General features: G+C 70.5%; 53 protein-coding genes and 2 pseudogenes (2 of these 55 running past the window's edge). 37 read left to right on the top strand and 18 right to left on the bottom strand.

The window, feature by feature from the left end; all coding sequences use genetic code 11:
• On the top strand, positions 1-420 hold the final stretch of the coding sequence (locus tag OH735_RS11655; protein WP_406386527.1) for a SpoIIE family protein phosphatase. The gene continues 1,506 nt to the left of window position 1, outside the view; only the last 420 of its 1,926 coding nucleotides appear in the window; its start codon lies beyond the left edge, outside the window; its stop codon occupies positions 418-420.
• A 110-nt stretch (positions 421-530) separates the two neighbouring features.
• Positions 531-1,772, top strand: a complete 1,242-nt coding sequence (hemW, locus tag OH735_RS11650; RefSeq protein WP_406381303.1) for a radical SAM family heme chaperone HemW — start codon at positions 531-533, stop codon at positions 1,770-1,772.
• A gap of 150 nt (positions 1,773-1,922) precedes the next feature.
• On the opposite strand, the gene OH735_RS11645 is transcribed toward hemW, so the two are convergent.
• Positions 1,923-2,741 carry a DUF3097 domain-containing protein gene (locus OH735_RS11645; RefSeq protein ID WP_406381302.1) on the bottom strand — a complete coding sequence of 273 codons (819 nt, stop codon included), beginning with the start codon at positions 2,739-2,741 and terminating at the stop codon, positions 1,923-1,925.
• A 25-nt stretch (positions 2,742-2,766) separates the two neighbouring features.
• Positions 2,767-3,489 (bottom strand): MBL fold metallo-hydrolase, encoded by a 723-nt coding sequence (locus OH735_RS11640; protein ID WP_406381301.1) that lies wholly within the window; start codon positions 3,487-3,489, stop codon positions 2,767-2,769.
• A gap of 195 nt (positions 3,490-3,684) precedes the next feature.
• Between OH735_RS11640 and hrcA the strand changes: the two genes are divergently transcribed.
• The 9 genes from hrcA (at position 3,685) to OH735_RS11595 (ending at position 14,194) form a co-directional block, all read left to right on the top strand.
• Positions 3,685-4,701 (top strand): heat-inducible transcriptional repressor HrcA, encoded by a 1,017-nt coding sequence (gene hrcA, locus OH735_RS11635; protein ID WP_266746133.1) that lies wholly within the window; start codon positions 3,685-3,687, stop codon positions 4,699-4,701.
• Positions 4,702-5,844 (top strand): molecular chaperone DnaJ, encoded by a 1,143-nt coding sequence (dnaJ, locus tag OH735_RS11630; protein WP_406381300.1) that lies wholly within the window; start codon positions 4,702-4,704, stop codon positions 5,842-5,844.
• Between the two features lie 141 nt (positions 5,845-5,985).
• The gene (locus OH735_RS11625) at positions 5,986-7,059 is read left to right on the top strand and encodes a nitronate monooxygenase (RefSeq protein WP_406381299.1); all 1,074 of its coding nucleotides are present in this window, start codon (positions 5,986-5,988) and stop codon (positions 7,057-7,059) included.
• Positions 7,056-7,802 (top strand): 16S rRNA (uracil(1498)-N(3))-methyltransferase, encoded by a 747-nt coding sequence (locus OH735_RS11620; protein ID WP_406381298.1) that lies wholly within the window; start codon positions 7,056-7,058, stop codon positions 7,800-7,802. The genes OH735_RS11625 and OH735_RS11620 overlap by 4 nt, the downstream gene beginning before the upstream one ends.
• 81 nt (positions 7,803-7,883) lie before the next feature.
• Positions 7,884-8,417, top strand: a complete 534-nt coding sequence (locus OH735_RS11615; RefSeq protein ID WP_406381297.1) for a hypothetical protein — start codon at positions 7,884-7,886, stop codon at positions 8,415-8,417.
• Between the two features lie 80 nt (positions 8,418-8,497).
• Positions 8,498-11,728 carry a S41 family peptidase gene (locus OH735_RS11610; protein ID WP_406381296.1) on the top strand — a complete coding sequence of 1,077 codons (3,231 nt, stop codon included), beginning with the start codon at positions 8,498-8,500 and terminating at the stop codon, positions 11,726-11,728.
• Between the two features lie 148 nt (positions 11,729-11,876).
• Complete coding sequence (locus tag OH735_RS11605) at positions 11,877-12,236, top strand: histidine triad nucleotide-binding protein (protein ID WP_383756312.1); 360 nt, start codon at positions 11,877-11,879, stop codon at positions 12,234-12,236.
• An 18-nt stretch (positions 12,237-12,254) separates the two neighbouring features.
• Complete coding sequence (locus OH735_RS11600; protein ID WP_406381295.1) at positions 12,255-13,163, top strand: ribonuclease Z; 909 nt, start codon at positions 12,255-12,257, stop codon at positions 13,161-13,163.
• A gap of 38 nt (positions 13,164-13,201) precedes the next feature.
• A complete protein-coding gene (locus OH735_RS11595) occupies positions 13,202-14,194 on the top strand; it encodes an adenosine deaminase (RefSeq protein WP_406381294.1) in 993 nt (330 codons plus the stop codon).
• Here the strand turns inward: OH735_RS11595 and OH735_RS11590 are convergent.
• Positions 14,158-15,513, bottom strand: coding sequence for an MFS transporter (locus OH735_RS11590; RefSeq protein ID WP_406381293.1), 1,356 nt, complete (start codon positions 15,511-15,513; stop codon positions 14,158-14,160). The two genes, OH735_RS11595 and OH735_RS11590, sit on opposite strands and share 37 nt — an antisense overlap.
• 356 nt (positions 15,514-15,869) lie before the next feature.
• On the opposite strand from OH735_RS11590, the gene OH735_RS11585 reads away from it, so the two are divergent.
• The 9 genes from OH735_RS11585 to OH735_RS11545 all read left to right on the top strand — a co-directional run bounded on the left by OH735_RS11585 (position 15,870) and on the right by OH735_RS11545 (position 24,450).
• On the top strand, positions 15,870-16,994 hold the full coding sequence (locus OH735_RS11585; RefSeq protein WP_406381292.1) for a carbohydrate kinase family protein: 1,125 nt from the start codon (positions 15,870-15,872) through the stop codon (positions 16,992-16,994).
• Between the two features lie 139 nt (positions 16,995-17,133).
• Positions 17,134-18,162: a PhoH family protein gene (locus tag OH735_RS11580; protein WP_406381291.1), complete on the top strand. Its 1,029-nt coding sequence runs from the start codon at positions 17,134-17,136 to the stop codon at positions 18,160-18,162.
• 12 nt (positions 18,163-18,174) lie between these two features.
• Entirely contained in the window at positions 18,175-18,672 is a 498-nt protein-coding gene (gene ybeY / locus OH735_RS11575) for an rRNA maturation RNase YbeY (protein ID WP_406381290.1), read from the top strand.
• Positions 18,669-19,961 (top strand): hemolysin family protein, encoded by a 1,293-nt coding sequence (locus OH735_RS11570; protein ID WP_406381289.1) that lies wholly within the window; start codon positions 18,669-18,671, stop codon positions 19,959-19,961. Before ybeY ends, OH735_RS11570 begins: the two co-directional genes overlap by 4 nt.
• A complete protein-coding gene (locus OH735_RS11565; RefSeq protein WP_406381288.1) occupies positions 19,958-20,311 on the top strand; it encodes an MmcQ/YjbR family DNA-binding protein in 354 nt (117 codons plus the stop codon). Before OH735_RS11570 ends, OH735_RS11565 begins: the two co-directional genes overlap by 4 nt.
• 58 nt (positions 20,312-20,369) lie before the next feature.
• The gene (locus tag OH735_RS11560; protein WP_406381287.1) at positions 20,370-20,723 is read left to right on the top strand and encodes a cytidine deaminase; all 354 of its coding nucleotides are present in this window, start codon (positions 20,370-20,372) and stop codon (positions 20,721-20,723) included.
• 243 nt (positions 20,724-20,966) lie between these two features.
• On the top strand, positions 20,967-22,322 hold the full coding sequence (locus OH735_RS11555) for a beta-xylosidase (protein ID WP_406381286.1): 1,356 nt from the start codon (positions 20,967-20,969) through the stop codon (positions 22,320-22,322).
• Between the two features lie 92 nt (positions 22,323-22,414).
• Positions 22,415-23,359 (top strand): WxL protein peptidoglycan domain-containing protein, encoded by a 945-nt coding sequence (locus OH735_RS11550; RefSeq protein WP_406381285.1) that lies wholly within the window; start codon positions 22,415-22,417, stop codon positions 23,357-23,359.
• A gap of 62 nt (positions 23,360-23,421) precedes the next feature.
• The gene (locus OH735_RS11545; RefSeq protein WP_406381284.1) at positions 23,422-24,450 is read left to right on the top strand and encodes a GTPase Era; all 1,029 of its coding nucleotides are present in this window, start codon (positions 23,422-23,424) and stop codon (positions 24,448-24,450) included.
• 234 nt (positions 24,451-24,684) lie between these two features.
• Here the strand turns inward: OH735_RS11545 and OH735_RS11540 are convergent, their stop codons facing one another.
• The gene (locus OH735_RS11540; RefSeq protein WP_406381283.1) at positions 24,685-24,951 is read right to left on the bottom strand and encodes a protealysin inhibitor emfourin; all 267 of its coding nucleotides are present in this window, start codon (positions 24,949-24,951) and stop codon (positions 24,685-24,687) included.
• Between the two features lie 48 nt (positions 24,952-24,999).
• On the bottom strand, positions 25,000-26,076 hold the full coding sequence (locus OH735_RS11535; RefSeq protein ID WP_406381282.1) for a M4 family metallopeptidase: 1,077 nt from the start codon (positions 26,074-26,076) through the stop codon (positions 25,000-25,002).
• A gap of 295 nt (positions 26,077-26,371) precedes the next feature.
• Between OH735_RS11535 and leuA the strand changes: the two genes are divergently transcribed.
• From leuA to recO, 3 genes are all read left to right on the top strand, one after another.
• Positions 26,372-28,168, top strand: coding sequence for a 2-isopropylmalate synthase (leuA, locus tag OH735_RS11530; RefSeq protein WP_406381281.1), 1,797 nt, complete (start codon positions 26,372-26,374; stop codon positions 28,166-28,168).
• 206 nt (positions 28,169-28,374) lie between these two features.
• A complete protein-coding gene (locus OH735_RS11525; RefSeq protein WP_406386525.1) occupies positions 28,375-29,052 on the top strand; it encodes a TerB family tellurite resistance protein in 678 nt (225 codons plus the stop codon).
• Positions 29,053-29,110: 58 nt separating this feature from the next.
• On the top strand, positions 29,111-29,857 hold the full coding sequence (gene recO, locus OH735_RS11520) for a DNA repair protein RecO (RefSeq protein WP_327275339.1): 747 nt from the start codon (positions 29,111-29,113) through the stop codon (positions 29,855-29,857).
• Here recO and OH735_RS11515 read toward each other — a convergent pair.
• A pseudogene (locus OH735_RS11515) lies at positions 29,834-31,112 on the bottom strand (RNA-guided endonuclease InsQ/TnpB family protein). The gene recO and the pseudogene OH735_RS11515 overlap by 24 nt on opposite strands.
• Positions 31,113-31,129: 17 nt before the next feature.
• Here OH735_RS11515 and OH735_RS11510 point away from each other — a divergent pair.
• A complete protein-coding gene (locus tag OH735_RS11510) occupies positions 31,130-31,336 on the top strand; it encodes a FitA-like ribbon-helix-helix domain-containing protein (RefSeq protein ID WP_327275340.1) in 207 nt (68 codons plus the stop codon).
• Between the two features lie 52 nt (positions 31,337-31,388).
• The gene (locus OH735_RS11505; RefSeq protein WP_406381280.1) at positions 31,389-32,213 is read left to right on the top strand and encodes an isoprenyl transferase; all 825 of its coding nucleotides are present in this window, start codon (positions 31,389-31,391) and stop codon (positions 32,211-32,213) included.
• A gap of 126 nt (positions 32,214-32,339) precedes the next feature.
• Here the strand turns inward: OH735_RS11505 and OH735_RS11500 are convergent, their stop codons facing one another.
• From OH735_RS11500 to OH735_RS11485, 4 genes are all read right to left on the bottom strand, one after another.
• Positions 32,340-32,774 carry a Fur family transcriptional regulator gene (locus OH735_RS11500; protein ID WP_384452438.1) on the bottom strand — a complete coding sequence of 145 codons (435 nt, stop codon included), beginning with the start codon at positions 32,772-32,774 and terminating at the stop codon, positions 32,340-32,342.
• 65 nt (positions 32,775-32,839) lie between these two features.
• A complete protein-coding gene (locus OH735_RS11495; protein ID WP_406381279.1) occupies positions 32,840-33,733 on the bottom strand; it encodes a metal ABC transporter permease in 894 nt (297 codons plus the stop codon).
• A gap of 2 nt (positions 33,734-33,735) precedes the next feature.
• Positions 33,736-34,518, bottom strand: coding sequence for a metal ABC transporter ATP-binding protein (locus OH735_RS11490; protein ID WP_406381278.1), 783 nt, complete (start codon positions 34,516-34,518; stop codon positions 33,736-33,738).
• 38 nt (positions 34,519-34,556) lie between these two features.
• Positions 34,557-35,510: a metal ABC transporter substrate-binding protein gene (locus tag OH735_RS11485; RefSeq protein WP_406381277.1), complete on the bottom strand. Its 954-nt coding sequence runs from the start codon at positions 35,508-35,510 to the stop codon at positions 34,557-34,559.
• Positions 35,511-35,719: 209 nt separating this feature from the next.
• Between OH735_RS11485 and OH735_RS11480 the strand changes: the two genes are divergently transcribed.
• On the top strand, positions 35,720-37,102 hold the full coding sequence (locus tag OH735_RS11480; RefSeq protein WP_406381276.1) for a glycine--tRNA ligase: 1,383 nt from the start codon (positions 35,720-35,722) through the stop codon (positions 37,100-37,102).
• A gap of 188 nt (positions 37,103-37,290) precedes the next feature.
• Here the strand turns inward: OH735_RS11480 and tnpA are convergent, their stop codons facing one another.
• On the bottom strand, positions 37,291-37,731 hold the full coding sequence (gene tnpA, locus OH735_RS11475) for an IS200/IS605 family transposase (RefSeq protein WP_406381275.1): 441 nt from the start codon (positions 37,729-37,731) through the stop codon (positions 37,291-37,293).
• A gap of 50 nt (positions 37,732-37,781) precedes the next feature.
• On the opposite strand from tnpA, the pseudogene OH735_RS11470 reads away from it, so the two are divergent.
• Together OH735_RS11470 and OH735_RS11465 are read left to right on the top strand one after the other, a co-directional pair.
• Positions 37,782-38,498, top strand: a pseudogene (locus tag OH735_RS11470) (RNA-guided endonuclease InsQ/TnpB family protein); the annotation flags it as partial.
• A 226-nt stretch (positions 38,499-38,724) separates the two neighbouring features.
• Positions 38,725-38,985: a DUF6243 family protein gene (locus OH735_RS11465; protein ID WP_406381274.1), complete on the top strand. Its 261-nt coding sequence runs from the start codon at positions 38,725-38,727 to the stop codon at positions 38,983-38,985.
• Positions 38,986-39,094: 109 nt separating this feature from the next.
• Here OH735_RS11465 and OH735_RS11460 read toward each other — a convergent pair whose 3' ends face one another.
• Positions 39,095-40,579 (bottom strand): MFS transporter, encoded by a 1,485-nt coding sequence (locus OH735_RS11460; protein WP_406381273.1) that lies wholly within the window; start codon positions 40,577-40,579, stop codon positions 39,095-39,097.
• A 70-nt stretch (positions 40,580-40,649) separates the two neighbouring features.
• On the opposite strand from OH735_RS11460, the gene dusB reads away from it, so the two are divergent.
• The 3 genes from dusB to OH735_RS11445 all read left to right on the top strand — a co-directional run bounded on the left by dusB (position 40,650) and on the right by OH735_RS11445 (position 46,043).
• A complete protein-coding gene (gene dusB / locus OH735_RS11455; RefSeq protein ID WP_406381272.1) occupies positions 40,650-41,798 on the top strand; it encodes a tRNA dihydrouridine synthase DusB in 1,149 nt (382 codons plus the stop codon).
• A gap of 744 nt (positions 41,799-42,542) precedes the next feature.
• A complete protein-coding gene (gene ppdK, locus OH735_RS11450; RefSeq protein ID WP_406381271.1) occupies positions 42,543-45,254 on the top strand; it encodes a pyruvate, phosphate dikinase in 2,712 nt (903 codons plus the stop codon).
• Positions 45,255-45,629: 375 nt separating this feature from the next.
• Positions 45,630-46,043, top strand: coding sequence for a VOC family protein (locus tag OH735_RS11445; protein WP_406381270.1), 414 nt, complete (start codon positions 45,630-45,632; stop codon positions 46,041-46,043).
• Positions 46,044-46,074: 31 nt separating this feature from the next.
• Here OH735_RS11445 and OH735_RS11440 read toward each other — a convergent pair whose 3' ends face one another.
• The gene (locus OH735_RS11440) at positions 46,075-47,004 is read right to left on the bottom strand and encodes an oxidoreductase (RefSeq protein ID WP_406381269.1); all 930 of its coding nucleotides are present in this window, start codon (positions 47,002-47,004) and stop codon (positions 46,075-46,077) included.
• Between the two features lie 90 nt (positions 47,005-47,094).
• Between OH735_RS11440 and OH735_RS11435 the strand changes: the two genes are divergently transcribed.
• Positions 47,095-47,883, top strand: a complete 789-nt coding sequence (locus tag OH735_RS11435; RefSeq protein WP_406381268.1) for a sulfite exporter TauE/SafE family protein — start codon at positions 47,095-47,097, stop codon at positions 47,881-47,883.
• Between the two features lie 25 nt (positions 47,884-47,908).
• On the opposite strand, the gene OH735_RS11430 is transcribed toward OH735_RS11435, so the two are convergent.
• From OH735_RS11430 to OH735_RS11415, 4 genes are all read right to left on the bottom strand, one after another.
• The gene (locus tag OH735_RS11430) at positions 47,909-48,532 is read right to left on the bottom strand and encodes a class F sortase (protein WP_406381267.1); all 624 of its coding nucleotides are present in this window, start codon (positions 48,530-48,532) and stop codon (positions 47,909-47,911) included.
• Positions 48,533-48,667: 135 nt separating this feature from the next.
• Positions 48,668-49,402: a hypothetical protein gene (locus OH735_RS11425; protein ID WP_406386954.1), complete on the bottom strand. Its 735-nt coding sequence runs from the start codon at positions 49,400-49,402 to the stop codon at positions 48,668-48,670.
• Positions 49,403-49,803: 401 nt separating this feature from the next.
• Positions 49,804-50,283 carry a DUF5990 family protein gene (locus OH735_RS11420; protein ID WP_406381266.1) on the bottom strand — a complete coding sequence of 160 codons (480 nt, stop codon included), beginning with the start codon at positions 50,281-50,283 and terminating at the stop codon, positions 49,804-49,806.
• A 117-nt stretch (positions 50,284-50,400) separates the two neighbouring features.
• Positions 50,401-51,201 carry an aminotransferase class IV family protein gene (locus tag OH735_RS11415; protein ID WP_406381265.1) on the bottom strand — a complete coding sequence of 267 codons (801 nt, stop codon included), beginning with the start codon at positions 51,199-51,201 and terminating at the stop codon, positions 50,401-50,403.
• A gap of 87 nt (positions 51,202-51,288) precedes the next feature.
• On the opposite strand from OH735_RS11415, the gene OH735_RS11410 reads away from it, so the two are divergent.
• Complete coding sequence (locus tag OH735_RS11410; RefSeq protein ID WP_406381264.1) at positions 51,289-51,906, top strand: NADPH-dependent FMN reductase; 618 nt, start codon at positions 51,289-51,291, stop codon at positions 51,904-51,906.
• 84 nt (positions 51,907-51,990) lie between these two features.
• Entirely contained in the window at positions 51,991-52,332 is a 342-nt protein-coding gene (gene cutA / locus OH735_RS11405; protein ID WP_406381263.1) for a divalent-cation tolerance protein CutA, read from the top strand.
• A 34-nt stretch (positions 52,333-52,366) separates the two neighbouring features.
• Here cutA and OH735_RS11400 read toward each other — a convergent pair whose 3' ends face one another.
• Positions 52,367-53,080 carry a vancomycin high temperature exclusion protein gene (locus tag OH735_RS11400; protein WP_406381262.1) on the bottom strand — a complete coding sequence of 238 codons (714 nt, stop codon included), beginning with the start codon at positions 53,078-53,080 and terminating at the stop codon, positions 52,367-52,369.
• Between the two features lie 173 nt (positions 53,081-53,253).
• On the opposite strand from OH735_RS11400, the gene OH735_RS11395 reads away from it, so the two are divergent.
• The 3 genes from OH735_RS11395 to dnaG form a co-directional block, all read left to right on the top strand.
• The gene (locus OH735_RS11395) at positions 53,254-54,600 is read left to right on the top strand and encodes a deoxyguanosinetriphosphate triphosphohydrolase (RefSeq protein ID WP_406381261.1); all 1,347 of its coding nucleotides are present in this window, start codon (positions 53,254-53,256) and stop codon (positions 54,598-54,600) included.
• Positions 54,601-54,810: 210 nt separating this feature from the next.
• Entirely contained in the window at positions 54,811-56,070 is a 1,260-nt protein-coding gene (locus OH735_RS11390) for an NAD(P)/FAD-dependent oxidoreductase (protein ID WP_406381260.1), read from the top strand.
• An 85-nt stretch (positions 56,071-56,155) separates the two neighbouring features.
• Positions 56,156-57,159, top strand: partial view of a DNA primase gene (gene dnaG, locus OH735_RS11385; protein ID WP_406381259.1) — the 5' portion only. It continues 904 nt past the right edge of the window; only the first 1,004 of its 1,908 coding nucleotides appear in the window; it begins with the start codon at positions 56,156-56,158; its stop codon lies off the right edge, out of view.

Below are 57,159 nucleotides of genomic sequence, written 5' to 3'. Positions count from 1 at the left end.
GGACAGTCCCGCTTCCTCTCCCTGCTGTACGGGGAACTGGTGCCGCTGCCCGACGGCGGCGTGCGCTGCACCGTGGCCAGCGCCGGCCACCCGCTGCCGCTGCTGCTGCGGCCAGACGGCGAGGTGTGCCCGGCCGCCGAGCCGCAGATGCTGCTCGGGATCTTCGACGACGTGGCGTACGAGAGCCAGAGCTTCGACCTGGCACCGGGCGACAGCCTGCTGTGCGTCACGGACGGCGTGACGGAACGGCGCTCCGGAGCGCTGATGTTCGACGACGGGGACGGTCTGGCCCGGGCGCTGGCCGACTGCGCCGGGCTGTCGGCGGACGGGATCGCGGACCGCATCAAGCGGTCCGTGCATGAATTCGCCGAGCGGCCGCCCGACGACGATCTGGCGCTGCTGGTGCTGCAGGCCGGGTGAGGCCGGGCGGCCGGGGCGGGCGCCGGGCCTCACCCGGCCCGCGTCCGGAGACGGACGGTCGGCTTCCGTGATCATGGACGTGGCCCGGGGTTCCCCGGCGGCGAGCGACAATGGGCGGTATGCCTTCCGTACTGCCCGATGGTGAACCCGTACCCGACGACGGGGCGCTGCCCCGCCATGCCCTGGAAGGCGCCGCCGACCGGCCGCTCGGCTTCTACCTGCATGTGCCCTACTGCGCGACCCGCTGCGGCTACTGCGACTTCAACACCTACACCGCCACCGAGCTGCGCGGCTCGGGCGGTGCGCTGGCCTCCCGGGACAACTACGCCGCCCACCTGATCGGCGAGGTCCGCCAGGCCCGCAAGGTCCTCGGCGACGATCCGCGTCCGGTCCGTACGGTCTTCGTCGGCGGCGGCACTCCCACCCTGCTGGCCGCCGCGGATCTCGTACGGATGCTGGGCGCGATCCGCGAGGAGTTCGGGCTCGCGGACGACGCCGAGATCACCACCGAGGCCAACCCGGAATCCGTCGGTCCGGCGTACCTGGCCGAGCTGCGCGAGGGCGGCTTCAACCGGGTCTCGTTCGGGATGCAGAGCGCCCGGCAGCACGTGCTGAAGATCCTGGACCGCACGCACACGCCGGGCCGGCCCGAGGCATGCGTCGCCGAGGCGCGGGAGGCGGGCTTCGAGCACGTCAACCTCGATCTGATCTACGGAACGCCCGGGGAGTCCGACGACGACTGGCGGGCCTCGCTGGACGCGGCGATCGGCGCGGGGCCGGACCACGTGTCGGCGTACGCGCTGATCGTCGAGGAGGGCACGCAGCTGGCCCGGCGGATCCGGCGCGGCGAGATCCCGATGACCGATGACGACGCCCACGCGGACCGGTACCTGATCGCGGACGAGGCGATGGCCGCGGCGGGCTTCTCCTGGTACGAGGTGTCGAACTGGTCCCGTACGCCCGAGGGCCGGTGCCTGCACAACGAGCTGTACTGGCGGGGCGCCGACTGGTGGGGCGCCGGTCCCGGGGCGCACAGCCATGTCGGCGGGGTGCGCTGGTGGAACGTGAAGCATCCGGGGGCGTACGCGCAGGCGCTGGCCGAGGGGCGGTCGCCGGGGGCCGGGCGCGAGATCCTCTCCGAGGAGGACCGGCGAGTGGAGCGGATCCTGCTGGAGCTCCGGCTCCAGGACGGGTGCCCGTTGTCGCTGCTGGCACCGGCCGGGCTGGCCGCTTCCCGCCGCGCCCTGGCGGACGGGCTCCTGGAGTCCGGTCCGTACGAGCGGGGGCGGGCGGTGCTGACCCTGCGGGGGCGGTTGCTGGCGGATGCGGTGGTGCGGGATCTGGTGGACTGAGGGTGGTGCGGGGCGGGGGTGCGCCTGCGGCGGGCTTGTTCCCCCGCCCGCACCCCTTCCCGTAACCGGGGGCTCTGCCCCGGACCCTCGCTCCTCAATCGCCGGAGGGGCTTGATTTCGCTCCTCGATCGCCGGAGGGCTGTCGGCTGGTTACTCGGGGGCCGTCACGAAGTCGATCAGGTGTTCCACGGAGCCCAGCAGGGCCGGCTCCAGATCCCGGTACGAGCGCACCGTGGACAGGATCCGCTGCCAGGCCGCGCCCGTGTTCTCCTCCCAGCCCAGCGCGCGGCACACGCCCGTCTTCCAGTCCTGGCCGCGCGGGATCACCGGCCAGGCGGCGATCCCCACGGACGACGGCTTCACCGCCTCCCACACGTCGACGTAGGGGTGGCCGACCACCAGCACGTTCGCGTCCGAGACCTGCTCCGCGATCCGGGACTCCTTGGAGCCGGGAACGAGGTGGTCGACCAGGACGCCCAGCCTGGCGTCCGGGCCGGGGGAGAACTCGCGCACGACGGCCGGGAGGTCGTCGACGCCTTCCAGGTATTCGACGACCACGCCCTCGATCCGCAGATCGTCGCCCCAGACCCGCTCGACCAGTTCCGCGTCGTGCCGGCCCTCCACATAGATCCGGCCCGCCCGCGCGACCCGGGCGCGCGCCCCGGGGACCGCGACCGAGCCCGAGGCCGTGCGCGCCGGGCGCACGGGCGCGGCGGCCGACGGACGTACGAGCGTGACCACCCGGCCCTCCAGCAGGAAGCCGCGCGGCTCCATCGGGAACACCCGGTGCTTGCCGAAACGGTCCTCCAGGGTCACCGTCGGTCCCTGGGCCGTCTTCTCACAGCGGATCACCGCACCGCAGAATCCGGTGGAGACCTCCTCCACGACCAGATCGGGCTCGGCGGGGACCTCGGGAACGGGGGCGGACCTCTTCCACGGCGGGGTCAGGTCCGGCTGGTAGCTGCGCATCGGAAGACGATAGGACGGGAACCGGTCACGACACGCCGAAGAGGGCGGCCAGCCGGTCCCGCTGCCCCCTGACGAACGCCGCGTCCACCACCGCCCCGTGCCCCGGCACGTACACCGCGTCCTCGCCCCCGAGTTCCAGCAGCCGGTCCAGCGCGGCCGGCCAGCGCGACGGGACCGCGTCCCGGCCCGCCTGCGGTTCGCCGGACTCCTCGACCAGGTCCCCGCAGAGCACCACCGCGGGGGAACCGGGCACGAGCACGGCCAGGTCGTGGCCGCTGTGGGCGGGGCCCACGTTCGCCAGCAGCACCTGGCGGCCGCCCCCCAGATCGAGCGTCCACTCGCCGCACACCTCGTGGTGCGGCGCCACCACGACGCCGGTGGCCTCCGCCGCGTCATGCTCGGGCACCCCGTGGCGTACCGCGGAGGCGTACAGGGAGTCCGCCCCGGACTTCAGCAGGCCGGCCATGCCGACCGCCCCGTACACCTGGGCGGCGGAGAAGGCCGCGGTGCCCAGTACGTGGTCGAAGTGCGGGTGGCTGAGTGCGATATGCGTCACCTTGCGGCCGAGCAGGGCCTGTGCTTGAGCCCGCACTTCGGCGCCCTCGCGGAGGGTCGATCCGGTGTCGTAGAGCAGAACTCCCTCCGCTCCGGCCACCAGCGCGACGGTCGCATCCCATCCGGGAAGGCGCCGACGGCCCATTCCGTGACCGAGTCGCTCCCAGCCGAACTCTTCCCAAGAGGCATCCATGCAGCGACGCTATCGGCAACGACCTGCGCGGTCTCGGGGTAGCGTGGCCGGTCGCCCTTGCTAGGCCCCCACTCGGCCGCCGTACACTTGCGGGGGGATTGCTGGCACTCGCGACGACAGAGTGCCAGGCGGTTTCCTGGGAATGAACCAGGAACGGCCCGAGAACCACGAGGAACACAGCTGGAGGTGTGCGCGATGCTCAGCGAACGCAGACTCGAAGTGCTGCGCGCCATCGTCCAGGACTATGTCGGCACCGAGGAGCCCGTGGGTTCCAAGGCGCTCACCGAGCGGCACAAGCTGGGGGTCTCCCCGGCCACCGTCCGCAACGACATGGCGGTGCTGGAGGACGAGGGCTTCATCGCCCAGCCCCACACCAGTGCGGGACGCATCCCGACGGACAAGGGCTACCGGCTCTTCGTCGACAAGCTCGCGGGCGTCAAGCCCCTCTCGTCGCCGGAACGCCGTGCCATTCACAACTTCCTCGACGGTGCGGTCGACCTCGACGACGTCGTGGGCCGTACCGTACGGCTGCTCGCGCAGCTGACCCGGCAGGTCGCCATCGTGCAGTACCCCTCGCTGACCCGGTCCACGGTGCGGCATGTGGAGCTGCTGTCGCTGGCGTCCGCCCGGCTGATGCTCGTGCTGATCACGGACACCGGCCGGGTCGAGCAGCGCATGATCGACTGTCCCGCCCCGTTCGGTGAGACGTCTCTCGCCGATCTGCGGGCCCGGCTCAACAGCCGGGTTGTCGGGCGCCGCTTCGCGGATGTCCCGCAGCTGGTGCAGGATCTGCCGGACTCGTTCGAGAGCGAGGACCGGGGAACGGTCTCCACCGTGCTCTCCACCCTGCTCGAAACCCTCGTCGAGGAGACGGAGGAGCGGCTGATGATCGGCGGCACCTCCAACCTCACCCGCTTCGGGCACGACTTCCCGGTGATGATCCGGCCGGTGCTGGAGGCACTGGAGGAGCAGGTCGTGCTGCTGAAGCTGCTCGGCGAGGCCAAGGACTCAGGCATGACCGTACGAATCGGGCACGAGAACGCCCACGAGGGGCTCAACTCCACGTCCGTCGTCGCGGTCGGCTACGGTTCGGGCGACGAGGCAGTCGCCAAACTCGGCGTGGTCGGACCGACCCGCATGGACTACCCCGGAACGATGGGAGCGGTACGCGCAGTGGCACGTTACGTCGGACAGATCCTGGCGGAGTCGTAAGTGGCCACGGACTACTACGCCGTACTCGGCGTGCGCCGCGACGCATCTCAGGATGAGATCAAGAAGGCATTCCGGCGGCTCGCTCGCGAGCTGCATCCGGATGTGAACCCCGATCCGAAGACCCAGGAGCGGTTCAAGGAGATCAACGCCGCCTACGAGGTGTTGTCGGACGCGCAGAAGAAGCAGGTCTACGACCTCGGCGGCGACCCGCTGTCCGCCTCCGGCGGCGGTGGCGGTGGCGCGGGCGGATTCGGACAGGGTGGCTTCGGCAACTTCTCCGACATCATGGACGCGTTCTTCGGTACGTCGTCGCAGCGCGGACCCCGTTCGCGCACCCGGCGCGGCCAGGACGCGATGATCCGGCTGGAGATCGATCTCGCCGAGGCCGCGTTCGGCACCACGAAGGACATCCAGGTCGACACGGCGGTCGTCTGTGCGACCTGCAACGGCGAGGGCGCCGCACCCGGCACCTCCGCACAGACCTGTGACATGTGCCGCGGCCGCGGTGAGGTCTCCCAGGTCACCCGGTCCTTCCTCGGCCAGGTCATGACCTCGCGGCCCTGCCCGCAGTGCCAGGGCTTCGGTACGGTCGTGCCGACCCCGTGCCCGGAGTGCGCCGGCGACGGCCGCATCCGGTCCAGGCGCACGCTCACCGTGAAGATCCCTGCCGGTGTCGACAACGGCACCCGCATCCAGCTCGCGGGCGAGGGCGAGGTCGGCCCCGGCGGCGGCCCGGCCGGCGACCTGTACGTGGAGATCCACGAGCTGCCGCACTCGGTGTTCCAGCGCCGCGGCGACGATCTGCACTGCACGGTCACCATCCCCATGACGGCGGGCGCGCTCGGCACCAAGGTGCCGCTGGAGACGCTCGACGGCCTGGAGGAGGTCGACATCCGGCCCGGTACGCAGTCGGGCCAGTCGGTCCCGCTGCACGGCCGCGGCATCACGCATCTGCGGGGCGGCGGGCGCGGCGATCTGATCGTGCACGTCGAGGTCATGACCCCGACCAAGCTGGACCCGGAACAGGAACGACTGCTGCGGGACCTCGCGAAGCTGCGCGGCGAGGAGCGGCCCACCGGCCAGTTCCAGCCCGGGCAGCAGGGGCTGTTCTCCCGTCTGAAGGACGCCTTCAACGGCCGGTGACGGTCCCTGCCCTTGCCTACCGTCCCCGTACGCCGAACGGGCTCGCTTGCCGAGCCGTCCGGCGTACGGGGACAGATTTAAGGACAAAGAGGACCTGGGGCTGGGCACGCCGAGGTGTGCGGGACGTGACACGATGCGGTCATGTCATCCGTGTTGACCGATCTCTGCCGGTATCCGATCGTGCAGGCCCCGATGGCAGGGGGTGTCTCCTGTCCGCAGCTCGTCGCGGCCGTCGCCGAAGCGGGCGGTCTCGGCTTCCTCGCCGCCGGGTACAAGACGGCGGACGGCATGTACCACGAGATCAAGCAGCTGCGCGGGCTGACCGGCCGGCCCTTCGGCGTCAATCTCTTCATGCCGCAGCCCGCACTCGCCGATCCGAGCGCCGTCGAGGTGTACCGGCACCAACTCGCCGGTGAGGCCACCTGGTACGAGACGCCGCTCGGCGACCCGGACTCCGGTGGCGACGACAACTACGACGCCAAACTCGCGATCCTCCTGGAGGACCCGGTCCCGGCCGTCTCGTTCACCTTCGGCTGCCCGACCCGGGACACCCTCGACGCGTTCGCCGCGGTCGGCACGTACACCGTCGTGACGGTCACCACGCCCGAGGAGGCCCAGGCCGCCCAGTGGGCGGGCGCCGACGCGGTCTGCGTCCAGGGCATAGAGGCCGGCGGCCACCAGTCCACCCATCGTGACGACCCGCAGACCGACGGCACGGGGATCGGAGTCCTCTCCCTGGTGGCCCAGGTCCGCGAGACCGTACAGGTGCCGATCATCGCCGCGGGCGGGCTGATGCGCGGCTCCCAGATCACGGCGGTGCTCGCCGCGGGCGCGGCGGCGGCGCAGCTCGGCACGGCGTTCCTCGTCTGCCCCGAGTCCGGGGCGAATCTGCTGCACAAACAGGCGCTGACCAACCCGCTGTTCGTACGGACCGCCCTGACCCGGGCCTTCTCCGGCCGCCCGGCCCGCGGCCTGGTCAACCGCTTCATGCGCGAGCACGGCCCGTACGCCCCCGCCGCCTATCCGCAGGTCCACTGTCTGACCGCCGGTCTGCGCAAGGCGGCGGCCAGGGCGGGCGACGCCCAGGGCATGGCGCTGTGGGCGGGCCAGGGGCACCGGCTGGCCCGCGAGCTGCCCGCCGGCCGGCTGATCGAACTGCTCGTCGAGGAACTGGACGCCGCACGGACGGCCGTGAACACAGGGAGTACGCAGTGACCGCACCCGTCTTCGTCGTCGAACAGGTCCCGGGCGGGCCCGAGTTCGTCCTGGAGGGATCCGAGGGACGGCACGCCGTATCGGTCAAGCGGCTGCGCGCCGGTGAGGACGTCGTGCTGACGGACGGCCACGGCCGGTGGACGCAAGGGGTCGTCAGGGCCGCCGAGGGCAAGGACCGGCTCGTGGTCATGGACCTGGTGACGGTCCGCGAGGAGCCGCGGCCCACGCCCCGTATCACCGTCGTCCAGGCGCTGCCCAAGGGCGACCGCGGCGAGCTCGCGGTCGAGACGACGACGGAGACGGGTGTCGACGCGATCGTGCCCTGGCAGGCCTCGCGCTGCATCACGCAGTGGAAGGGCGACCGCGGCCTCAAGTCCCTGGCGAAATGGCGCAACACCGCCCGGGAGGCCGGCAAACAGTCGCGCCGGGTGCGCTTCCCGGAGGTGGCCGACGCGATGACGACCAAGCAGGTCGCCGCGCTGCTGGCCACGGCGGACTTCGCCGCCGTCCTGCACGAGGACCGGGAGCACGACAGCGAGCCGCTGGCCACCGTCCAACTCCCCACCCAGGGCGAGATCGTGCTGGTCGTCGGCCCCGAGGGCGGTGTGTCACCGGACGAACTGGCGATCTTCGCCTCGGCGGGCGCCCGCACCTGCCGGCTCGGCACGTCCGTCCTGCGCACCTCGACGGCGGGCACGGCGGCGACGGCACTGCTGCTGGGGCGCACCGGCCGCTGGTCGTGAGCCCCCCGCGCTCCGGCGCCAACTCCGGTATGGCCGCAAGCCGTCTACCGTTCCGTGGGGGAACGGTGGGAAGCTGCCCGTATGGGGACATCAAGGGCATGGGGTCGGAGAAGGACCCGTCGCTTTCTGGCCGCGTCCGCGCTCGCGGGTGCGGCGGCCGCCGGTGTGGTGGCCTGTGAGCCCGTGGGCGGGCTGAACTCCGTATCCATCGCCGTGACCACCGACCGGACCGCGACCAGCGCCCTGGAGAGCGACGGGGTCCAAGTCCAGTGGCTCAACTGCACGGCCGATACCGGCGCGGGGCCGACCGCGGGCGCGTCGCCCGCCGCCTCCGCGCGCCGGATCGCGGACGTCGACTGCACCGGAAGGACCAAGGACGGCAAGGACATCAGGGTCAACGGCACCGTGACCCAGGAGCTCGACGGGCAGTGCGTGCGGGGCGACCTGACCGCGAAGGCCGGCGGGAAGGTCGTCTTCCGGGCAGCTGTGCTGGGCAACTGCAACGCCGCCCCGTCGACCGGCGCGGTGAACCCGCCTCTCGGCGGCGGCAGCGGCACCGCACGGCCGACGGTGACGGTGACGGTGACGGTGACCGAATCGTTCCGGGGCAAATGAGTGTGGCGGGCACCGAACCACCCGGTGGACTCCGGCCAACTCGGTTCCGCGGAGCACGCCCGCGGCCTAGGGTGATCGATGTGACGCAGCCTGCTTACCTCCGATACCCCCATGTCCAGGGCGATTCGATCGCCTTCACCGCCGAGGACGATGTCTGGCTGGCGCCGCTGGACGGCGGCCGAGCCTGGCGTGTCAGCGCCGACAACCGACCCGTCACCAACCCGCGGATATCGCCCGACGGAACGCGCATCGCCTGGACATCCACCCGGGACGGGGCGCCCGAAGTGCACGTCGCACCGGTCGACGGCGGCCCCTCCGAGCGGCTCACGTACTGGGGCGACGCGCGGACCTCCGTACGCGGCTGGACGCCCGAGGGCGACGTACTCGTCATCAGCACCCAGGGGCAGGCATCGCTGCGGCGAAGCTGGGCCAGGGCCGTCCCGGTCGACGGCGGGCCCGCGCGGACCCTGCCGTACGGGCCGGTCGGCTCCCTCGCGTACGGGCCCGGCGGACGGGTCCTGCTGCTCTCGGCCACCATGGGGCGCGAGGCCGCCACGTGGAAGCGCTACCGGGGCGGCACCGCGGGCAAGCTGTGGATCGCGGCAGAGGGCGCGGCCGACGGCCCGGCGGAGTTCGTCCGGCTGCACGAAGACCTCGACGGGAACATCGAATGCCCGATGTGGGTCGGTGACCGCGTGGCGTTCCTCTCCGACCACGAGGGCGTCGGCGCGCTCTACTCCTCGCTCCCCGACGGCTCGGACCTGCGCCGTCACACCGAGGCCGACGGCTTCTACGCCCGCCACGCGACCACCGACGGCACCCGCGTCTGCTACGCCTCGGCCGGTGAGCTTTGGCTGCTGGACGACCTCGAAGGCGCCGCGCCCCGCCGCCTCGACGTCCTGCTCGGCGGCCAGCGCGCCGACCTCCAGCCCCACCCCGTGCACGCCGACAGCCACCTCGACGCCGCGTCCCCGGACCGCACGGGCCGCGGCAGCGCGGTCGGGACGCGCGGCGCCGTCCACTGGGTCACCCACCGCGAGGGCCCGGCCCGCGCGCTCGCCGTCGAACCGGGGGTGCGGGCGCGCATGCCCCGCGCCTTCCAGGCCGACGGCGACCAGCACGTCGTCTGGGTCACCGACGCCGAGGGCGACGACGCCCTGGAGTGCGCACCCGCCACCGGCACCGCACCGGGCTCCGTGCCGCGCCGCCTCGCCGCGGGCCGCATCGGCAGGGTCCTCGACCTCGCCGCGGCCCCGGACGGCAGCCGGTTCGCCGTCGCCGCGCACGACGGGCGGGTACTGATCGTCGAGCGGGAGAGCGGCGAGGTCCACGAGGTGGACCGCAGCGAACACGGCGACGCCTCCGGCCTCGTCTTCTCGCCCGACTCCTCCTGGCTCGCCTGGTCGCACCCCGGGCCCGAACCGCTCAGGCAGCTCAAGCTCGCCCACGTCGCCGACCTGTCGGTCGCCGAGGCCACCCCGCTGCGCTTCCGGGACTTCTCCCCGGCGTTCACCACCGACGGCAAGCACCTCGCGTTCCTCTCCGAGCGGTCCTTCGACCCGATCTACGACGCCCACGTCTTCGACCTGGCGTTCATCGGTGCCTGCCGTCCGCATCTGCTGACGCTCGCCGCCACCACGCCCTCCCCGTTCGGACCGCAGCGCCACGGCCGCCCCACCGAGAAGGAGAAGAGCGGCGACGGCGAGGACAACCCGACCGCGCTGCCCGTCACCCGCATCGACCTCGAAGGGCTCGCCGACCGGATCGTGCCGCTGCCCGTCGAGGCCGCCAGCTACTCCACGCTGCGCGCCGCGAAGGACGGACTGCTGTGGCTGAACCACCCGGTGACCGGAGTGCTCGGCACGAGCGGTGCCACGCCGGACGCCCACCGGCCCGAGACCGTCCTCGAACGGTACGACCTGGAGAAGCTGCGCCGCGAGGAACTCGCCTCCGACGTCGGCGGGTTCGAGGTCAGCGGCGACGGCCGGCGGATCGCCCTGCGGACCCGGGGCAAGCTGCGCGTCGTACCGTCCGACAGCCGCGTCCCGGCCGGTGACGACGACCACGACGGCAGCAGCGACAGCGTCACCGTCGACCTCTCCAGGATCCGCCGGACCCTCGAACCGGCCGCCGAGTGGCGGCAGATGTACGACGAGGCCGGGCGCATCATGCGGGACAACTTCTGGCGCCCCGACATGGGCGGCATCGACTGGGACGGAGTCCTGGACCGCTACCGCCCGGTGTTGGAGCGGGTCGCCACCCACGACGACCTGATGGACCTGCTGTGGGAGGTGCAGGGCGAGCTCGGCACCTCGCACGCCTATGTGACACCGCCCGGCGGCTGGCGTGACGACTCCGCCCGGCAGGGTCTGCTCGGCGCGGACATCTCCCGTACGGGCGAGGGGAGTTGGCGCGTCGACCGGATCCTGCCGTCCGAAACCTCCGACCCGGCGGCCCGTTCGCCGCTCGCCGCACCCGGCGTGGCGGTGCGCGTCGGCGACGCGATCCTCGCCGTCGACGGCCATCCGGTCGACCCGATGGCCGGGCCCGGACCGCTGCTCACCGGTTCCGCCGGGAAACCGGTCGAGCTGACCGTCTCACCGGTGGACGGCGGCGACCCGCGCCATGTCGTCGTCGTGCCGGTCGCCGACGAGGAGGCGCTGCGCTACCACGCGTGGGTCGCCGACCGGCGGGCCTACGTCCACGAGCACTCCGGCGGCCGCCTCGGCTACCTCCACGTCCCCGACATGGTCGGCTCCGGCTGGGCGCAGCTCCACCGCGATCTGCGGCTCGAAGTGGCCCGCGAGGGGCTGGTCGTGGACGTCCGGGAGAACCGCGGCGGCCACACCTCGCAGCTGATCGTGGAGAAGCTCGCCCGGCGCATCGTCGGCTGGGACCTGCCGCGCGGCATGCAGCCGTACAGCTACCCGGAAGACGCGCCGCGCGGCCCGGTGGTGGCCGTCGCCAACGAGTTCTCCGGCTCGGACGGCGACATCGTGAACGCCGCGATCAAGGCACTGCGCATCGGCCCGGTGGTCGGCACGCGTACCTGGGGCGGCGTCGTCGGCATCGACAGCCGCTACCGGCTGGTGGACGGGACGCTGGTCACCCAGCCCAAGTACGCGTTCTGGTTGGAGGGTTACGGCTGGGGCGTGGAGAACCACGGGGTCGATCCCGACGTCGAGGTCGTGATGGCGCCGCAGGACCATGCGGCGGGGCGCGATCCGCAGCTGGACGAGGCGATCCGGATCGCGCTCGCGTCGCTGGCGGAAACCCCGGCGAAGCGGGCGCCGGAGCGGCCGGGGGCGTAAAGGGCGTGCGGGGCGGGGTGCGGGTGCGCCGTAGCGGCGGGCCCGTTCCCCTGCCCGCCCCTTCCCGAACCGGGGAGGGACAGAGCCCGCCGCAGGCGTCCCGATACCATGCCGTACAACGATCACCACCGACCGAGGAGCCAGCCCCATGGCGGGAGAGCCGCAGCCCGACTGCCTGTTCTGCAAGATCGTCTCGGGTGAGATCCCGGCAACCATCGTCCGGGAGACCGAAACCACCGTCGCCTTCCGGGACATCAACCCCCAGGCCCCCACCCACGTACTCGTCATCCCCCGCGTCCACCACCCGGACGCCGCCGCCCTCGCCGCCGCCGAGCCGGCCATCGCCGCCGACATACTGCGCGAGGCCGGGAACGTCGCCGCCGACGAGAAGATCGTCGACACCGGTTACCGGGTCGTCCTCAACACCGGTTCCGGCGCCGGGCAGACCGTCTTCCACGCGCACGCGCACGTCCTGGGCGGCCGCGGACTCCAGTGGCCCCCCGGCTAGAACGGTCGGTCGCACACCGTGTCCGTACGCGAACTCGTGGTCCTCGGCACCGCCAGTCAGGTCCCGACCAGGCACCGCAACCACAACGGCTATCTGCTGCGCTGGGACGGCGAGGGCATCCTCTTCGACCCGGGTGAGGGCACCCAGCGCCAGATGCTGCGGGCGGGCGTCGCCGCGCACGACATCGACCGGATCTGCGTCACGCACTTCCACGGCGACCACTCGCTCGGCCTGGCCGGGGTCATCCAGCGGATCAACCTCGACCAGGTCCCGCACCCGGTCACCGCGCACTACCCGGCGAGCGGACAACGCTTCTTCGAGCGGCTGCGGTACGCGACCGCCTACCGCGAGTCCGTCGAGCTGATCGAGGCCCCGGTCGCCGCCGACGGGGTGCTCGCCACCACGGACGCGTACACGCTCAGCAGCCACCGGCTCTCGCACCCCGTCGAGTCGTACGGCTACCGGCTCGTCGAACCCGACGGGCGCCGCATGCTCCCCGCGAAACTCGCCGAACACGGCATCACGGGCCCCGACGTCGGCCGGATCCAGCGCGAGGGCGCCCTCGGCTCCGTCACCCTCGACGACGTCTCAGAGCGCAGGCGCGGTCAGCGGTTCGCGTTCATCATGGACACAAGGCTCTGCGACGGCGTGCACGTGCTCGCCGAGGGATGCGACCTGCTGGTCATCGAGTCGACCTTCCTCGACGAGGACGAACGGCTCGCCGCCGACCACGGCCATCTGACCGCCGGTCAGGCAGCCCGGGTGGCCAGGGACGCGGGCGTACGGCACCTCGTACTGACCCACTTCTCGCAGCGGTACGACGACCCGGCCGCCTTCGAGACCCAGGCCCGCGCCGCGGGGTTCGAGGGCGAACTGACCGTCGCCCGGGACCTCGGCCGGGTCCCCGTGCCCACCCGGCACATCTGACACTCATCGATACCACCAATTGTGAGCGTGAAATGCCCGTGCACCTTCCCAAAGCCGAACTCCACCTCCACATCGAGGGAACCCTCGAACCCGAGCTGGCCTTCGCGCTCGCCGCACGCAACGGCATACAACTGCCGTACGCGGACGCCGAAGAGGTCCGCACCGCCTATCTCTTCGACGATCTGCAGACCTTCCTCGATCTGTACTACGCGCTGATGGCCGTGCTCCGGACCGAGGAGGACTTCGAGGAGCTCGCCGACGCGTATCTCACCCGCGCCGCCGCCCAGGGCGTCCGGCACGCCGAGATCTTCTTCGACCCGCAGGCGCACACCGCACGCGGCGTCCCGATCGGCACCGTCGTCGAGGGGCTCGGCCGGGCGCTGGACCGCAGCGAGGAGAAGCACGGCATCTCCACCCAGCTGATCATGTGCTTCCTGCGCGACCAGTCCGCCGAATCGGCGCTGCGGACCCTGGAGTCCGCGAAGCCGTACCTGCACCGGATCAGCGCGGTCGGCCTCGACTCGGCGGAGGTCGGGCACCCGCCCGTCAAATTCCGCGAGGTGTACGAGGCCGCCGGAGCGCTCGGGCTGCGCAAGGTCGCCCACGCCGGCGAGGAGGGCCCGCCCGAGTACATCCGGGAGGCCCTGGACGTCCTCGGCGTCGAACGCATCGACCACGGGCTGCGCTGCATGGAGGACGCGGACCTGGTGAAGCGGCTGGTCGCCGACCGGGTACCGCTCACCCTCTGCCCGCTGTCCAACGTACGGCTGCGCGCCATCGACACCCTGGAACAGCATCCGCTGCGGGACATGATGGCCGCCGGGCTGCTCTGCACGGTGAACTCCGACGACCCCGCCTACTTCGGCGGCTACGTCGGAGACACCTTCCACGCCGTCCACGAGGCGCTCGGCCTGGACCAGGAGCAGCTGCGCACGCTGGCCCGCAACTCCTTCGAGGCGGCCTTCCTCGACCACGACGAGGAGCGCAGGGCGCGCTACCTGTCCGAGGTCGAGGCGTACGCGTTCGACTGACCGGCCCCGCCCGACGGGCCGGCCGTCCGGAACGCGTTCCTGACCGGGCGCCTGCGGCGCACGGGCAGGCTGATCTCCGTGACGGCCTGCTCGGGCGCGCCCAACTTGGGTACGGCGCCGGGCACGGCCCCGGTGGTGACGGCGAGCAGCGCGGCCGGGGCGCCACCCCGGCGGCGCACCGATCCCGGCACCAGCGGACGGCCACCGGTGTGCAGGGCGACGGCCGTGACCGGGGCCGCGACCAGGAGCGTGACGGCGCCCAGGACCAGGCCCATGACCGGGTACCCGGCCTGTTCGGACAGCACACTGCCGAGGACCGGCCCGCAGGCCACCCCGACCGATGACGCGGAGCCCGCGAGGACCGCCCAGCGCCCGCGTACGTCCAGGGACGCGGCCAGGCCGATCAGATACGACAGGACCACCGGGTAGACGGTGTTCCACAGGATCTCGCCGGTCGCGAACGAGCCGAGGTCCCGGGCGGACGAGCTCAGCACGATGCTCGCCGCGATGATCAGAGTGCCCGCACCGATCGGCACCGCCCGGCCGAGCCTGGCCCCGAGCACCCCGGCGCCCATCACCCCGAGCAGCCCCGCACCGAGCGCGGCGGCGAACACCGCGCCGATGGTGACCTCGGAGAGCCCCACCTGCGCCGCCCCGATCCGGCTGCTGACGCCCCACAGGGCGTTCTGCGCCATGGACCAGACGAGCATGCCGCCCGCCAGCACCAGGCCGGAGCGGCGGTGCGGCAGCCGACGGGAGACGGGAGCGGCAGGGCCACCGGTCGCGGCGTGGCCGAGCCGTGCCGTGGCGGGCCAGACGAGCAGGGCGACCAGGGCGATCGAGGCGAACGGCAGCCGGTGGCCGCCGCCGAGGTGCGGGATCGTCAGATAGAGGACGCCCGCCGTCGCGGAGACGCTCAGCAGACCGAGCGACGAGGTGCGGTGCGGATCGCGCTGGGCGGCGATGCCCGCCGCGGCCACCGCCGTAGCCGTACCGGAACCGAAACCGCCGATCACCGCGCCCATGACCACCAGCGGCACGGAACTCGCCAGCGCGGCGCAGCCGTACCCCGCCATGGCCAGCACGAGCCCGACGCGCGCCGGTCTCTGCGGCCCGTACACCTCGACCCGGCCCGCCAGCGTGAACCCGGCGGTCGCCGAACTCAGCAGCAGGGCACTACCCGTCAGACCGGCCTGGGCGGTGCTGAGACCGAGATGGACGGAGAGCCGCCCGACGATGGTGGGGAGCAGATAGGCGGCGAGGTAACCGGCGGTGAACACGGCGACCAGGGGCCACGCGGCGCGAGGGCGCGAGGACATGGGCGTTCCTGAAGACATGCCGAAGTGGCGAAGGAGGCAGGGAGGGCAGGCGAAAGCAATGCGGGAATGCGGGAAATGCGGGAGAGGCGGGGCACGCGTCTGGCAGCTGTCGCAGACAGGGCTCGCGGGCCCAATTTGTATCAACTGCACCCAGTCGACCGAAAGGCGCCCCTGTGTGATCTGGGTCACGGATGCGTTTACTCTTCGATCGTGCGGGTAGCAGCGAATGTTTATGCAGGTCAGCGTCCCTGCGCACGGGGCGGGCGCGCGCTCCTCGGGAGCGGCGGCGCGGACCCTGCGGATACCGGCGCGCATCGGGCACACTGGCCGGATCTGCCACGACCGGGGAGTGCAAGGTGAGCACAGACATTCCAGGCATCGACCCACTGGACGGGCTGCGCGCCCCGCAGGACCCCGACTGCGACGTCTTCCTCACCGGCACGGTCTTCCTCGACATCATTTTCACCGGCCTGGACAGCGCCCCGGTGCGCGGCACCGAATCCTGGGCGCGTGGCATGGGCTCCAGCCCCGGCGGGGTTGCCAACATGGCCACCGCGCTGGCCCGGCTGGGACTGCACACCTCACTCGCCGCGGCGTTCGGCGACGACCACTACGGCGAGTACTGCTGGGACGCCCTGGAGCAGGGCGAGGGCATCGACCTGTCCATGTCGCACACCGTCCCCGGCTGGCATTCGCCGGTGACCGTCTCGATGGCGTACGAGGGCGAGCGGACGATGGTCTCGCACGGCCACGAGGCCCCCGGCCCCGCGGGCGCCCCGGGTACCGCGATCCCCGCCGGGGAACCCGTGTTCCCGCGCTGCCCGCCCCGCGCCCGCGCCGCCATCGCCTCGCTCGCCCCCGGCCGCAGCGAGCCCTGGGTCGCGAAGGCGGCCGGGAACGGTGCCCGGATCTTCGCCGACGTCGGCTGGGACGAGACCGGCCGCTGGGACCTGGACGCCCTCACCGACCTGCGGCACTGCCAGGCATTCCTGCCCAACGCCGAGGAAGCGATGCGCTACACCCGCACCGACTGCCCGCGTGCCGCCGCCCACGCCCTGGCCGAGCGGGTGCCCCTCGCCGTGGTCACCCTCGGCGCGGAGGGCGCGTACGCGGTGGACGCGGCGACCGGGGCGAGCGCCGAAGTACCCGCGATCGAGGTCGAGGCCCTCGACCCGACCGGGGCGGGCGACGTCTTCGTCGCCGGATTCGTCACCGGCACCCTGGCGGACTGGCCGCTGGCCGACCGGCTGGCCTTCGCCGGACTGACCGCGGCGCTCTCGGTGCAGGAGTTCGGGGGGTCGCTGTCGGCGCCCGACTGGGACGAGATCGCCGCCTGGTGGCAGCAGGTGCGCACCTTCGCCGACCAGGACCCGGCCGCGCTCCAGCGCTACGCGTTCCTGGAGGAACTGCTGCCCACGGCCGCCCGGCCGTGGCCGCTGCGCCGGGCCGTCCCGACGATCGGCTTCCGCCGCCCGGCATGACCCGGGGCACACGCGTTCGCAGTGCGTACGGAAAAGCCCTCGGCGTTGTCAGCGCGGAGTCGTAGGCTTGGTAATCCAGAGGTTGTCGATCGGCGAGAACCTTGCAACGGGAGGTATGTGCAGGCCACAGAGCCGGCCCATGACTCAGACATCCACAGACCAGACCCCCGCGCCGGGCCAGGCGCGAGCCCAGTTCACCGTACCGGCCAAGCATCCGATGGTGACCGTCCTGGGTTCCGGCGACTCCCTGCTGCGCGTGATCGAAACGGCCTTCCCGGCGGCCGACATCCATGTCCGGGGAAACGAGGTCAGCGCCGCCGGAGATGCGACGGAAGTCGCCCTGATCCAGCGCCTGTTCGCCGAGATGATGCTGGTGCTCCGCACCGGTCAGCCGATGACGGAGGACGCAGTGGAACGCTCGATCGCCATGCTCAAGGCAACGGAGAGCGGCAAGGGGGACGGTCCGGAGACACCGGCCGAGGTACTCACCCAGAACATCCTCTCCAGCCGCGGTCGCACCATCCGTCCCAAGACGCTCAACCAGAAGCGGTACGTCGACGCGATCGACAAACACACCGTTGTCTTCGGCATCGGCCCCGCGGGCACTGGCAAGACCTACCTCGCCATGGCGAAGGCGGTCCAGGCCCTGCAGTCCAAGCAGGTCAACCGGATCATCCTGACCCGTCCCGCCGTCGAGGCGGGCGAGCGGCTCGGCTTCCTGCCCGGCACGCTCTACGAGAAGATCGACCCCTATCTGCGCCCCCTCTACGACGCACTGCACGACATGCTCGACCCCGACTCGATCCCGCGACTGATGGCGGCGGGGACGATCGAGGTGGCGCCGCTGGCATACATGCGTGGACGGACGCTCAATGACGCGTTCATCATCCTCGACGAGGCGCAGAACACCAGTGCCGAGCAGATGAAGATGTTCCTGACCCGGCTCGGCTTCGATTCGAAGATCGTCGTCACCGGTGACGTCACGCAGGTCGACCTGCCGAACGGGACCAGGAGCGGTCTGCGCCAGGTCCAGGACATCCTCGAAGGCGTCCAGGACGTGCACTTCTCCCGGCTCACCTCCCAGGATGTCGTCCGGCACAAGCTGGTCGGCCGTATCGTCGACGCGTACGAGAAGTACGACAACCGAGACAGCCACAACGGGAAGTAGTCGCGCCGCACCATGTCGATCGACGTCAACAACGAGTCCGGAACCGAGGTCGACGAGCAGGCGATCCTCGACATCGCCCGCTACGCGCTCGCGCGGATGCGGATCCACCCCCTCTCCGAGCTGTCGGTGATCGTGGTGGACACCGACGCCATGGAGCAGCTCCACATCCAGTGGATGGACCTGCCGGGGCCCACGGATGTCATGTCCTTCCCGATGGACGAACTCCGTCCGCCGTCCAAGGACGACGAGGAGCCCCCGCAGGGGCTCCTCGGTGACATCGTGCTCTGCCCCGAGGTCGCCAAGCAGCAGGGCGAGGACGCCGAGACGCAGCACTCCATGGACGAGGAGCTCCAGCTCCTCACCGTCCACGGAGTGCTGCACCTCCTCGGGTACGACCACGAGGAGCCGGACGAGAAGGTCGAGATGTTCGGCCTCCAGGCCGCGATCGTCGACGGCTGGCGTGCCGAGCGCGGCCTGAGCGGCCCGTCGCCCGCCCCCACGGTGTCGTGAGCGTTCCCCTGGTCCTGGGTGCCGTGCTGCTGGTCGTCGTCGGCTGGCTGGCGGCCTGCGCGGAGGCGGGCATCGCCCGCACTTCGAGTTTCCGGGCCGCCGAGGCGGTCCGCTCCGGGCGGCGCGGCAGCCAGAAGCTGGAACAGGTCGCGGCGGACCCGACCCGCTACCTCAACGTCGCCCTGCTGGTGCGGGTCGCCTGCGAGATGTCGGCCGGTGTGCTCGTCACGTATGCCTGTCTGAAGGAGTTCCCGCAGACCTGGGAGGCCCTGGCCGTCGCCATGGCCGTGATGGTCCTCGTCTCCTACGTCGCCATCGGTGTGTCGCCGCGCACCATCGGCCGTCAGCACCCGCTGAACACGGCGACGGCGGCGGCGTACGTCCTGCTTCCGCTGGCCAGGGTCATGGGTCCGGTCCCGCAGCTGCTGATCCTCATCGGCAACGCGCTGACGCCGGGCAAGGGCTTCCGCAAGGGACCGTTCGCCAGCGAGGCCGAACTGCGGGCGATGGTCGACCTCGCCGAGGCCGAGTCGCTGATCGAGGACGAGGAACGCCGCATGGTGCACTCCGTCTTCGAGCTCGGTGACACGCTCGTGCGCGAGGTCATGGTGCCGCGGACCGACCTGGTCTGCATCGAGCGGTACAAGACGATCCGGCAGGCGCTGACCCTGGCGCTGCGCTCCGGCTTCTCGCGGATCCCCGTCACCGGGGAGAACGAGGACGACATCGTCGGCATCGTGTATCTCAAGGACCTGGTCCGCAAGACGCACATCAACCGGGAGTCGGAGGCCGACCTCGTCTCCACGGCGATGCGGCCGGCCGCGTTCGTGCCCGACACGAAGAACGCCGGCGACCTGCTGCGCGAGATGCAGCAGGAGCGCAGCCACGTCGCCGTCGTGATCGACGAGTACGGCGGTACGGCGGGCATCGTCACCATCGAGGACATCCTCGAAGAGATCGTCGGTGAGATCACCGACGAGTACGACCGTGAACTCCCGCCCGTCCAGGAGCTGGAGAACGGCTGCTTCCGGGTGACCGCGCGCCTCGACATCGGCGACCTCGGGGACCTCTTCGATCTCGACGAGTACGACGACGAGGACGTGGAAACGGTCGGCGGACTGCTCGCGAAGGCGCTGGGCCGGGTGCCGATCGCCGGGGCGTCGGCCGTCGTCGATCTGCCCGACGGCCGCCGGCTGCGGCTGACTGCGGAGTCCACGGCGGGCCGCCGGAACAAGATCGTCACGGTGCTGGTGGAGCCCGTGGGGCAGGAGGGGGTGGACTCGGAGTGACTCCGCAGCAGCTGAGGGCGTTCTGCCTGGAATTCAACGCGAGCGTCGAGGAGTTCCCGTTCGGGCCGGAGACGTCCGTCTTCAAGGTGCTCGGCAAGATGTTCGCGCTCAGCGCGCTGGACGCGCGTCCCTTGTCGGTGAACCTCAAGTGCGATCCGGACGAGGCGGTGCGGCTGCGGGAGGAGTACGACGCGGTCGTGCCGGGCCGGCACATGAACAAGCGCCACTGGAACACGGTGACGGTGTCCGGGGTGCCGGACCGGGTGCTCCGTGAACTGATCGAGGACTCCTACGACCTGGTGGTCGCGGGCCTGCCGAAGGCCGAGCGGCTGCGGCTGGACCGGGCGTAGGCCCCGACGGGAGTGGGGCGGGGCGGGGAACGAGCCCCCCGGTTCGTATGCTCGGCGCATGACTGAGAGCACCGACCTCGGCCCCGAGGACCGCAAGATCGTCACGCTGGCCCGCAGCGCCCGCGCCCGCAACGGTGTCCCGGAGGGCGCGGCCGTACGGGACGAGACCGGACGCACGTACGTCGCGGGCACCGTGCGGCTGGAGTCGCTGAAGCTCAGCGCGCTGCAGACCGCCGTGGCGATGGCCGTGGCCAGCGGCGCCACCTCGCTGGAGGCGGCCGCGGTCGTCTCCGAGGCGCAGAGCCCGTCGGACGAGGACCGCGCCGCGGTACGGGACCTGGGCGGCCCGGACACACCGGTGCTGCTCGCCGGCCCCGACGGCACGCTCCGGGGCAGCGTGACGGCGGGCTGACGCCGGCAGAATCCACACACCGTGTGCGAACGCCCCGCGCCCCACCGGCGCGGGGCGTTCGCACGCCGTGTGAAGGGACTGAGGATCTTGACAGCATCTGATGGCCCATCAGTCGGTGCGTTTCGCTGCCATTGACTTCTTTTCGGCCGGAGTTGTCAATGGGCCCCTTGTCGGCGCAGAAGAGCCGCTGCGCCGCATCAGGCAGGAGGGGGCTCCATGCGTCCGACCGTACGAAGAATCAGCATGCAAAGATCCGCCGCCCGAAGACGTCCCGCGCGCGGCCGTCGCTGGGCCGCCGCGCTGGGCGTGGGTGCGCTCGTCGTCGCCGGGGGAGGGGGGCTCGCGAGCCCCGCGCAGGCAATGGTGACGGCCTCCGTGCCGGTGGACTTCCCCACGCACTGCATCCCGCCGGCCATCGCGGGCATCCCGCCGATCGACGGGACGACGAAGGCCGAGATCACCGTCGACAACGCCGCCCCGATGGTGGGCGACAAGGTCACGGTCACGTACACCGTCGTCAAACCGGCCGCGAGCAACCCGGTCGATCTGGCGCTCCCCGCCGACATCATGACGCCGACCGGCAAGGTCACTGTCGGCGGTGCGCAGTCCGCGAGCGTCAGCGTCACGGGCCCGAAGAAGAACGATCCGGTCCCCGGCAAGGGCGACTTCCCGTCGTTCTCGATGACCGGCACCTTCACGGTCACCGCGCCCGGCCAGATCACGCTGTCGCCGGGCGACTACAACATCCACACCAGCTACATCATGGAGCTGGACACCCCGTGCACGGTGACGGACCCGCCCGCCCCCGTCTCCGAGACGATCATCGCGACGGACGGCGGCGGCCAGGTCAACGAGCGTGCCATCCAGCTCGGAGCCGCATCCGGCAAGGCCGGTGACGCGGTCACCGTGACCGGGTCGAAGTTCACCCCGGGCGCGGACATCACGCTCGCGGGCCGGGCCGGCGACCGGCAGACCGCCGATACGGCCACCGTCCGGGCGGACGGCTCCGGCGGCTTCAGCGGCCGGCTCACCGTCAGCGATCCGGCCACCACCGGCATCGTCGCCTACGAGGGCGCCGGCTGGGACGCGGACAAGGGGGCGGGCCCGCAGGCCTACACCGTCACAAGCGGTGGCGGGGAGATCCCGGACGGCAGCCAGCAGCTCAACACGTCCGTCAAGGCGGGCACGCTCTCCATGGTCCAGGCCGGGGACACCGTCGAGATGTCGGCGGTCGACTTCGGGAGGGGCGGCGCCTCCCGCGGCTCCCTGCAGACGGTGACGGTCGAGGACTACCGCGGCGGACCCGCCGGCTGGTCCCTGACCGGAAAGGTCACCGACTTCAAGGGCCCCGGCGGCGCGACGATCGATGCGTCCGCTCTCGGCTGGACCCCGGTCTGTGCGACGAAGCCCGGCAGCGCCAGCACCTGTGCGGCCGGTTCCGAGGGCCCGGTCGGCAGCGCGGGCGCCACGCTGGCATCCGCGCCGAACGGGACCCTCACCGGCGGTGAGTTCACCGTCGACGCCCGGCTCGCGCTGACCGTACCGGCGTACACCGCCCCCGGCGCCTACTCCGGCGTGCTCACTCTCACGCTCACGTGACCGAGCGGTCCCGACCGACCGGTGGACCGGGCGCGCACCCGCCCGGACCGCCCGTCCCGACCCCCGACCGACCAACCCGGAGGCCCCGCACCGTGCGCAAGCTGTACGTACTCCTCCTGGCCGGCGTCCTCCTGCTGGCCGGCGCCCCCGCGGCCCACGCCGCGGACAACGGCAGCTGGTCGGTCTACCCGGCCACCGCACAGGCCGGTCAGCGCCCGTACTTCTACCTCTCCGCCGACCCCGGCGCCAGACTCGACGACAAGGTCACCGTCACCAACAAGACGGACCGGCCGCAGACCTTCCGGCTGTACGCGGCCGATGCGTACAACACCGCACGCGACGGCGGATTCGCCGTCCGCGCCCAGAACGAGAAGCAGCGCTCGGTCGGCGCCTGGGCGAGGACCGACCGCGACCGGGTCACCGTTCGGCCGCACGGCTCCGTCACCGTCCCGCTCACCATCACCGTCCCCGAGGACGCCGAGCCCGGCGACCACCCCGGCGCGCTCGTCGCCCTCGACGAACGCATCGACCCGGCCGACGCGGGAGCCGTCGCCGTCGGCATCCGCAAGGCGGTCGGCGCGCGGATCTATCTGCGGGTGAACGGGCCGACCATGCCCGCGCTCTTTGTGGACGACGTCCGGGTCGAGCACAGCCAGCCGCTGGTCCCGGGCACCGGGAAGAGCCGGGCAGTCATCTCGTACACGCTCCACAACCGGGGCAACGTCACCCTGAACCCCAAGGTCGCCCTCAGGGCCGAGGGACTCTTCGGCCGCACCCTGCTCGCCCGCGACCTGAAGAAGATCCCCTCCGAGCTGCTGCCCCGCCAGCGGGTCCGGCTCACCGAACAGTGGGCCGACGCGCCGCAGCTGGAATGGGGCGAGATCAAGGTGACCGCGAGCGCCCGGGACACCCGCGAATCCGCCACCGCCTCGTACTTCGCGCTGCCGTGGCTGGTGGCAGGGGTCCTGCTGGTGATCGTCGGCGGGGGTGCGGGGATGTGGATACGGGCCCGCCGGAGCCGTACCCGCAGGGCCTGAGACGGCGCGGCAGGGGCCCCGCCGCGGCGGTTGGTACGGCGGGGCCGCCAGGATCGGGGACAATGGGCGCCATGAGCGTTCGACCTGACACAGAAGCCGCTGCACAGCAGGCTGCGAACAACGCCCCCCACCGGGCCGGCTTCGCCTGCTTCGTGGGCCGCCCCAACGCGGGCAAGTCCACCCTCACGAACGCTCTGGTCGGCCAGAAGGTGGCGATCACCTCCAACCGGCCCCAGACCACCCGGCACACCGTGCGCGGCATCGTGCACCGCGAGGACGCGCAGCTGATCCTGGTCGACACCCCCGGCCTCCACAAGCCGCGCACGCTGCTGGGCGAGCGTCTCAACGACGTCGTACGGACCACCTGGGCCGAGGTCGACGTCATCGGCTTCTGCCTGCCCGCCGACCAGAAGCTCGGCCCCGGCGACAAGTACATCGTCAAGGAACTCGCGGGCATCAAGAAGACCCCGAAGATCGCCGTCATCACCAAGACGGACCTGGTCGACTCCAAGCAGCTCGCCGAACAGCTGCTGGCCGTCTCCCGCCTCGGCGAGGAGCTCGGCTTCGAGTGGGCCGAGATCATTCCGGTCTCCGCGGTGAAGGCGGAGCAGGAGGCGGGACGCAGTCCCTCGAACAAGGGTGGTGGTGGGAGAGGGGCCGGCCAGGTGAGCCTGCTGGCCGACCTGATCGCCCCGCTGCTCCCGGAGGGCCCGCCGCTCTACCCGGAGGGCGACCTCACCGACGAGCCCGAGATGGTCATGGTCGCGGAGCTGATCCGGGAGGCCGCGCTCGAAGGCGTACGGGACGAACTGCCGCACTCCATCGCGGTCGTCGTCGAGGAGATGCTGCCGCGCGAGAACCGCCCGGCGGACAAGCCGCTGCTCGACATCCACGCCAACGTCTACATCGAGCGCCCCAGCCAGAAGGGCATCATCATCGGCCCGAAGGGCAAGCGGCTGAAGGACGTCGGCACGAAGTCGCGCAAGCACATCGAGGCCCTGCTCGGCACGCCGGTCTTCCTGGACCTGCACGTGAAGGTGGCCAAGGACTGGCAGCGCGACCCCAAGCAACTGCGGAAGCTGGGATTCTGACCGCTGCCCGGTCCCGGGGTTTCCGGCCGGAGGCCGGCGCAGCCGTCCGAAGCCGCTGAGGCCCCCTGGGGCCGAGGGGTGCGAGGGCGGCCGTGCGGGTGGGCCCCCAAGCAACTGCGGAAGCTGGGATTCTGACCGCTGCCCGGGTCCCGGGGTTTTCGGCCCGGAGCCCGGTCCCGGGGTTTCCGGCCGGAGCCGGGTTCCGGCCGTGGGGCCGGGCGGCGTACGCCCCTCTTACGCGCCCTCCTTCAGGACGCGTGAGATCAGTGCGCGCTGGGCGTCGGTCAGCTTCGGGTCCGCGCAGTGGACCGTGCGGTCGCCGACCGTGATCCGGTACCGGAAGCCGTCCGGAACGCCCGGTGGCGGGGTGTCGTGGCCCGCGGCCAGCGCCGCTTCGGCCAGGGCCTCCCACTCCCCGGCGTCGGCCCGTCCGGTGGTGTCGACCTCGCGGTGGCGTGCGATGCCGGCGAAGCCGCCGGTCCTGCTGACCTGGATCCGCATGTGGTGTCCTCCATCGCCGGACGGGCCCGGGAATGCCCGCTGTGTGCGCTACGCGGTCGGTACGCCCACCTCCGACCATGCCTTCAGGACGGCCTCCGCCTCGTCACCCTCCCCGAAGCGGCTGCGGGCCGCGGCCACCGTCAACCGGGCGAAGGAAGCGAAGTCGGCGTCCACGGCCAGTTGACCACCTGTGAGTACATCGAACCAGAGCTGCCCGGCCCGCTCCCACGCATTGCCGCCGAGTGCCGTCGCCAGCAGGTAGAACGCGCGGTTCGGGATGCCGGAATTGAGGTGCACTCCGCCGTTGTCCTCGCCGGTGTGGACGTAGTCCTCCATCTTCGCGGGCTGCGGGTCCTTGCCGAGCACGTCGTCGTCGTACGCGGTTCCCGGCGCCTTCATGGAGCGCAGGGCGTCGCCCTGGACGCCGGGTGCCAGCAGTCCGGCGCCGATCAGCCAGTCGGCCCGGTCGGCGCTCTGGCCCAGTGAGTACTGCTTGACCAGGGAGCCGAAGACGTCGGACACCGATTCGTTGAGCGCGCCGGACTGGCCGTAGTAGCTCAGGTTGGCGGTGTACTGGGTGAGGCCGTGCGTCAGCTCGTGGGCGATCACGTCGATGGCGACGGTGAAGTCCAGGAAGATCTCGCCGTCCCCGTCGCCGAAGACCATCTGCTCGCCGTCGAAGAAGGCGTTGTTGTACTTCTCGTCGTAGTGCACCGAACCGATCAGCGGCAGCCCGTTGCCGTCGATCGAACGGCGGCCGTACGCCTTGAGCAGCAGCTCGAAGGTGGCCCCGAGCCCCGCGTACGCGCGGTTGACGCTCGCGTCCTTCGTCGGCTCCTGGCCCTCCCTGCGGACCTCGGTGCCGGGCAGCCGAGTGCGGTGGCCGCAGTCGTACAGGGTCCGGTCGGGCTTGTCGGAGGCTTCCCCCTCGGTCGCGCGGGCAGTGGGCACGGTGACGACCGTGGCCATCTGGCGGCGGGTGCGGCGGGCGGCGTCGCTCTCCAGGGTGCGGCGGGCGGGGCCCGCCAGATCGGGGTTGTCGGACTGCGACAGCTTGTCGAGGACATGGGGCGGCACGATGGTGCAGAAGACGGGGTGGAACCCGTGCTGAGACTGAGGCTGCATGCACTCGACTGTGGCACCGAGTGACCATGATGTCACTGGTTGCGATCAGGATTGATGAAATGGAGTGATTGATCACTCTTGGGTGTTTCCGGCGTCCGGTCCCGCATGCTGATACGGGACGGACGCATCGGACGCCTCTCGGCTACGCTCGCCGCATCATGCGTTTCGGGCTGCTTCTTCTTAGCTGCCGCGGCGAGGGCCTGTAGTCGTAGGCCGACCCCCTCCCCGCGGAGTCTGGTGTTGCAGCGACACAGTCGGCCGTCCCATTGGTTGGACCCCCGAGGAGCCGTACGCCATGACCGTCGTAAATCCCGTTCAGTCCGCTGCTGAAACCGCTGTCGGCCGCCCCACGCCGATCACCAACGCCACTCAGCTGCAGAAGCCGTCCGGGATGCCGATCCACAAGTACGGCCGCTACGAGGCCGTCGAGATCCCCGACCGCACCTGGCCGGACAACCGGATCACCGTCGCGCCCCGGTGGCTCTCCACCGACCTGCGCGACGGCAACCAGGCCCTGATCGACCCGATGTCGCCGGCCCGCAAGCGCGAGATGTTCGACCTGCTCGTACGCATGGGCTACAAGGAGATCGAGGTCGGCTTCCCGTCCTCCGGCGAGACCGACTTCGCGTTCGTCCGCTCCATCATCGAAGAGGGCGCGATCCCCGAGGACGTGACGATCTCCGTCCTGACGCAGGCCCGCGAGGACCTGATCGAGCGGACCGTGGAGTCCCTCGTCGGCGCGCACCGCGCGACCGTGCACCTGTACAACGCGACGGCACCCACCTTCCGCCGGGTCGTCTTCCGCGGCTCGAAGGACGACATCAAGCAGATCGCCGTGGACGGCACCCGGCTGGTCATGGAGTACGCGGAGAAGCTGCTGGGCCCGGAGACGATCTTCGGCTACCAGTACAGCCCCGAGATCTTCACCGACACCGAGCTGGACTTCGCCCTGGAGGTCTGCGAGGCCGTCTGCGACGTCTGGCAGCCGGAGGAGGGCCGCGAGATCATCCTCAACCTGCCCGCCACCGTGGAGCGTTCGACCCCGTCCACGCACGCGGACCGGTTCGAGTGGATGTCGCGCAACCTGTCGCGCCGCGAGCACATCTGCCTGTCGGTCCACCCGCACAACGACCGCGGCACCGCGGTCGCCGCCGCCGAGCTGGCCATCATGGCCGGTGCGGACCGGATCGAGGGCTGCCTGTTCGGCCAGGGCGAGCGCACCGGCAACGTCGACCTGGTCACGCTGGGCATGAACCTCTTCTCGCAGGGTGTCGACCCGCAGATCGACTTCTCGCAGATCGACGAGATCCGCCGCACCAGCGAGTACTGCAACCAGATGGAGGTCCACCCGCGCCACCCCTACGCGGGCGACCTGGTCTACACCGCCTTCTCCGGCTCCCACCAGGACGCCATCAAGAAGGGCTTCGACGCCATGGAGGCCGACGCGGCCGCCCAGGGCAAGTCCGTCGACGACCTCGAGTGGGCGGTGCCGTACCTGCCGATCGACCCGAAGGACGTCGGCCGCAGCTACGAGGCCGTCATCCGGGTCAACTCGCAGTCCGGCAAGGGCGGAATCGCCTACGTCCTGAAGAACGACCACAAGCTGGACCTGCCGCGCCGGATGCAGATCGAATTCTCCCGGATCATTCAGGCCAAGACCGACGCCGAGGGCGGCGAGGTCACGCCGACACAGATCTGGTCCACGTTCCAGGACGAGTACCTGCCGAACCCGGACGACGCTGCGGCTCAATGGGGCCGCGTACAGATCCGCTCCGGCCAGACCACGACCGGCTCCGACGGCCGGGACACGATCACCGTCGAGGCGACCGTGGACGGTACGGACACCGTGCTGACCGGCACCGGCAACGGCCCGATCTCCGCGTTCTTCGAAGCGCTGCAGGCCATCGGCATCGACGCCCGTCTGCTGGACTACACCGAGCACACCATGAGCGAGGGCGCCAGCTCCCAGGCCGCCTCGTACATCGAGTGCGCGATCGACGGAAAGGTCCTGTGGGGCATCGGCATCGACGCCAACACCACGCGTGCCTCGCTGAAGGCGGTCGTCTCGGCCGTCAACCGCGCCACCCGCTGACCCGGTGCCCGAAAGGGCCTGAAGCCGCACGGTCGAAGACCCCGCCCACCCGCCTACGGGGAGCGGGGTTCGGCCATCTCCGGGGGTTGTGACGATCGAAGTACTGACGCCACATCGCGACTGTGGTTAACATCACGTCGACACGGCAGTGTTGCCGGAGTGTTACGGAGGTGTGCGACGTGCGGTCAGCCCTGGGACAACGCGCCATGAAGCTGCGTATCTGCGGCATCCGCACCATCTGGGACACGATCGGCGACGGCGAGTTCTTCTGCCCCGGCTGCGGCGGCGACCGCAACTACCGCCGTCTCACCGGCCGTCGGCGCTTCACGGTGCTCGGCGTGCCGACGCTGCGCCGCGGCACCGCGGGCCCCGTCGTCGAATGCGCCGCCTGCCGGGCCCACTTCGGCACCGACGCGCTCGACCACCCCACCACCACCCGGTTCTCCGCGATGCTCCGGGACGCCGTCCACACGGTCGCGCTCGGCGTACTCGCGGCCGGCGGCACCGCCTCCCGTACGGTCCTGGAGACCGCGGCCGCCACCGTGCGCGACGCCGGATTCGACGACTGCACGGAGGAACAGCTCTCCACCGTCGTCGAGGTCCTCTCCGCCGACATCAGCCACGGCTCCGCCTTCGACCCGGTGGCCGAGGCCTGCGGAGCGGCCCTCGCCATCGAACTGCACGAGGCGCTGGAGCCCCTCGCCCCGCATCTGGCCCCTGCCGGGCGCGAATCGATCCTGCTGCAGGGCGCCCGGATCGCGCTCGCCGACGGACCGTACGGGCAGGCGGAGCGCGAGGTGCTGACCACGGTCGGCGGGGCGCTGCAACTCCGCGCCGAGGACACGGCCCGGCTCCTCGCGGCGGCGGCGCGTACCCCGTCCTGAACGGTCCCGGTTGCGGGGGCGGGCCCGACGCGCCGTCTGCGTACCGGACAATGGACGTATGAGCTTGTTCCGGGACGACGGCGTGGTGCTGCGCACGCAGAAGCTGGGCGAGGCCGACCGGATCATCACGATCCTGACCCGCGGCCACGGCCGGGTGCGGGCCGTCGCGCGCGGGGTGCGGCGCACGAAGTCAAAGTTCGGGGCACGGCTGGAACCCTTCTCCCACGTCGACGTGCAGTTCTTCGCCCGGGGCAGCGAACTGATCGGCCGCGGACTGCCGCTCTGCACCCAGAGCGAGACGATCGCCCCGTACGGCGGTGGCATCGTCACCGACTACGCCCGCTACACCGCGGGCACCGCGATGCTGGAGACCGCCGAGCGGTTCACCGACCACGAGGGCGAGCCCGCGGTCCAGCAGTACCTGCTGCTCGTCGGCGGGCTGCGCACCCTCGCCCGCGGCGAACACGAGCCGCATCTCATCCTCGACGCGTTCCTGCTGCGCTCGCTCGCCGTCAACGGCTACGCACCCAGCTTCGAGGACTGCGCGAAGTGCGGAATGCCCGGACCGAACCGGTTCTTCTCCGTCGCGGCGGGCGGCGTCATATGCGGCGACTGCCGGGTGCCCGGCAGCGTCGTACCCTCGGCTGAGGCCGTCACGCTGCTGAGCGCGCTGCTCACCGGCGACTGGGACACGGCGGACGCGTGCGAGGCGCGTCATGTCAGGGAGGGGAGCGGACTGGTGTCCGCCTATCTGCACTGGCATCTGGAGCGCGGGCTGCGCTCACTGCGGTACGTAGAGAATTGACTCCTCCCCCTCGCGAACGAGGGGGATTCCTGGCTCACGCTGCCTGCGGCCCGGCGGGCGCGTAGGTCTTGCACGATCAGCACCAGCCGGGTACGAGACCAGCCCGGATCAGCATGACGCGGGCGGAGTTCTTATCCCTGGGGGAAACGGCTCCGCACGCGGTGCAGGTGTATGTCCTTTCGGAGAGGGGGAGTGCGTGCTTGGTTCTCGCTCCGCACTGTGCGCAGTCCATGGTGGTGTGCGCGGGGTGTACGAGGTGGACGTCCCGAGCGTGCTTGCGGGCCATCTCGATCAGAGTCTGTTTCGTGGTGCCGATCGCGGCGTCGGCCGCCTTGCGTGCCATGGTCGACCGTGCGAGGAACTTCGGGCGGAAGTCCTCGATGGCCAAGGCGTCGTGGGCGCGTACCACCTTCTTGGCCCACTTGCGACCGGTGTCCTGTCGCTGCCGAGCCACCTTCTTGTGCAGCTTCGCCGTCTGCCTCTTCGCCTTGCGGTAGCCCTTGGAGGCGGCCCGTCCTCCGGCGGGGCGGCGTCGGGCCGTCATCCGCTGGTAGCGGGTTAGTTTCACCTGAGCGCCTCGCCCGTGCTGGGCGTGGGGAAGGTCGTAGGCGTCGTTTGTGGTGGTGGCGGTCTCTTTCACGCCCCAGTCGATCCCGAGCACTGCACCGGTCGGCGGAAGGGGATCCACTCGAGTGGGGACGACGAAGGAGGCGTACCAGTGGCCCAGAGCGTCCTGGTATACGCGCACACTGGACGGTGCGGCGGGCAGCTCTCGCGACCACACCACGGTCAAGGTGATGCCTCCGGCGAGATGTAGGCGCCGGTCCTTGAGGCGAAACCCCCGACGGGTGTAGTTCAGCGTGGGAAGCGCCTCGTGCTTCTTCCTGCACTTGGGCATTCCGGCCCGACGGTGCATGGGCAGCCGGGCCTTGACGTCCTTCAGTGCCTTCGCCCGGGACTTCGCGAAATCCCGGATGACCTGCTGCTGAGGTACCGAGGAGCCCTTGGCCAGCCATGGAGTGTGGGCGCGGGCCTCTGTCAGCATCTTGTCGAGCTGTGCCGGGCCGCACGTCAACTTCTCGCCCGTCGCCCGGCTGAGCGCGTGGACGGCCTTCGACTTTGCCACGCACTCGTTCCAGATCCACCGGCAGCAGTCCCACTCAGCGTTCAGAGCGGTGTGAGCGGTGGGCGACACGCGAAGCCGGTAGGTGTACCGGGCGCACTCGGTCACCTCGGCTTCCCTTGATGTCGCCATGACGTCATAATAACACCATGATCCGTTTCGCTCTGCGTATCCCAGATGACTTGCACGCACGACTGACGGTCCAGGCGGCCGCGGACCGGCGGTCGATCAACTCCGAGATCCTGCACCTGATCGAGGGCGGCCTCAGTGACGTTACGGTGGACGGGGCATCGCCCAGCGGCGATTCCCCTACCGTTGCCCCGCTACGAGGGAAGCCGGATTCCTCACGGGCCTGAAGATACGGGCATCCTCCGATTACCAGGTGACACAGAGAGACGAGAGAAGCTCATGGCAGTACGCGGGATGCTCGGCGGCCGTAATCGGCGCGACTACAAGACCCCGGAGCCGCACCCTTCCGGTGCCACGCCCCCGAAGATCCCCGGCGAGCTGGTGCCCAAGCACATCGCCGTCGTGATGGACGGAAACGGCCGCTGGGCCAAGGAGCGCGGCCTCCCGCGCACCGAGGGACACAAGGTCGGCGAGGGCGTCGTCATGGACGTCCTCAAGGGCTGCATCGAGATGGGCGTGAAGAACCTCTCGCTGTACGCGTTCTCCACCGAGAACTGGAAGCGGTCCCCGGAGGAAGTGAAGTTCCTGATGAACTTCAACCGGGACGTCATCCGCCGCCGCCGCGACGAGATGGACGAACTGGGCATCCGCATCCGCTGGGTGGGGCGCATGCCCAAGCTGTGGAAGTCCGTCGTCCAGGAGCTCCAGGTCGCCCAGGAGCAGACGAAGGACAACGACAAAATGACGCTGTACTTCTGCGTCAACTACGGCGGCCGGGCCGAGATCGCCGACGCGGCGCAGCGGATCGCGCAGGACGTCGCGGCCGGGAAGCTGGATCCGTCGAAGGTCAACGAGAAGACGTTCGCGAAGTACATCTACTACCCGGACATGCCGGACGTCGACCTCTTCGTCCGCCCCAGCGGCGAGCAGCGCACGTCCAACTACCTGATCTGGCAGAGCGCCTACGCCGAGATGGTCTTCCAGGACGTGCTGTGGCCGGACTTCGACCGCCGCGACCTGTGGCGGGCCTGCGTGGAATACGCCCAGCGGGACCGGCGCTTCGGGGGCGCGGTGGAGGCGGGTACCGCCGATCCGGCTGTCTGACCCTGCCGTGACGATCCCGCCCCATGACAACTCAGGGGCGGGACGCGGAGGAGGCCGTGGCCGAGCTGGAGCACCAGCCGACCACGGCCGACTTCACAAAGGCGCTGAACGCCCGCGCGAAGGCCGTCACTCCTTCGCGCCCGCGCACTCCGCGCACGTTCCGAAGATCTCCACCGTGTGCGCCACGTTCACATACCCGTGCTGCGCGGCGATCGTCTCCGCCCACTGCTCCACCGCGGGCCCCTCGACCTCCACGGCTTTGCCGCACATCCGGCACACCAGATGGTGATGGTGGTCCCCGGTCGAGCAGCGCCGGTACACGGACTCGCCGTCCGTGGTGCGCAGTACATCGACCTCGCCGGCGTCGGCGAGGGACTGAAGGGTGCGGTAGACGGTGGTCAGCCCCACCGAGTCACCGCGGTGCTTGAGCACGTCGTGCAGCTCCTGGGCGCTGCGGAACTCGTCCACCTCGTCGAGTGCCGCCGCCACCGCCGCCCGCTGCCGGGTCGAGCGGCCGCGTACCGGGGCCGCGTTCGTTCCACTGATCGGCGCCGTCGCCACAGCAGCCTCCTCGTGTCGCCCGTACCTGTGTCGGGCCATTGTGCCAGCCCGTCCGGGCGCCTCGGTCAAACCCTGAGCTCGTCCGGGGCCGGACGGGAGGCCGGTACCTCCAGAGTGCACTCCTCGGACGCGGCTTCGCCGCGCTGGGCTCGCCTTCTGGCCAGCGGGGTCGCGAGCAGCGTCAGGCCGACGAAGACCACGATGGCCAGCAGCACGATCGTCGCGCCGGGCGGGACGTCCTGGTAGTACGAGGTCACGGTGCCGGCCAGGGTCACCGCCGTACCGATGACGACCGACAGCACGAACGTCACCTTGAAGGACCTGGAGATCTGCTGCGCGGCCGCGACCGGCACCACCATCAGCGCGCTGACCAGCAGCAGCCCGACGACCCGCATCGCCACGGTGACGGTCACCGCCGCCGTCACGGCAACCAGCAGATTCAGCGCCCGCACCGGCAGCCCGGTGACCCGGGCGAACTCCTCGTCCTGGCTGACCGCGAACAGCTGCCGCCGCAGCCCCAGCGTCACCAGCAGCACGAAGGCGGCCAGCAGACAGATCGCGGTGATGTCCTCGGTGGAGACCGTGGACAGGGAGCCGAAGAGGTACGAGGTGAGGTTGGCGTTGGAGCCGGTGTCGGAGAGGTTGATCAGCAGGACACCGCCCGCCATGCCGCCGTAGAACAGCATGGCCAGCGCGATGTCGCCGCGGGTGCGTCCGTACCAGCGGATCAGCTCCATCACGACGGCGCCGACGACGGCGACCGCCGTGGCCATCCACACCGGGCTGGTGGAGAGCAGGAAGCCGAGACCGACACCGGTCATCGCGATGTGGCCGATGCCGTCGCCCATCAGGGCCTGGCGGCGCTGGACGAGGTAGATGCCGACGGCGGGGGCGATGACGCCGACCAGTACGGCGGCGAGCAGGGCCCGCTGCATGAAGGGAGGGGTGAGGAATTCCATGATCAGCTCAGCAGTCCCGTCCGGACGGGCTCGGAGGCCGCGTGGGGGTGTACGTGGTCGTGGCCGGGCAGGGCGTGCTGGCCCAGCGCCTTCGGGGGCGGCCCGTCGTGCATCACACAGCCGTCGCGCAGCACGATCGCGCGGTCGATCAGCGGCTCCAGCGGGCCGAGCTCGTGCAGCACAAGCAGCACCGTGGTGCCGGCCGCGACCTGTTCGCGGAGCGTCGCGGCGAGGATCTCCTGGCTGGCCAGGTCGACGCCGGCCATCGGCTCGTCCATGATCAGCAGCTCCGGTTCGGCGGCCAGCGCCCGGGCGATCAGCACCCGCTGGTGCTGCCCGCCGGAGAGCGCGTTCACCGAGTCCTTGGCCCGGTCGGCGAGGCCGACGAGGTCGATGGCCCGGTCGACGGCGGCCCGGTCGGCCCTGCGGAGCAGGCCCAGCCTCGTACGGGACAGCCGCCCCGAGGTGACGACCTCACGGATCGTGGCGGGGACACCGCCGGCCGCCGTGGTGCGCTGGGGTACGTATCCGACGCGCGCCCAGGAGCGGAAGCGGCGCAGCGGGGTGCCGAACAGCTCGACGGAGCCGCCGGTGAGCGGGACCTGACCGATGACGGAGCGCACGGCGGTCGACTTGCCCGAGCCGTTGGCGCCGAGCAGGGCGACGACCTCGCCGCCGTGGACGGTCAGGTCGATGCCGCGCAGCACCGGACGCGCGCCGAGCGTGGCCGTGGCGCCGCGCAGGGCTATCACGGGTTCGGTCGTGGTGCTCCCGGGCTCGGGCATGAGCGACTCCGATGCTGCTGTGACGGGTGTTGCGTGGATCACTTCGCGCCGAGCGCCTTCTGCAGGGCGGCGAGGTTGGACTGCATGACTTCGAGGTAGTCAGCGCCCTTGGACCTGTCCGTGATTCCCTCCAGCGGGTCCAGGACGTCGGTCTTCAGGCCGGTGTCCTTGGCGAGGGTCTTCGCGGTCCTGTCGCTGGCGAGCGTCTCGAAGAATACGGTGGAGACCTTGTTCTTCTCCGCGATGGTGTGGATCTCCTTGATCCGGGCGGGGCTGGGCTCGGCCTCGGGGTCGACGCCGGCGATGCCCTCCTGGGTCAGGCCGTAGCGCTCGGCGAGGTAGCCGAAGGCGGAGTGCGTGGTGATGAAGGTCTTGGTCGTGGTGTTCTTCAGGCCGTTCTCGTACGCCGTGTTCAGGCCGTCGAGCTTGGTGACCAGCGCGTCCGTGTTCTTGCGGTAGTCCGCGGCGTGGTCGGGGTCGGTCTTCTCCAGCGACTTCCCGACGCCCTTGGCGACCTCGGCGTACTTCACCGGGTCCAGCCAGATGTGCGGGTCGGCCCCGGCCTCGTCGCCGTGGTGCTCGTGGCCGTGCTCGTCGGCGCCGGTCTCGGTGCCGTGGTCCTCCAGCGCGGTGAGCGTCGAGGCGTCGACGACGTCCTTCGATCCGGACTGCTTGATCGCGTCGTCCACGGCGGGCTGGATGCCCTTGAGGTAGAGGATGTAGTCGGCGTCGGAGAGTCCGCCGATCTGCCGCGGGGTGAGCTCCAGATCGTGCGGCTCGACGCCCGGCTTGGTCAGCGTGGTGACGGAGACGTGCTTCCCGCCGATCTGCTCGGCCAGGAACTGCATCGGATAGAACGAGGCCACCACGTTCAGCTTCCCGCCGTACCTGTGGTCGGCGGCGTCCGAGGAGGAGCAGGCGGTGAGCGCGGTGAGACCGAGGATGGCTGCTCCGGCGACGGCGGCGGTGGGTATGAGGCGGCTTACGTTCATGACAGTCATTTTCAACAAAACTGGAAACGATTGTCAACAAGGGTGATGAGAGGACCCCTCGGCGGACTGTGCCGATACCGATTTGATCCCAGGGGCGTGCCCGCCGGTAATCTGGGGCATTCGCCCGCCCGTCTCCCGACCACCACCCCCCACCGAGGCGCTTCGCGCCGCCCCCTGTCCAATTTCGCCGTCGTAATGAAGAGAGCACCGTGGCCGCCGACAAGATCGACTCCATCGTCAGCCTGAGCAAGCGCCGTGGCTTCGTCTATCCCTGCAGTGAGATCTACGGTGGCCAGCGCGCCGCCTGGGACTACGGGCCGCTGGGCGTGGAGATGAAGGAGAACCTCAAGCGCCAGTGGTGGCGCTACATGGTCACCTCGCGCGAGGACGTGGTCGGTCTCGACTCGTCGGTCGTCCTGGCCCCCGAGGTGTGGGTCGCCTCCGGCCATGTCGCCACGTTCACCGATCCGCTGACCGAGTGCACCTCCTGTCACAAGCGCTTCCGCGCCGACCACCTGGAGGAGGCGTACGAGGAGAAGCACGGCCACGCTCCCGCGAACGGCCTGGCCGAGCTCAACTGCCCCAACTGCGGCAACAAGGGCACCTTCACCGAGCCCAAGCAGTTCTCGGGTCTGCTCTCCACGCACCTCGGCCCGACCCAGGACTCCGGCTCCGTCGCCTACCTGCGTCCCGAGACCGCGCAGGGCATCTTCACCAACTTCGGCCAGGTCCAGCAGACTTCGCGCAAGAAGCCGCCATTCGGCATCGCCCAGATGGGCAAGTCCTTCCGGAACGAGATCACTCCGGGCAACTTCATCTTCCGGACCCGCGAGTTCGAGCAGATGGAGATGGAGTTCTTCGTCAAGCCGGGCGAGGACGAGGAGTGGCAGCAGTACTGGATGGACCAGCGCTGGAACTGGTACACGGACCTCGGCATGCGCGAGGAGAACATGCGCTGGTACGAGCACCCGGCGGAGAAGCTCTCGCACTACTCCAAGCGCACCGCCGACATCGAGTACCGCTTCCGCTTCGGCGGCAGCGAGTGGGGCGAGCTGGAGGGCGTCGCCAACCGCACGGACTACGACCTCAAGGCGCACTCCAAGGCCTCGGGCACGGACCTGTCCTTCTTCGACCAGGAGGCCGGCGAGCGCTGGACTCCGTACGTCATCGAGCCGGCGGCCGGTGTCGGCCGCGCGATGCTCGCCTTCCTCCTCGACGCCTACATCGAGGACGAGGCGCCCAACGCCAAGGGCGTCATGGAGAAGCGCACCGTGATGCGTCTCGACCCGCGCCTCGCGCCCGTCAAGGTCGCAGTCCTGCCGCTGTCCCGCAACCCGCAGCTGTCGCCGAAGGCCAAGGGCCTCGCCACCGACCTGCGGAAGAACTGGAACATCGAGTTCGACGACGCGGGCGCCATCGGCCGCCGTTACCGCCGTCAGGACGAGATCGGTACGCCGTTCTGCGTCACCGTCGACTTCGACACCCTCGACGACAACGCGGTGACCGTGCGCGAGCGCGACACCATGAAGCAGGAGCGCGTCTCCCTGGACCAGATCCAGGCCTACCTCGGCGCCCGGCTGCTGGGCTGCTGACGCACCGCGGTTTCCCGGCGAAGCCCCCGGTTCCCCGTACCCCGTACGGAACCGGGGGCTTCGTTGCAGACTGTCCACGCCGAACAGTTGCGTCCACGCGTCACCAGGAGGCCCGTATGCCGTCCATCCCTCTCTTCGGAGGGAATCCCCGTGTTCAGGTGGGGAGGGGATCCGATCTCGGGACTGCTCTAACTCTCAGGCTGGAGTGGACGTTTTTGCTGCTCGATGTACTGCTTGACGATATCCAACGGTGCGCCACCGCAGGACCCGGCGAAGTAGGAGCCCGACCAGAAACGGCCGTGCACGACGAAGCGGTTGACACGGCCGGTGAACTCCTGTCGCAGGTAGCGGGATGAAACGCCCTTGAGCGAGTTCACCAGGGCCGACAGGGCGATCTTCGGCGGGTAGTGCACCAGGAGGTGCACGTGATCGTCTTCGCCGTTGAACTCGATCAGCTCCGCGCCGAAGTCCGCGCAGACGTTCCTCATGATCTCCTCGCAGCGCGTCAGTATGGCGTCGTCAAAGACTTCGCCCCGGTACTTTGTCACGAACACCAAGTGTGCGTGGAGATTGCAGACAACGTGACGGCCCCGACGGACCTCGGAATTCGGTTCCCAGCGTGGTGACATAGACCAAGCGTAGTATGATCGAGCGAGCTCGACCGGAAGGGGGTGGGCCGGTGATCCGTGCGTACAAATTCCTCATGCGGCCCACCGTGGGTCAGGCACAAGCCCTGAGTGAGATGCTGCGCGACCACTGTTCGCTCTACAACGGGGCATTGCAGGAACGCCGTGACGCCTTCCGCCACGTGTCGAGCACGAGCATCAAGTACGGGGTGCAGTCAGCACAGCTGAAGGAGATCCGGGCGTTCGACCCGGATCGGCAGGGCCGCTGGTCCTTCTCCTCGCAGCAGGCCACGCTGCGTCGCCTGGACAAGGCTTTCGGCGCGTTCTTCCGCCGGATCAAGGCCGGCGAGACGCCCGGCTACCCGCGCTTTCGTGGAGTGAACTGGTTCGACACGGTGGATTTTCCCAAGGACGGCGACGGCTGCCGGTGGAACTCCACCCCGCACGACCCCGTCACCCGGATCCGCCTCCAGGGCGTCGGGCACGTCAAGGTCAACCAGCACCGTGTGGTGGTCGGCAAGGTCAAGACCGTCAGCGTCAAGCGTGAGGGCCGCAAGTGGTTCATTGTGCTCACCGCCGAGCAGGACCGACCCGAACCACTCCCGCCCACGGGCAGCGTCGCCGGCATCGACCTGGGCATTGCCTCGTTCCTCACCGACTCCAACGGCGTACACGTCCCCAACCCGCGCCACGGCCGCAAGGCCGCTGCGAAGCTCGAAGCCGCACAGCAGGCCCTGAGCCGGTTCCCGCGCCGCAAAGCGAAGGACCGCCTGAGCGGGCCGTCCGCAGCCGCTGTCTGTCGGCGCGGGGCCGGTACGGGCGCCGCCCCGGTGAAAAATCGGGTGCTGAGCCCGTTCCGGCCAGGGTACGGTTCGGGCATGTCTTCGTTCTTCCAGATCTACGAGTGAGAGTGCGGCGGGCCTGACCACCCGCCGCCCATCGGACCGATTCCAGGTCGCCTCAGACCTCAATTCTCACCACGAATGGGAGAACGCCGTGGCCAAGAGCCGCAACAACCTCCTCGGTGTGGGCGGACAGCGCAAGAAGCTGTCCCGCGCCGAGCAGCAGGGCGCGGGCCCCGCACGCGATGCCGACCGCAAGGCGGCCGCCGACCAGAAGCAGGAACTGCTGCGCAAGATGCGAGAGCGTGCGCAGTCGGGATCAGCCTCCGTCTCCGACTCCGCCCAGGCCGAGCCGTCGTCGGAAGACACCGCCCAGCCGAGCGCGTCCGGGCAGGACGACTCGGCGCGGAGCTGACGCCTCCTGATCACCCGTACGACCGTGGGCCCGGATCACCTGAAGTGATCCGGGCCCACGCCCTTGTCCGCGCCCGCTTGTCCGCGCCCCGGCGGCGGCCGCTCCGTCTTCACACCCTGGAGCTCGCCGACGCCTGATCCTCGGCAGCGACGCCCGCCGACGCCTCCAGGCGCTCCGCGGTGCGGCGCGCCGTCTCCCGCGCCCAGCGCCCGCTGGTCAGCGCACCCACGAGCAGGACGGACAGCCCGCACCCGCTGATGATCCACCAGGCGGGCTTGCTCGCGTCCACGAACGCGGTCGCGTACGCGGCGCTACGCGGGGACCCGGTACCGGCCACGCCCGCCGCCAGCACCGCACCGATCACGGCGACCCCGAGCGTCCCGCCGACCTGTCGGCTGGTCGAGGCGACCGCCGCCGCCACCCCGGCCTGCGAGCGGGGCATCCCGGAGACGGCCGTGTTGGTGATCGGCGCGTTCACCATGCCGAAGCCGAGGCCGAACAGCACGTAGCCCGTGAACAGCAGCGCGTTGTCCGTCTCCGCGTCGAGCGCGGCGAACATCAGCCCGCACGCCGTCATGGCCACCCCCGCCACGAGCAGCGGGAGCCGCGGCCCCCGGCTGCCGACCAGCCGCCCGGACAGCGGGGCGCAGACAAAGGTCAGGGCCGCCATCGGCAGCATGTAGAGCCCGGCGTGCAAGGCGCTCAGACCGCGCACGTTCTGCAGATACAGCGTGTTGAGGAAGAGGAATCCGCTCAGCGCGGCGAAGGCGCAGACCGCTATGACGGTGGCCCCGCTGAACGGGGCGCTGTGGAAGAAGCGCAGATCGATCAGGGGCTCGGCACGCCGCGGCTCGTACAGCAGCAGCCCGATCAGGGAGCACCCGGCGAGCGCGACGAACAGCAGGATCCGCGGCGAGTCCCAGCCCTCCGAGGGCGCCTCGATGATCGCGTACGTCAGTGAACCGAGCAGCGCGATCACCAGCAGCTGCCCCACGGGGTCGGGGCGGCGCGGCTTCGGGGCGCGCGACTCGGGGACGTACCGCCAGGTGAGCAGCAGCGCGAGGAGACCGACCGGCAGATTGATCCAGAAGATCGACCGCCAGCCGACCGAGTCCACCAGCAGACCGCCGATCACCGGGCCCGCCGCCATGGAGATGCCGACGACACCGCCCCACACCCCGATGGCGCGGGCCCGCTCGCGCGGATCGGTGAAGGTGTTGGTGATGATCGACATCGCGACGGGATTCAGCATCGAGCCGCCTACCGCCTGCACCATCCGGAACGCCACCAGCGACTCAAGGTTCGGTGCCAGGGAGCAGAGGACCGAGCCGAGGGTGAAGAGGACGAGCCCGATCTTGAAGATCTTCCGGCGCCCGATCCGGTCGGCGGTGGAGCCCGCGAGCATCAGCAGCGATGCGAGGACGAGGGTGTAGGCGTCGATCGTCCACTGCATGCCCGCCATGGTGGCGTGCAGTTCCTCCTGCATGGACGGCAGGGCGACATTGAGGACGGTGTTGTCGAGGCTGACGATCAGCAGGCTCATACAGCAGATCGCCAGTACCAGCTGCCGTCGGCGGGGGCTCAGCTCGGGCATACATGGATAGTACGGTTAACTAACGAACTCTGCTGGCGGGCCGCTCCGCGCCGTACGCGACAATGGAGCAATGACCACGCTCGCCCCCTCGCTCCCGCAGCTCCGGATAGGCCCGCACACGGTGCAGCCGCCGGTGGTGCTCGCCCCCATGGCCGGCATCACCAACGCCCCGTTCCGCACCCTGTGCCGGGAGTTCTCCGGCGGCAAGGGGCTGTTCGTCAGCGAGATGATCACCACCCGGGCGCTGGTCGAACGCAACGAGAAGACCATGCAGCTCATCCACTTCGACGCGAGCGAGACCCCGCGCTCGATCCAGCTGTACGGAGTGGACCCGGTCACCGTCGGCAAGGCCGTCCGCATGATCGTCGACGAGAACCTCGCCGACCACATCGACCTGAATTTCGGCTGCCCGGTCCCCAAGGTGACCCGCAAGGGCGGCGGCTCGGCGCTCCCGTACAAGCGGCCGCTGCTGCGCGCGATCCTCAACCAGGCGGTCTCCAACGCGGGTGACCTGCCGGTCACGATCAAGATGCGCAAGGGCATCGACGACGACCACATCACCTATCTCGACGCGGGCCGGATCGCGGTGGAGGAGGGCGTCACGGCCGTCGCCCTGCACGGCAGGACGGCCGCCCAGCACTACGGCGGCACCGCCGACTGGGACGCCATCGCCCGCCTCAAGGAGCACGTCCCGGAGATCCCCGTCCTCGGCAACGGCGACATCTGGTGCGCGGACGACGCCCGCCGGATGATGCGCGAGACCGGCTGCGACGGCGTGGTCGTCGGGCGTGGCTGCCTGGGCCGCCCCTGGCTGTTCGGTGACCTGGTGAGCGCCTTCGAGGGCACCCGGACGCGGCAGGCGCCGGGGCTCCGGAAGGTCGCCGATGTGATGCTGCGGCACGCGACGCTGCTGGGGGAGTGGATCGGTGACGAGACGCGTGGCGTGATCGACTTCCGCAAGCATGTCGCCTGGTACCTCAAGGGCTTCTCGGTCGGTTCGGAGATGCGCAAGAAGCTGGCGGTCACCTCGTCGCTGGAGGAGCTGGGCGGGCAATTGCAGGAGCTGGACCTGGACCAGCCGTGGCCGGACGGCGCCGACGGGCCGCGCGGACGCACCTCGGGCAACAACCGGGTGGTCCTGCCGGACGGCTGGCTGAAAGACCCCTACGACTGCGCGGGCGTCGGCGCGGACGCGGAGCTGGACACCTCGGGCGGCTGACTGGCTGCCCCCGGGTTCTTCCCGGGCCCCGAAGAGCCGCACAGGCTCTTCGGGGCCCTTTTCATGCCCTTCCGGGCCTCCGGGGCCCTTTCCGCCCATCCGGGGCCACTTCCGGGCCTCCGGGCCCCTTTTCGGCCCCACAGGGCCTCTTTCGATCCTCCGGACCCCGCCCGGAGCGCACGCGACACAGGCACCGCGTGCCGCCTCATGTGCATTGCTCATCTGAGCGTCATATCTGGCCGGGTTCGGCGATATTCGGCCATGGGTGAGTCTCGATAGGTCCGCATCGGGCCTCGCGCGGCCGCATCTGGTCACGCTCGGCTGTGCATCGATGATCAACACGTGACCAGCGGGCGCCCTTCGTGCGTCCGAATGGTGACATCTGAGCGCCGCTCGTAGAGTGATTCTCGCCACCTTGAGAGGCGAGGTGCTCAGATGAGCGCAAATTTAAGGGCTGCATTTCTCAAATGATGGCACTGGGTGCCAATGGGCTCCATTTTGATCGATCGATGCTTCTGATGCTCTGTGTGATCGATCAGCGGGAATTCGGTTGCGCTGAGTGCTTATTCATTCAAGAAATGAAGGCATTCCCTCGATCGAGGGACGGACCATGTCACTTTTGATCTGCTGGCGGACGGGTGGTTGCGGCCGCACGACGCGCAAGTGGACGTACCCAGACACCTTCGATCTGGGTATGTTCCTCGCCGTCAGGGCAGCCACCGCGTCGTCGAGGAGTCGAGACTCGTGTCGGAAAACGAAGACCTTCAGAAGTTCGTCTACGACTTCACCGAGGGCAACAAGGATCTGAAGGACCTCCTCGGCGGGAAGGGTGCCAACCTCGCCGAGATGACCAATCTCGGGCTCCCCGTCCCTCCGGGCTTCACCATCACCACCGAGGCGTGCAAGGTCTACCTCGACAGTGGCGAGGAGCCGGCGGAGCTCCGGGACGAGGTCAGCGCGCACCTCGACGCCCTTGAGGCGCGGATGGGCAAGAAGCTCGGCCAGGCCGACGACCCGCTGCTGGTCTCCGTCCGCTCCGGCGCCAAGTTCTCGATGCCCGGCATGATGGACACGGTCCTCAACATCGGCCTCTCCGACGCCTCCGTCGTCGGCCTCGTCGCCCAGTCCGGCGACGAGCGGTTCGCCTGGGACTCCTACCGCCGCCTCATCCAGATGTTCGGCAAGACCGTCCTCGGGGTCGACGGCGACCTCTTCGAGGAGGCGCTGGAGGCGGCGAAGGAGGCCAAGGGCGTCACCGTCGACGTGGATCTCGACGCGGCCGACCTGAAGAAGCTGGTCAAGCAGTTCAAGAAGATCGTCTCGCGGGACGCCGGACGTGACTTCCCGCAGGACCCGCGCGAGCAGATGGACCTGGCCATAAAGGCCGTCTTCGACTCGTGGAACACCGACCGGGCCAAGCTCTACCGCCGCCAGGAGCGCATCCCCGGCGACCTCGGCACGGCCGTCAACGTCTGCTCGATGGTGTTCGGCAACCTCGGTCCCGACTCCGGTACGGGCGTCGCCTTCACCCGTGACCCGGCCAGCGGGCACCAGGGCGTCTACGGCGACTACCTGCAGAACGCACAGGGCGAGGACGTCGTCGCCGGCATCCGCAACACCGTGCCGCTCGCCGAGCTGGAGTCGATCGACAAGAAGTCGTACGACCAGCTGATGCAGATCATGGAAACCCTCGAAACGCACTACAAGGACCTGTGCGACATCGAGTTCACCATCGAGCGCGGCCAGCTGTGGATGCTCCAGACCCGGGTCGGCAAGCGCACCGCCGGTGCCGCCTTCCGGATCGCGACGCAGCTCGTCGACCAGGGCCTGATCGACGAGGCCGAGGCGCTCCAGCGGGTCAACGGGGCGCAGCTGGCGCAGCTGATGTTCCCGCGCTTCGACGACGACGCGAAGACCGAACTGCTCGGCCGCGGCATCGCCGCCTCGCCGGGCGCCGCGGTCGGCAAGGCCGTCTTCGACTCGTACACAGCGGTCAAGTGGTCCCGGTCCGGCGAGAAGGTCATCCTCATCCGCCGCGAGACCAACCCCGACGACCTCGACGGCATGATCGCGGCCGAGGGCATCCTGACCTCGCGCGGTGGCAAGACCTCGCACGCCGCCGTCGTCGCCCGCGGCATGGGCAAGACCTGTGTCTGCGGCGCCGAGGACCTGGAGGTCGACACCAAGCGCCGCCGGATGACGGTGGGCGGCCGGGTCATCGAGGAGGGCGACGTCGTCTCCATCGACGGCTCCACCGGCAAGGTCTATCTCGGTGAGGTCCCCGTCGTGCCGTCCCCGGTCGTCGAGTACTTCGAGGGCCGGATGCACGCGGGCGCCGACGACGCCGACGAACTGGTCGCCGCCGTGCACCGGATCATGGCGTACGCGGACCGGGTGCGCCGGCTGCGGGTGCGGGCCAACGCCGACAACGCCGAGGACGCGCTGCGGGCCCGCCGCTTCGGTGCCCAGGGCATCGGCCTGTGCCGCACCGAGCACATGTTCCTCGGCGAGCGCCGCGAGATGGTGGAGAAGCTGATCCTCGCGGACACCGACGCCGAGCGCGAGACCGCGCTGGAGGAGCTGCTTCCGCTCCAGCGGGCCGACTTCATCGAGCTGTTCGAGGCGATGGACGGACTGCCCGTCACCGTACGGCTGCTCGACCCGCCGCTGCACGAGTTCCTGCCCGACATCACCGAGCTCTCGGTGCGGGTCGCGCTCGCCGAGTCCCGCAAGGACGCCAACGAGAACGACCTGCGCCTGCTCCAGGCCGTGCACAGACTGCACGAGCAGAACCCGATGCTCGGTCTGCGCGGGGTCCGTCTCGGTCTCGTCATCCCCGGCCTGTTCGCCATGCAGGTACGGGCGATCGCCGAGGCCGCGGCCGAGCGCAAGAACGCCAAGGGCGATCCGCGCGCCGAGATCATGATTCCGCTCGTCGGCACGGTCCAGGAGCTGGAGATCGTCCGCGAGGAGGCCGACCAGGTCATCGCCGAGGTCGAGGCCGCCACCGGTACCCGGCTGAAGCTGACCATCGGCACGATGATCGAGCTGCCGCGCGCCGCGCTGACCGCAGGCCAGATCGCCGAGGCCGCACAGTTCTTCTCCTTCGGCACGAACGACCTGACGCAGACGGTGTGGGGCTTTTCCCGCGACGACGTGGAGGCCTCGTTCTTCACCGCGTACCTGGAGAAGGGCATCTTCGGGGTGTCGCCGTTCGAGACGATCGACAAGGACGGCGTCGGCTCGCTGGTCCGCAGCGCCGTCGAGGCCGGCCGGGCGACCCGCCCGGACCTGAAGCTCGGCGTCTGCGGCGAGCACGGCGGCGACCCGGAGTCGGTGCACTTCTTCCACGAGGTGGGCCTGGATTACGTGTCCTGTTCCCCGTTCCGTATCCCCGTCGCCCGCCTGGAGGCGGGCCGGGCGGCGGCCGACTCGACCGGCAGCGACAGCCGCTGACCCGGCATCCGGCCCCCTGACCCCGGAGCCGCCGTCGGATCACTCGTACCCCCATCGATCCGACGGCGGCTCCGGAACTCTGAGGCGGCGGCACCCCGCGCGGGGTGCCGCCGCCTCCGTTTCGTTCTGGGGAAAAAAGTTGTTCGACGTTGTGCCTTTTCCTGTTCACTACGCAAAGTTCGTTCACCCCCCGCTTACCCCCGCCGGGTACGGAGCCGCACCGTCGCGTTTGTAGAGCTTTCCGGGGCGGCGCGCCGCTCGCCCTGTCCTGACCCTCCGAGACGGACAATCTCCTCGCCGGTACCGATGAGTTCCGCGCAGCCCCGCCGTCTACCTGTCGTAAAACGTTCGAACACCAGAGAGAACGGAACGGCCATGCCTCAGATGATCTTCGTGAACCTGCCGGTCAAGAACCTCGAGACGACCAAGACCTTCTTCGGCAAGCTCGGCTTCTCCTGCAACCCGCAGTTCAGCGACGAGAACACCGCGTGTCTCGTCATCAGCGACACCATCTTCGCCATGCTCCTCACGGAGCCCCGCTTCAAGGAGTTCACCAAGAAGGAGATCGCCGACTCCTCGAAGTCCACCGAGGTCATCCTCGCGCTCAGCGCCGAGAGCCGCGAGAAGGTGGACGAGCTGGTGGACACCGCCCTCGCCTCCGGGGGATCGCCCGCCAGCGAGCCGGTGGACTACGGCCACATGTACGGCCGCTCCTTCCAGGACCCGGACCACCACATCTGGGAGGTCGTGTGGATGGACCCGGCCGCCGTCGAGGGTCAGCAGTCCTGAACGCGCCGATGAGCGGTGGCGTATCCGGTCCTCAGGCCGTGAGCACCGGATACGTCACCCCCGTGAGCTGCTCGGACGCCACCCAGAGCCGCTCGCTCGCCACATCGTTCAGCGTCCAGCCCGCCCGCCAGGACGGGGCCGGCGCACCGCGCCAGCCCAGCAGCCGCGGGCCGGTGAACGAGTCGGGCCGCACGCCGGGCGCGGTGGCCGCGTACAGGGTGGGCAGCGCACCGGACGACGCGGGCTGCGCGACGAGCCGGTTGCCGAGCCGGAACACCAGGTCCGCCGCCTTGCGGTTCTCCATCCGGACGCCCGCCGTCTGCAGATTGGTCGCCGCGTAACCCGGGTGCGCCGCCGCGGCCACCACCTCGCGACCGGCGGCCGCGAGGCGCCGCGCCAGCTCGTGGACGAAGAGCAGATTGGCGGTCTTCGAGCGGCCGTAGGCGATCCAACGGCGGTAGTTCCGCTCGCTGTTGAGATCTCCCATGTCGATGTTGGACAGGGCGTGCATACCGCTGGAGACGCTCACCACGCGCGCCCCGGGGGTGCCGAGGAGCTTCGGGAGCAGCAGCCCGGCGAGGGCGAAGTGCCCCAGGTGGTTGACGCCGAACTGCCTCTCGAAGCCGTCCGCCGTCTTCCCGTAAGGAAGGGCCATCACACCCGCGTTGTTGATCAGCAGATCGATCCGGTCGGGCGTGTGCTCCGCCGCGCACGCGCGTACGGAGTCCAGATCGGCCAGATCGAGCGGTACGAACTCCACGTCAGCGCCGGTCACGGCCGTCCGGATGCGGGACGCGGCCTCCTTGCCGCGCGACTCGTCACGGCAGGCGAGCAGCACGCGCGCGCCGTGCCGGGCCAGTTCCCGCGCCGTGACCAGCCCGATGCCGCTGTTGGCTCCGGTGACCAGGGCCGTACGGCCGCTCTGGTCGGGGATGTCGCTCGCGTTCCAGCCCTGGCTCATGGGCCCAGCGTACGGCCGCGGCGCGCGAGGGGAACGCGCCGGGCGGAACCGGTTGGACGAGGCACGTATCGCGTCCTTAAGGTCGCGATCATGCCTGACATAGCACTCACCACACTGGTCATCCTCTGCCTCGCGGCCGCCGCGGCGGGCTGGATCGACGCGGTGGTCGGCGGCGGCGGACTGCTCCTGCTGCCCGCCCTGCTGCTGGGACTGCCCCATGCCCCGGCCGCGCAGGTACTCGGCACCAACAAGGCGGTCGCGATCGTCGGTACGACGGGCGCCGCCGTGACGTACGTGCGCAAGACGCCGGTCAAGGTCGGGACGGCCCTGCGGATCGGGCTCGCGGCGCTGGCCGGCTCGATGGCCGGGGCGTTCTTCGCGGCCGGGATCAGCAGCGAGGTGCTGCGTCCGGTGATCATGGTCGTGCTGCTGGCGGTGGCGGCGTTCGTGATGCTGCGGCCCTCGTTCGGCAGCACGGCGGACGACGGTACGCGGCGCCAGGTCACCCGGGCGCGCACCGTCACCGCGATCGTGCTCGTCGGCGGCGGCATCGGCTTCTACGACGGGCTGTTCGGCCCCGGCACCGGAACGTTCCTCGTTCTGGCACTGACCGCGGTGCTGCACCTCGACCTGGTGACGGCGTCGGCCACCGCCAAGATCGTCAACGTCTGCACCAACGGCGGGGCGCTGGCGATGTTCGCGTACCAGGGCAGCGTGCTGTGGCAACTGGCCGCGCTGATGGCGGTCTTCAACCTGGCGGGCGGGCTGATCGGGGCGCGGATGGCGCTCCGGAAGGGCAGCGAGTTCGTCCGCGGCGTCCTGCTGGTCGTGGTGTTCTCACTGGTCGCGAAGCTGGGGTTCGACCAGTGGACGGCGTGAACGGCGCGCTCCGGGCGCGCCGGGTTCACCGCACCGCGGTGAGATGCGCGTACGCCACCACATTGCCCCGGTAACCCGTGGCCTTCGAGAATCCGCCGCCGCAGGTGATCAGCCGCAGGGAGGCGTAGGGCGAGGCGCCGTACACCCGCTTGTCGGGAAACCGGTCGCTCTCGTAGACCTCGATCCCGTCGAGGGAGAAGACGGCGGTGCGCCCGTCCTGGCGGACCACCTCGACCGTGCTGCCCTTCTGCAGGGTCCCCAGGTCGTAGAAGACCGACCGGCCCTGCGCGTTGTCGACATGGCCGGCGACGATCGCGCTGCCCTTGGAGCCCGGGGGAGTGCCGTCCCGGTACCAGCCGACGACGTTACGGTTCCCGGCCGGCGGCACGTCGAGGCTGCCGTCGGCCCCGAGCCCCAGCCGCATCACCGGGGCGTCCACCCGGATGCTCGGGATCCGGATGCGCACGGGCGCCGAGGGCTTCAGCGGTTCGGCGAGCGGAGACCCCGGCTGCGGCTCCGGGCCCGCGGCGAAGCCCTGCGCGGTGGTCGGCTGGGGCGGGACCAGTTGGGTGCCGGCGCCGTGCCGGATCAGCCAGACACCGGCCAGCGCCGCGATGACCAGCAGCCAGCCCTTGGCCTTCTGGGACACGGTCGTCCTCCGGGTGACGAAGCGCGGACGGGAGGGGTACGGGGACGGGTTCGGGTACGGGAGCAGTCCCGTCCCGGTGGCCGCGCGGCCACCGGGACGGGAACCTGGCGGTACGGAGACGTGAATCTGTCTCCGTCAGCCGGCCTCCTGCGTGCCGCTCGCCCGGCGACGCAGGAGCCAGGCTCCGCCGACGGCGGCCGCGGCGAGTACGCCGGCGCCCGCCGCGATCTGGGAGGTGTCGGACCGGACACTGCCGCCGACGCCTGTTTTGACGTGCCCGCTGGGGCCGGTGGGCACGGACGAGTCGTCGCGTCCGGACGACGAGCTGTCACGTCCGGATGACGAGTTGTCACGTCCGGACGACGACGAGTTGTCGTGCCCCGAGGACGAGTTGTCGCGTTCGGACGAGGAGTCGTCACGCCCGGACGAGGACGAGTTGTCGCGTCCGGATGAGGAGTTGTCGCGGCCCGAGGAGTTGTCGCGCCCGGACGAGCTGTCGTGCCTGCCCGAGCCTCCCTCGTCCTCGGACGGGTTCCGGTTCCCGTTCCCGTTCCCGCGCTCGTTGGAGCCCTGGTCCCTGGAGGGGGTGTTGAGCCCGGAAAAGGCGTTGAGCCCGCCGACGGAGTCGAGCAGTGAGGGGACGTTGAGGCCGAAGGGGTTGTTGCTGCCGGACCCGGACGGGTTGTCCCCGTTGTCCCCGTCGCCGCCCTGTGCAAGCGGGCCGTCGACGGTCCGTGGCGCGGCCGCCGAGACGACCCGCAGCGTGCCGGAATCGCCCGCGTACGCGGGCTGCCCGGCGGTGAAGAGACCGAGCGCGGCTATGGTGATTGCGGAAGCCGCGGTACCGGTCACTGGGCGGGCAGGACGCATGGGGTTCCTCCGGCAATGGCGCGAGTAGGTGTGTCCTGACCACGAGCTAACGGGCCGGCCGTCGTCCATGCCTGCTGACACCAAGTCAGCTTTCACCCGAACGGCTCGGCGTGCCCTCCTTGCCAAGATGCATGTGCGCAGGTCACAGCCGTGATCGAAGCGAGCGTGACCGGCATCTCACCGTCCGGTGCCGATCGGGTGACGCCATCCCGGAGGAGAGTGGCGCACATCACATGCATGACTTCGTGGGGGTCGGGCACACGCCTGAAACCCCCCACGGGACGGTGCAGCAGGCCGCCCCCGGCCGCCGCCCCCACCGGCCCCATCCCCCCTGGTTCCGGTGGGGGCGGTTCTGCGCCGGAAGCCCAGCGGCGTGACGTTCCCGCAACCGCGCGGCGCTCTCAGGGCGCGCGGTGTTCCCGGGACGGCGCGGCGGCGGACCATTCGACGACCGGCGGCCGCACCCTGGCGCAGAGCGGCTGCCCCTTGGCATCGGAGAGAGGCAGCCGTGCGGTGAGATGCCCCGAGCGCACGGCGGCTTCGAGCACGGCCGTATCGATGTCGCCCAGCATCAGCTTGGCCCGCCGGAACATGGTGAAGACGCCGTCCTCGTCGACCGTCCCCCAGGACAGATAGACGAAGCGGCCGCCCAGCCGGTTCTGCACGTAGGGCCCCTTGATCTCGACACCGTCCCCGGCGGGGGTCACCGTGCAGTGCAGGGTCCACGAGGCCGACGGGGCGTCACCCCGGTGCCGGCCGAGCAGTTCGCCCGGCCTGTCCTTGCGCTGCACGGCCACATGGATGTTGTGGGCGCCGGGGAAATCGCTGTCGGGCCCGCAGGTGAGGCCGGGGAGACGAGAGCCTTCGATGTGGATCAGCATGACTCCATGCTCCTCCCTCCCTCGGACACCGGGCGGCCCGCGTGACACCGGGGGCTCGGTCGGCGGAGCAAGATCACGTCACTTCCGACGGAGGGCGGCCCGCGTGACGCCGGGGGCTCAGACCGTGTCCCACGGCGCGCTGTCGTACGCCTGCCCGATGCGCTGCATCAGTTCCTCGTCCACCGTGAACTCGATGTCGTCGATCCGCCGGACCGGCGCGATGCCCTGCGAGTTGGTGAGGAACGCCGAACGGTACCCGGCCAGCCCGTCCAGCGTCACCGGACGCCGTACGGACTCCAGCCCCGCGCCGGGCAGTTGCCGCTCCAGCAGTGCCATGGTGATGCCGAGCAGCGCAGGGGCGGCGGGCCGGACGACCGAAGTGCCGTCCCAGAAACCGATGTTGGTGATCGCCCCCTCCGTCACCGTACCGTCCGGCAGGGTCAGCAGGGCCTCGTCGAAACCCGCGCGTGCGGCGAGCCGGGCGTAGTACGTCTGGCCGAACTCGCCCGGACGCTTGATGTGCGGCACGGTCCGGGCGTACGGGACGGACATCAGACCGTGCGGCTCGGTGGACTTCCGCGCCGGCCCACGCACCGTGACCATGACGGTCGTCTCCGTATCGCCCGGCGGCAGGAAGCCGTACACCCGGGTCGAGGCGTCCCGTACCCCGGCACTGTCCAGGGCGTGCCGGATCAGCTCGCGGATCCGCTCCCCGTCCAGCGCGCGTTCGAACAGCTCCTGGTTCGCCGCGTCCAGCCGGGCCAGATGCAGGTCGAGGCCGCGCACCTTGCCGTCCCTGACCTGCATGGCCGTGAAATGGCCGTAGTTCAGGAAGGCGGGAATCCGCAGATCCGCCTCGGTGGCCGGGTGCCCGTTGAACTCGGCGTACGGAAAGGGCGCGGGTGGGGGAGTGGTCATGCCATCCACCGTATGCCGCGACCGCCGACGACGGCCCCGGCGGACCGGGCTTGACCTCAACCATGGTTGACGTATGAACCTCTCCGCATGGACCTCACCACAGCCCCCGCATCCACTACCGCCTCCGCCGCGCCCCTGAAGGTCGCGGTCGTCCTCGCCAGCAATCGCGAGGGACGCTTCGCCCCCGTCGTCTCCGACTGGCTCCTCTCGCGCACCGCCGGTCACCCCGGCATCGAGACCGATCTGATCGACATCGCGGAACTCGACCTGCCGAACGCCCTCTCCCACCGGCCCGACGCCGAAGCACTGGCCCGACTCGCGGTCGTGTCACCCAGGTTGGCGGCGGCCGATGCCTTCGTCGTCGTCACCCCCGAGTACAACCACTCGTACCCGGCGCCGCTGAAGAACCTCATCGACTGGCACCACGCCGAGTGGCAGGCCAAACCCGTCGCCTTCGTCTCGTACGGCGGAGTCTCCGGCGGCCTGCGCGCCGTCGAGCACCTCCGGCAGGTCTTCGCGGAGCTGCACGCCGTCGGCATCCGCGACACCGTGTCGTTCCACAACGCGGGCGCCCTGTTCGACGACGAGGGCAGGCACAAGGACCCCACGGGCTGCGACGCGGCGGCCAAGAACCTGCTCGACCAGCTGGTCTGGTGGGGACGCGCGCTGCGCGACGCCAAGGCCGTCCGTCCGTACGGCGTCTGACACCGGGCACTGCGCCGCGCAGCGATGCCCCCGACAATCGAAAGACACCCAGTGACCCAGTGACCCACACCGAGGAGCCCGAAGGTGACGACGCCGCCGGCATGGCTGACCGTACTGACCACGACCGACAGCGAGGAGAAGGCCCATTCCCTGGCGCAGGGCGCGGTGGAGGCGCGGCTCGCCGCCTGCGTACAGATCTCCGCGCCCGTCACCTCGGTCTACCGCTGGCAGAACGCCATCGAGACCACCGAGGAGTGGCAGCTGCTGCTCAAGACGACGGCCGAGCGGTACGACGAACTGGAGGCGCATCTCCTGGCGGCGCACGACTACGAAACCCCCGAGGTCATCGCGATGCCGGTGGTACGGGGCAGCGCCCGCTATCTCGACTGGGTCGCGGCCGAGACCGCCCCGGTCGCCCCTCTGTAGAACCGGCACTCTTCAGAGCCGGCCCCCGCGGCCGTCAGCGCCCGTCCGCCGCCAGGGCCTTTTCGATCCCGGGCTCCTCGGGGCCCAGGAAGTGCGGGTCCGGCTTGAAGACGGCGTCCAGTGCCGCCTTCCCCGCCGCGAACACCTCCCGTGTCCCGCCGTAGTACCAGGTCGCATCGTGTACGGCGTCGACGCCGACGCCGTACGCGTCGATCCCCGCGGTCCGGCACAGCGCGATCGCCCGCCGGATGTGGAACCCCTGGCTCACCAGCACCGCGCGGTCGATCCCGAAGATCTTCTTGGCCCGGACGCACGAGTCCCAGGTGTCGAAGCCGGCGAAGTCGCTCACGATCCGCTCGTCCGGCACGCCGTGCGCCCTGAGATACGTGCGCATGGCGTCCGGCTCGTCGTACTCCTTGCGGCTGTTGTCACCGGTCACGAGCACGACCTTCACCTTCCCGTCCCGGTACAGCTCGGCGGCGGCCTCGAGCCGGTTCGCGAGATACAGCGACGGCTTGCCCTGCCAGAGCCCGGCCCCGAACACCATGGCGACCTGCTGCGCGGGCGCGTCCGCGGTCGTCCCGACCCGGGCGTCGGCGACGGAGTACATGCAGGTCGCGGGCGTCAGCGCCACCACGCAGGCGACCATCACCCCCTGCACGGCCCGCCGCTGCCCGCGCCGCGTCCGCGGCCACCGCGGCCGAAACCGCCCGAGCCGCCTCAGCCGTCCCGGCTGCTTCTCCCGCATGGGTGTCCCCCTGTTCCCGCTGGTCCCGCCCTGTCCACGCTGTTCCACTTCATCGGACGACCGACGGGGAGAAAGGGTTCTCCATCTCCCCATTTCGTTGATTTCGTTCGGTGGACGACGGAGTCGGCACCGGCTGAGCCGTCCTGTCGGTCCGGCCGTTTACTGTCGGAACCATGGACGGTACGCAGGATTCCCAGTGCACCTACGACACCCACGGCCCCCATGGTGCTCAGGACCACGGCTCGGCCCCCTACCGTGCCGCCGACGCCGAGCGCTGGGACACCGAGCCGGACAAACGGCCCGGGCGTACCGCGTTCCAGCGGGACCGCGCCCGGGTCCTGCACTCCGCCGCACTGCGCCGGCTCGCCGGGAAGACCCAGGTCGTCACCCCCGGCACCCGCAGCAACGCCTGGGACGCCAGCCCGCGGACCCGGCTCACCCACTCCCTGGAATGCGCCCAGGTCGGCCGCGAGCTCGGGGCGGCGCTCGGCTGCGACCCCGATCTGGTCGAGACGGCCTGCCTGGCCCACGACCTGGGCCACCCGCCGTTCGGACACAACGGGGAGCAGGCGCTCAACGACTTCGCGTCGGACTGCGGGGGCTTCGAGGGGAACGCACAGTCGCTGCGCCTGCTGACCCGGCTCGAACCGAAGCGGTTCGTGCCCGACACCCGGACCGGCGAGCTGGTCAGCGTCGGACTCAACCTGACCCGTGCCGCGCTGGACGCCGCCACCAAGTACCCGTGGCCGCGCGGCGGCCACCCCACCGACCCCGGCTCGCCGAAATTCGGGGTGTACGAGGACGACCTGCCCGTCTTCGAGTGGGCCCGGCACGGCGCCCCGAAGGACCGCAAGTGCTTCGAGGCCCAGGTCATGGACTGGTCCGACGACGTCGCGTACTCGGTGCACGACTTCGAGGACGGGCTGCACGCCGGGCACATCGACCCCAACTGCCTCTACGCCGAGCCCGAGCGGAACGCGATCTGGGCGGTCGCCATCGGCCGCTACGTCCCGGCGGACACCGACCCCGCGGAGCTGGCCGACGCCCTGGACCGGCTCATCGCCCAGGGCTGGTGGCCGCACGGCTACGACGGATCCGCCGTCGCCCAGGCCCGGCTGAAGGACGCCACGAGCCAGCTGATCGGCCGGTTCTGCCTCGCGGCCGAGACCGGCACCCGGCAGAGGTACGGGACGGGCCGGCTGATCCGGTACGAGGCCGAACTCGTCGTCCCCCGCGAGGCACGCAACGAGTGCGCCGTCCTCAAGGCGGTCGCCGACCGGTACGTCATGCAGCGCGCCGAGCAGGAGGCGATCCGCGCCGACCAGCGGATCGTCATCGCGGAACTGGCCGCCGCGCTGACCGCACGCGCCCCGGAAGGGCTGGAGCCGCAGTTCCGGGCGCTGTTCGACGCCGCCTCCGGGGACCGGGCCCGCAAGCGGGTCCTCGTCGACCAGATCGCCGCCCTGACCGACGCCTCGGCGCGTTCCCTGCACGCATCCCTCACCGCACGCCGCCGCTGACCTCCGGCCCCGTCCACGCGGCTGGACCACGGCCGAGTACGGCCGAGTACGACCGCGTACGCCCCGCGGCCACCGCCTCCCGGCCTCGTCCGCGGGCCTGTCCGCGACCACTGGGTGTGACCTGATCGGTGTACACCCTCTTTCGCCATCACGCTGCGTGCGGGACGCTCGCAGTCGGGCCCCGCGCAGCAAGCACCGAGGAGGCATCACGTGGTCGACGCACATCGGACGTTCGTCATCGTCGGCGGAGGACTGGCAGGAGCGAAGGCGGCCGAGACGCTCCGGGCGGAGGGTTTCAGCGGCCGGGTGATCCTTCTCGGCGATGAACGCGACCATCCGTACGAACGGCCGCCGCTCTCCAAGGGCTATCTGTCCGGCAAGGAGGAACGGGACAGCGTCTTCGTCCACGAGCCGGCCTGGTACGCGGGCGCCGACATCGAGCTCCATCTGGGCCAGCCCGTCACCGTCCTCGACCGGGAGGGCCGCTCCGTACAGCTCGGCGACGGCACGGTCGTCCACTACGACAAGCTGCTGCTCGCCACCGGGGCCGAGCCGCGCCGCCTCCCCATTCCGGGCACGGACCTGGCCGGCGTCCACCATCTGCGCCGCCTCGCCCACGCCGACCGGCTGCGCAACGTACTGACCTCCCTCGGCCGCGACAACGGCCATCTGGTGATCGCCGGAGCCGGCTGGATCGGTCTGGAGGTCGCGGCGGCGGCGCGCGAGTACGGCGCCGAGGTCACCGTCGTCGAACCGGAGCCGACCCCGTTGCACCAGGTCGTCGGCCCCGAACTGGGCCAGATCTTCACCGATCTGCACAGCGACCACGGTGTCCGCTTCCACTTCGGTGTCCACCTCACCGAGATCATCGGCCAGGACGGCCTGGTCCTCGCGGTCCGCACCGACGACGGCGAGGAGTACCCCGCCCACGACGTGCTCGCCGCGATCGGCGCCGCCCCCCGCACCGGTCTCGCCGAAGCCGCCGGGCTCGCCATGGCCGCGCGCAAGGACGGCGGCGGCATCGCCGTCGACGCCTCGCTGCGCACCTGTGACCCGCACATCTTCGCGGCCGGGGACGTCGCCAACGTGGCCCATCCGCTGCTCGGCGCCCGGCTGCGCGTGGAGCACTGGGCGAACGCGCTGAACAGCGGCCCGGCCGCGGCCCGCGCCATGCTCGGTCAGGAGGTCAGCTATGACCGGGTGCCGTACTTCTTCTCCGACCAGTACGACCTCGGCCTCGAATACTCGGGCTGGGCGCCGCCGGGCAGTTACGACCAGGTGGTCATCCGCGGCGACGCGGGGAAGCGCGAGTTCATCGCCTTCTGGCTGAAGGACCGCAAGGTGCTGGCCGGGATGAACGTCAACGTGTGGGACGTCACCGAAGCCGTGCAGGAGGTGATCCGGTCCGGCAGGCAGATCGACCCCGAGGCACTGGCGGACCCGTCGGTTCCGCTGACCTCCCTGGCCTGAACGGAGCCGGGCCGCGCCCCGCCGGGTTCCACGGATCACATCGGCGCGCGGCACGGCTGTCCTACCCCACCCGTAGACTTCACCCGTGGCAGGCAGGATCAATGACGACGATGTGAAGGCGGTACGGGACGCGGTCCCGATCGACGCCGTCGTTTCCGAGTATCTCCAGCTGCGCAACGCGGGCGGTGGCAACCTCAAGGGCCTCTGCCCGTTCCACGACGAGAAGTCCCCCTCCTTCCAGGTCAGCCCGAGCAAGGGTCTCTTCCACTGCTTCGGCTGCCAGGAGGGCGGCGACACGATCGCCTTCGTGATGAAGATCGACCATCTCTCGTTCTCCGAGACGGTCGAGCGGCTCGCCGCCAAGGCGGGCATCACCCTGCGGTACGAGGAGGGCGGCTACAACCCCTCCCACCAGCGCGGTGAGCGGATCCGGCTGGTCGAGGCGCACAAGGTGGCCGCCCAGTTCTACGTGGAGCAGCTGGACGGCCCCGAGGCCGAGATCGGCCGGAAGTTCCTCGCCGAGCGCGGCTTCGACCAGGCGGCGGCCGCCCATTTCGGCGTCGGCTACAGCCCGGCGGGCTGGGACCACCTCACCCGCTATCTGCGCGGCAAGGGCTTCAGCGACAAGGAGCTGATCGCCTCCGGCATCTCCCAGGACGGCAGGCGCGGCCCGATCGACCGCTTCCGCGGCCGGCTGATGTGGCCGATCAGCGACACCTCCGGCGAGGTCGTCGGCTTCGGCGCCCGCAAGCTGCGCGACGACGACAACGGACCGAAGTACCTCAACACCCCCGAGACCGCGATCTACAAGAAGTCCCAGGTGCTCTACGGCATCGACCTGGCGAAGAAGGACATCGCGAAGGCCAGCCGGGCCGTGGTCGTCGAGGGCTACACCGACGTGATGGCCTGCCATCTCGCCGGGGTCACCACCGCGATCGCCACCTGCGGCACGGCCTTCGGCGGCGACCACATCAAGATCCTGCGCCGCCTCCTGATGGACAACGGAAGCGCCCGGGTGATCTTCACGTTCGACGGTGACGCGGCCGGTCAGAAGGCCGCGCTGCGCGCCTTCGAGGACGACCAGAAGTT

The organism is Streptomyces sp. NBC_01618 (assembly GCF_045209435.1).
GTDB lineage: Bacteria > Actinomycetota > Actinomycetes > Streptomycetales > Streptomycetaceae > Streptomyces.
The sequence above is the reverse complement of the archived record's forward strand: the minus strand, read 5'-3'. Positions and strand labels throughout refer to the sequence as shown.

Excerpts from the sequence above, each read along its gene's own strand:
- OH735_RS11410 (WP_406381264.1), top strand. The coding sequence starts at position 51,289 with ATGGACCTCACCACAGCCCCCGCATCCACTACCGCCTCCGCCGCGCCC.
- OH735_RS11460 (WP_406381273.1), bottom strand. The coding sequence starts at position 40,579 with ATGCCCGAGCTGAGCCCCCGCCGACGGCAGCTGGTACTGGCGATCTGC.
- OH735_RS11490 (WP_406381278.1), bottom strand. The coding sequence starts at position 34,518 with ATGCCCGAGCCCGGGAGCACCACGACCGAACCCGTGATAGCCCTGCGC.
- OH735_RS11435 (WP_406381268.1), top strand. The coding sequence starts at position 47,095 with ATGCCTGACATAGCACTCACCACACTGGTCATCCTCTGCCTCGCGGCC.
- OH735_RS11495 (WP_406381279.1), bottom strand. The coding sequence starts at position 33,733 with ATGGAATTCCTCACCCCTCCCTTCATGCAGCGGGCCCTGCTCGCCGCC.
- OH735_RS11395 (WP_406381261.1), top strand. The coding sequence starts at position 53,254 with ATGGACGGTACGCAGGATTCCCAGTGCACCTACGACACCCACGGCCCC.
- OH735_RS11625 (WP_406381299.1), top strand. The coding sequence starts at position 5,986 with ATGTCATCCGTGTTGACCGATCTCTGCCGGTATCCGATCGTGCAGGCC.
- OH735_RS11645 (WP_406381302.1), bottom strand. The coding sequence starts at position 2,741 with ATGCGCAGCTACCAGCCGGACCTGACCCCGCCGTGGAAGAGGTCCGCC.
- OH735_RS11510 (WP_327275340.1), top strand. The coding sequence starts at position 31,130 with ATGATCCGTTTCGCTCTGCGTATCCCAGATGACTTGCACGCACGACTG.
- OH735_RS11485 (WP_406381277.1), bottom strand. The coding sequence starts at position 35,510 with ATGAACGTAAGCCGCCTCATACCCACCGCCGCCGTCGCCGGAGCAGCC.
- OH735_RS11505 (WP_406381280.1), top strand. The coding sequence starts at position 31,389 with ATGGCAGTACGCGGGATGCTCGGCGGCCGTAATCGGCGCGACTACAAG.
- OH735_RS11560 (WP_406381287.1), top strand. The coding sequence starts at position 20,370 with ATGACTGAGAGCACCGACCTCGGCCCCGAGGACCGCAAGATCGTCACG.
- tnpA (WP_406381275.1), bottom strand. The coding sequence starts at position 37,731 with ATGTCACCACGCTGGGAACCGAATTCCGAGGTCCGTCGGGGCCGTCAC.
- OH735_RS11420 (WP_406381266.1), bottom strand. The coding sequence starts at position 50,283 with ATGCTGATCCACATCGAAGGCTCTCGTCTCCCCGGCCTCACCTGCGGG.
- OH735_RS11615 (WP_406381297.1), top strand. The coding sequence starts at position 7,884 with ATGGGGACATCAAGGGCATGGGGTCGGAGAAGGACCCGTCGCTTTCTG.
- OH735_RS11400 (WP_406381262.1), bottom strand. The coding sequence starts at position 53,080 with ATGCGGGAGAAGCAGCCGGGACGGCTGAGGCGGCTCGGGCGGTTTCGG.
- OH735_RS11545 (WP_406381284.1), top strand. The coding sequence starts at position 23,422 with ATGGGCGCCATGAGCGTTCGACCTGACACAGAAGCCGCTGCACAGCAG.
- OH735_RS11425 (WP_406386954.1), bottom strand. The coding sequence starts at position 49,402 with ATGCGTCCTGCCCGCCCAGTGACCGGTACCGCGGCTTCCGCAATCACC.
- OH735_RS11440 (WP_406381269.1), bottom strand. The coding sequence starts at position 47,004 with ATGAGCCAGGGCTGGAACGCGAGCGACATCCCCGACCAGAGCGGCCGT.
- OH735_RS11415 (WP_406381265.1), bottom strand. The coding sequence starts at position 51,201 with ATGACCACTCCCCCACCCGCGCCCTTTCCGTACGCCGAGTTCAACGGG.
- OH735_RS11555 (WP_406381286.1), top strand. The coding sequence starts at position 20,967 with ATGCAAAGATCCGCCGCCCGAAGACGTCCCGCGCGCGGCCGTCGCTGG.
- OH735_RS11580 (WP_406381291.1), top strand. The coding sequence starts at position 17,134 with ATGACTCAGACATCCACAGACCAGACCCCCGCGCCGGGCCAGGCGCGA.
- leuA (WP_406381281.1), top strand. The coding sequence starts at position 26,372 with ATGACCGTCGTAAATCCCGTTCAGTCCGCTGCTGAAACCGCTGTCGGC.
- OH735_RS11590 (WP_406381293.1), bottom strand. The coding sequence starts at position 15,513 with ATGTCCTCGCGCCCTCGCGCCGCGTGGCCCCTGGTCGCCGTGTTCACC.
- OH735_RS11525 (WP_406386525.1), top strand. The coding sequence starts at position 28,375 with ATGAAGCTGCGTATCTGCGGCATCCGCACCATCTGGGACACGATCGGC.
- dusB (WP_406381272.1), top strand. The coding sequence starts at position 40,650 with ATGACCACGCTCGCCCCCTCGCTCCCGCAGCTCCGGATAGGCCCGCAC.
- OH735_RS11540 (WP_406381283.1), bottom strand. The coding sequence starts at position 24,951 with ATGCGGATCCAGGTCAGCAGGACCGGCGGCTTCGCCGGCATCGCACGC.
- recO (WP_327275339.1), top strand. The coding sequence starts at position 29,111 with ATGAGCTTGTTCCGGGACGACGGCGTGGTGCTGCGCACGCAGAAGCTG.
- hemW (WP_406381303.1), top strand. The coding sequence starts at position 531 with ATGGGCGGTATGCCTTCCGTACTGCCCGATGGTGAACCCGTACCCGAC.
- ybeY (WP_406381290.1), top strand. The coding sequence starts at position 18,175 with ATGTCGATCGACGTCAACAACGAGTCCGGAACCGAGGTCGACGAGCAG.
- hrcA (WP_266746133.1), top strand. The coding sequence starts at position 3,685 with ATGCTCAGCGAACGCAGACTCGAAGTGCTGCGCGCCATCGTCCAGGAC.
- OH735_RS11535 (WP_406381282.1), bottom strand. The coding sequence starts at position 26,076 with ATGCAGCCTCAGTCTCAGCACGGGTTCCACCCCGTCTTCTGCACCATC.
- OH735_RS11445 (WP_406381270.1), top strand. The coding sequence starts at position 45,630 with ATGCCTCAGATGATCTTCGTGAACCTGCCGGTCAAGAACCTCGAGACG.
- OH735_RS11605 (WP_383756312.1), top strand. The coding sequence starts at position 11,877 with ATGGCGGGAGAGCCGCAGCCCGACTGCCTGTTCTGCAAGATCGTCTCG.
- OH735_RS11640 (WP_406381301.1), bottom strand. The coding sequence starts at position 3,489 with ATGGATGCCTCTTGGGAAGAGTTCGGCTGGGAGCGACTCGGTCACGGA.